Genomic DNA, 57,671 nt, shown 5'->3' on the forward strand with positions numbered 1-57,671 from the left:
TGCGCTCGTCCAGCGCGATGGCCCGCATGAGGGCCAACGCCACCTGCTCGTATCCGCCGGACTCCAGATCGCAGGAGTCCCGTTCGCCCATGCCCACGGCGTCGCGGTTCTCGGCCATGTAGGTGGATTCGCGCTCCAGGCGGGTCGCGTCCCATGCGTTCCAGGCGGCGCGGGGAGCGGGGGCGTCGACGCCGACGCCGTCCATGGCGTCGTAGAAGCGCTGCTGCTGGGAGTGGAGGAAGGCGCCGCGCGTCTGTCCCAGCGATCGCGCGGAGCCGACCGACTCGCGGTGGAAGTAGTAGTAATGCAGGTACTCGTTGGGCAGCGTGCCGAGGGTGCGCAGCAGATCGGCTCCGAAGAGCTTGCCCTCCTCGAAGGAGGTCAGTGCCGCCTCGTTCCCGAGCAGTGACGGCAGCAGGTCCCGGCCTTCGGCGTACAGACCGCACAGCCAGCCCAGGTGGTTCAGGCCCACGTAGTCGAGGCGGGTGCGCGCCGGGTCGACGCCGAGCGCTCCGGCCGCGCGACGGCCGAGGCCCACCGGAGAGTCGCAGATCCCGATCACGCGGTCGCCGAGGCAGCCCGTCATGGCCTCGGTGACCATGCCGGCGGGGTTGGTGAAGTTGATGACCCAGGCGTCCGGCGCCAGGGCGGCGATACGGCGGGCCGTCGCGAGCGCCACCGGGATGGTGCGCAGCCCGTACGAGATGCCGCCCGCGCCGACGGTCTCCTGGCCCAGGACACCTTCCTCCAGGGCGATCCGCTCGTCCGCCGCCCGTCCGGCCAGCCCGCCCACGCGGATGGCGGAGAACACGAAGTCCGCCCCGGTCACCGCTTCGTCCAGATCGGTGGTGACGGTGACGACCGGCGGGTCGGGGTGCCCGGCCGCCTGGTCGGCGAGGACCTTGCCGATGGTCGTCAGCCGGGAGGCGTCCAGGTCGTACAGGGTCACGTGGGTGACACGTCCTTCACCGCGGTCACTCAGCAGTGCCCGGTAGACCAGCGGGACCCGGAAGCCTCCGCCACCCAGGATCGTGAGTCTCATACTTCGACCACCTCAACTCCCGCCTCGCGCAGTCGATTGCAGGTTTTCTCGTCCCCCGGGGCGTTGGTCACCACGATGTCGAGCTCCTCGGGGCCGCACACCCGGGCCATGCCGGTGCCGGGGAACTTGCCGGCGTCCGCCAGCAGGACCACCTGGGCGCTGGCGGCGATCATCGCCCGTTTCACGGGAACCTCGACGGCGGTGGTGTCCAGCACCTGGCCGTCGGGACGGACCCCGCTGGTGCCGAGGAACAACCGGTCGGCGTGGACCTGCCGCAGGTTGTCCTCGGTGAGGAAGCCGACCAGCGAGCGGTAGTCGCGCCGCACCACGCCGCCCAGCAGGATCAGCTGGATGCCCTTGTCGTCCTGGAGTTCCTCGTAGACGGCCAGGTTGCTGGTGATCACGCTGAGCGTTCGGCCGTGCAGGTTGCGGGCCACCCGCAAAGCCGTGGTGCCGATGTCGAGCAGGATCGTCTCGCCGTCCCTGACCAGGCCGGCGCACCAGGCGGCCAGCGCGTCCTTGGCCTCGACCCGGACCATGGCCACGTCGGCGAACGGGTCGTCCTCACCGTCAAGGGGCGCGGCGCCGCCGTAGACCCGCTTGAGCAGCCCCTCGTCCTCCAGCTGCACGAGATCTCGCCGGATCGTGGCCTGGCTCGCACCTAGCTTTTCGGCCAGGGAGACCACTGTGGTGGGCCCGTCCGCACGCAGGACGCGCAGGATCAGCTGGTGCCTTCGGTCAGAGAGCATGCGCTGACCATACTCGCGAACTCGCCAAACTCAAGCAAAGTCGCGCATGAATGTCTCGATACCTGCTTGCCTCTTGTCAAACCCGCGCACCGGGTGCACTCTCTTGCGTAATTCGGAGCCCGATCCGGACCCCACTCCGGTCGAAGCGGATCAACGGTGCATTCCGCCGTCATGACGCGTCGGCGCCGTCCGAGAGGACCAGGTCAAAAGCCCCGGGTGGCTGAAGAGTTCCCACCACGCCGATGCTTTTCAGCCACCCGGTCTGCCACGTCCCCCCTCGTAGCCCACGACTCACAGGTCCTGTCGGACACGCCGAAAACTAGGAGAAGATCGTGGACGTTTCCCGCAGACGATTCCTTCAGGCCGCCGCACTGACGGCCGCCACGGCCGGCGTCACCGCGGCATGCGGTGGCCAATCCGGTTCGAGCGGCAGCAAGCACAGCAAGAACCTGACCCTCTGGTACTGGTCCGGCGGCCTGAGCGACAAGGTCGTCGCGGACGCCAAGAAGCACTTCTCCGGCGTCACCCTCAAGACCGCCGTGGTCGGCGGTGACTTCAAGACCAAGCTGCTCACCGGTCTGCGAGCAGCGCAGAGCGCCCCGGACATCACCGGCATCAAGGGCGAGGACATCGCCTCCTTCCTGCCCAACGCCGACCGCTTCATCGACCTCAAGACGGTCGGCGCGGACAAGCTGATGCCGCAGTACCTGTCATGGAAGCTGAAGCAGGCCACCACGCAGGACGGCAAGCTCATCGGCTTTCCCATCGACATCGGCCCCTGCGCCACCTTCTACCGCGAGGACCTGTTCGCGAAGGCCGGACTGCCCACCAGTCCGGCAAAGGTCTCCTCGGAGCTGTCCACCTGGGAGGACTACTTCAAGGCCGGCGTCGAACTGCACAAGGCCCTGCCCAAGACCTTCCTGGTCAACAACATCAGCTCGGTGTTCACGATGATCATCGGCCAGGGCACCAGGAGGTTCATCGACGAGAACAACAAGTTCATCGGCGACCAGGACCACATCCGCACCGCCTGGACCACCGCCGTGAAGCCCTACACCCTGGGCATCGACGCCAAGATCAACGACAACACCTGGAACGCGGCCATCAGCAACGGCGCCCTCGGCACCGAGACAGGCGCCGCGTGGCACGCCCTGGACATCAGCAACGCCGCCCCGCACACCAAGGGCAAATGGCGGGTGGCGACCCTCCCCGGCGGACCGTCCAACCTCGGCGGATCCTTCCTCGCCATCCCCGCGACCAGCGGCAACCCCGAAGAGGCATTCAAGATCATCGCCTGGATCCTCAATCCTGAGAACGAGGCCCGCGGCTTCACCGACGCGGCTCTCTTCCCGACCGCCCCGGCCGCGTACAAGCTGCCCGCGCTCACCGGCGGCGACCCCTTCTTCGGTGGCCAGAAGACCATCGAGATCTTCGGCCCGGCCGCGGAGAAGATCCCCGCCGCCTACGAAGCCCCGGCCGACGCGGCGGTCTCGGCCCCCTACTTCAGCGAGCTGACCACCATCGAGGCCAAGGGCAAGGACCCCGACCAGGCCTGGAAGGACGCGGTCAGCCAGGCCAAGCAGATCGCCCAGCGTCAGGGAGTGAAGTGACATGACGTCAAGCCCGGTAGCCGGCCCGGCCCACACCGGACCGTCCTCCGGATCCGGCACCGGACCCGCCGGCCGACCGGCTCCGGGCCGCCGCACGGGCGGCCCGGGCCGGCACGGGCGCCGGATCCGGCCGGTGTCGGCCGGGGCCCGGCGCGGGCCGCGGCGGCGCGTCGCCAGATTCTGGCCGCAGTACCTGGCGATCTCGCCCTACTACATCCTCTTCTCGGTCTTCATGCTCTTCCCGGTGATCTACACCGTGTACCTGGCGTTCCAGAAGTGGGACGGCATCGGGGCGATGCACTTCGTCGGGTTCCAGCAGTTCCGCTTCCTGTGGGACGACCCGGTGTTCTGGCTGTCCATCCGCAACACCCTGGTCATCTGGGTGCTCTCGACCGTGCCGATGCTTTTCATGGCGCTGGTGCTGGCGGTGCTGGTCAACTCCACCCGGAGGTTCACGGCCCTGTACCGGGTCGCCCTGTTCATCCCGAGCGTCACCTCGCTGGTGGCCATCGCGATCTTCTTCGGCGCGATCTTCAGCAACAACTTCGGTCTGATCAACGCCATATTGCGGGGCCTGCACCTGTCGGCCGTGCCCTGGATGAGCAACGAGTGGACGATCAAGCTGGTGATCGCGGCGCTGATGACCTGGCAGTGGACCGGTTACAACGCGATCATCTACCTCGCCGGCCTCCAGGCGATCCCCTCGGAGCTCTACGAGGCCGCCAAGATGGACGGCGCCGGCCCGGCGCGGACCTTCTTCTCCATCACGGTCCCGCTGCTGCGGCCCATCATCCTCTTCACCGTGGTGATCTCCACGGTCACCGGCCTGCAGAGCTTCACCGAACCACAGGTGCTGTTCGGCAGCGAGGCGGCGACCAATCCCAACTCCGGCGGGCCGGGCCAGGCCGGTCTGACCACGTTGCTGTACTTCTACCACCAGGCCTTCGACAACAACGACTTCGGGTACGGCGCAGCGATCGTCTGGGCCTTCTTCCTGCTCATCCTGCTCATCGTCCTCATCAACTGGCGCCTGGTGCAGCGTAAGGAGCGACGGCCATGAACGGCCTGTACCGCAAGCGTGTCCGGGGGCTGAGCGTCCATGCGCTGCTGATGCTCGGCGTGGCCATCTCGGTCTTCCCGTTCTACTGGATCGTCGTCATGGCGACGAACACCTCGCAGGACATCTACAGCTACCCGCCGAAACTGTGGTTCGGCGGCAACCTGATGACCAACCTGCGGCACCTGTTCGAAAAGATGGACTTCTTCGGGTCGCTGTTCAACACGGTGATCGTCGCGGTCTGTACGACGGCGCTGGTGCTGTTCTTCGACTCCCTGGCGGCCTTCGCCTTCGCCAAGTACGACTTCCCGGCCAAGAAGTTCCTGTTCGGCGTCCTGCTGTCGATGTACATCCTGCCGACCCAGCTGGCGATCATCCCGCAGTACGAGATCATGGCGCAGCTGGGCTGGCTGGGTACCCTGCAGGCGCTCATCGTGCCGGCCGCCGCGAACGCCTTCGGCATCTTCTGGATGCGCCAGTACACCAGCAGCAGCGTCCCCGACGAACTGCTGGACGCCGCCCGGATCGAGGGCGCCGGGTTCTTCCGCCTGTACTGGAACGTGGTGCTGCCGTGCGTCCGCCCGGCCCTGGCCTTCCTCGGGATCTACACGTTCATCGGCGCCTGGAACGACTACATCCTGCCGTTGGTGATGCTGGTCAACCCGGACCGTCTCACCCTCCAGGTGGCGCTGGCCCAGCTGTACGCCGGACACTCCACCGACTACAGCATGGTGATGTCCGGAGTGCTGCTGTCGGTGATCCCGCTGCTGCTGGTGTTCTCCTTCTTCGCCCGCGGCTTCATCGCCGACGCCACCAAGGGCGCCCTGCGCTGACGCGGCGCGACGCGGCCGGGCCCCGTGTGCCGAGCCTGATCGTCCCACGGCCAGGGACCTGCGGGGCCGCCTCCAGGGCCGGACGGCCCCTGCTGCAAGGCTCCCGGGGCGGGCCAGGCTGGTGGCGGTCGACATGCGCGCGGACGTCGGGGAGGTGCCATGGCAACCTCCGCCGGAGCTGTCACGACGCTGCGGACACCATCGCCCGGCCCGTCCGTCGACGAGTACCGGTACACGACCGGGCGCAGCGTGCGCAGCGCCCACGAGCGCTTCCTGACCTCGCACGAGGTTCCGCCGGGCGTACGGGACCTCGTGGCCGACTCGTGGCGGCGCTGCGCGACACTCGCCCTGTGCCCGGTCGGCGGCGGCCCGCCACCACTCGGTAGGACGGCCGAGGAGCTGGGCGCGCCCACGGCGACTGGCCGGTCAAGCCGCGGCCACCGTTCATCCCCGGCCACGAGGGCATCGGAACCGTCCAGGCCGTGGGCGACCGAGTGGCCCAGGACCTGGCCGGCGAGCGGGTCGCCGTCCCGTGGCTCGGCTCGTCCTGCGGCACCTGCCGCTACTGCGTCTCCGGCTGGGAGACCCTCTGTGAGAGCCAGGTCAACTCCGGCTACTCCGTGGATGGTTGCTACGCCGAGTACGCCACTGCGCACGCGGGAGCGGTCGTCCGGGTCCCCGAGGGCGTGTCGTCGTTCGACGCGGCACCGCTGACCTGCGCGGGCGTCACCACGTACAAGGCGATCAAGGTCGCACGGGTCAACCCGGCCGAACGCGTCGCCGTCTTCGGTATCGGCGGCCTCGGTCACCTGGCGCTGCAGTACGCGCGTCTGGTCGGCGGTTTCGTCACCGCCGTCGACCTCGAACCGGACAAGCTGGGCCTGGCCCACCGGCTGGGCGCCGACCACATCGTCAACGCCCGTACGCACGACCCGGTCGAGGAGATCAGGCAGGCGGGCGGAGCGGACGTCGCGGTCGTACTCGCCGCCACTCCCAGGGCGTTCGAGCAGGCGTACAAGTCCCTGAATCGGGGCGGGCGCCTGGTCATGGTCGCGCTGCCCGCCGACAACGCGGCGATCAACGTGCCGATCTTCGAGACCGTTCTCGGGGGGATCTCCGTCATCGGTTCCATCGTCGGCACCCGGCAGGACCTGTCCGAGGTTTTCGCCCTGCACGCCGCGGGACGCACCCGGGTCATTGCCGAACCCCGGCGGTTGGAGCAGGTCAACGAGTCCTTCGACGACGTGCTCGGCGGACGGGCCGAAGCCCGTCTCGTCTTCGAGCTCTGAGGCCGGCACGACCCCACAGGCCCAGGGAGAGGCAGCAGATCATGGGAATCCTCACGGTAGGAGCCGTACGGGAGCGGGCGCCCGGCGAACGCCGTGTCGCCCTCGTCCCCGAGGCCGTCACCCTCCTGCGCCGGGCCGGGCTCGACGTGCTGACCGAGACCGGCGCCGGATCCGGCGCCTGGTTCACGGACGCCGACTACCTCGCGGCCGGCGCGACCGTCGTACCGCCGGACACGCTCTACGCACAGGCCGACGCGGTGGTGTGTGTAGGACCGCCGGACGCGGAGACCGCACGGGCCCTGCGCACGGGACAGACCCTGATCGGTCTGCTCGAACCACTGCGCAACCCGGGCCTGGTCACGGAGCTGACCGCACGTGGCGTGCACACGGTGAGCCTCGATCTGCTGCCCCGTACCCTCAGCCGCGCCCAGTCCATGGACGCGCTGACCTCCCAGGCCAGTGTCGCCGGATACAAGGCGGCACTCCTCGCCGCCCACTCCTACGACCGGTTCTTCCCGATGCTGACCACCGCGGCGGGCACCATGCGCCCGGCGCAGGTCCTCGTCCTCGGCGCCGGAGTGGCCGGGCTGCAGGCCATCGCCACCGCCCGCCGCCTCGGGGCGGTCGTCACCGGGTACGACGTACGCCCGGCGTCACGAGGGGAGGTGGAGTCACTGGGCGCCCGGTTCCTCGACATCCAGAGCCCGCCGGAAGGAGGGCCGGGCACCGAAACCAGCGGCTACGCACGGGAGCTGACCGAACAGGAGCAGCGGGCCCAGCGGGAGGCACTGGACACGCACATCGCCCGCTCCGACATCGTGATCACCACGGCGCAGGTGCCGGGCCGCAAGCCACCGCTGCTGCTGACCGCGGCCGTGGTCGAGCGGATGAAGCCCGGCTCGGTCGTCGTCGACCTCGCCGCGAGCGAACTCGGCGGCAACGTCGAGGGCATCGAGCCCGACAAGACCACCGTCCTGGACAACGGCGTCACCCTCATCGGGGCCGGACGACTGCCGTCGGCGATGGCGACGGCCGCGTCCACCGCGTACGCCCGCAACCTCGTCGCCCTGCTGCGCCACCTGGTGCGCGACGGCGTCCTCGTCCTCGACCCGGCCGACGAGATCACGGCCGCCCTGACCGCAGGAGGCGCGTCATGAACAATCTGGATCTCCTCACCGCGATCACCGTCTTCGTACTGAGCGTGCTTGTCGGCATCGAGGTCATCAGCAAGGTCCCGGCGACCCTGCACACCCCGCTGATGTCCGGATCCAACTCGGTGCACGGCATCGTCGTCATCGGCGCGATGCTCGTCGCGGCCGGGTCGCACACCTGGCTGGGTTACGTCCTCGCCTTCGTGGCCATGGTGTTCGGCGCCATGAACGTGGTCGGCGGGTACGTCGTCACGGACCGGATGCTCCATATGTTCAAGGCCGGACCGGCCGCTGGGAAGAACGCCACCGAACAGCACGAGAAGGCGGAGGTGTGAGGGCCATGGACACCGTCTCGAGCGCCGTCCACTACGTGTTCCTGGCCGCGGCCGCCTGCTTTGTACTGGGCCTGCACCTGATGAACCACCCGCGCACGGCCCGTCGCGGCAACACGCTCTCCGCCGCAGCCATGGCCGCGGCGATCGGCGCCACCGTCTGGCTGGTGATCCGCCAGAACCTGATCGGCGCGGCCGGATGGCTCGTCCTGGTCACCGGTGGCTTGCTCGGCGCCGCGCTCGGCCTGTGGGGCGCGCGTACGATCAGGATGACGGCCATGCCCCAACTGGTCAGTCTCTTCAACGCCGTCGGTGGTGGCGCCGCCGCGCTCGTCGCGGTGGGTGACCTGCTGCAGACCGAGGATCCGGCAGCGCTGGGAGCACGGGTCTCCCTGCCGGGCGCGCTGGACATCGTCACCGGTGCGGTCACCTTCTCCGGATCGCTGATCGCGGCAGGCAAGCTGCAGGGTGTCGTGTCCGGTTCACCCGTGGTGTTCCCGGGTGTCAGGCTGCTCAATGCCGTCCTCCCGGCCTCCTTCCTGGCCGGCACGGTCTGGCTGGTGCTGGCGCCCGACAGCACGGCCGCGCTGTACGGGCTCGTGGCCGTGGCGCTGCTGTTCGGCGTGACCATGGTGCTGCCGATAGGCGGAGCCGACATGCCCGTGGTCATCGCCCTGCTGAACGCCTTCACCGGGTCGGCGGTCGCGATGGCCGGCTTCGTCCTCGACGAGACCGCCCTGATCATCGCGGGCATGCTGGTCAGCTCCTCGGGCGGTATCCTCACCAAGCTGATGGCCGACGCCATGAACAGGTCGGTCGCCAACATCGTCGTCGGGGGGTTCGGCACCGGAGACGGTGCCGCGGCGGCGACCGGCGCGGACGGTGCGCCCACTCAGGTGCGGTCGGTGTCCGCGGACGACGTGGCCGTCCAGCTTGCGTACGCCAACAAGGTGATCCTCGTCCCCGGGTACGGCCTCGCCGCCGCCCAGGCCCAGCACGAACTCGGCGCCCTGGCCCAGTTGCTCACCGACCACGGCGTGGACGTCAGCTACGCGGTCCATCCGGTCGCGGGCCGCATGCCGGGGCACATGAACGTGCTCCTCGCGGAGGCCGACGTGCCCTACACCCAGCTGAAGGAGTTGGAGGACGTCAACCCCGAGTTCCCGCAGGCCGACGTCGCCCTGGTGATCGGCGCCAACGACGTGACCAACCCGATGGCCCGCCGCTCCGGCAACGCCATCTCCGGGATGCCGATCCTGGACGTCGACAAGGCCAAGAGCATCGTCGTCATCAAGCGCTCGATGGGCCACGGTTACGCGGGCGTCGACAACGAGCTCTACACCGACCCGAAGACCGGCATGTTCTTCACCGACGCGAAGCAAGGACTGATCCGACTGAAGACGGCGGTGGGAGAGTTCGTCGGCTGACACGCACGGAGGACCGGCACACCCACGCGACCGCGCGGGTGTGCCGCCACGTCGACCACTACTGGGGCGATCACGCCCAGTGCGCCGGCCGAAGCGCCGGAGCACTGGGGCCGACCGGTCCCCGGCCAGTGCCCACAGGCCCACTGCCCCCCTCCCGCACCACGGGAGACAGTGACACCGACGCCCGGTCGACGGGTGAGCGGAAGTCACCAAGGAGCTGTGATGGCGAAGGCATATCTGGTGGGCAGCGGCATCGCGGCACTGTCCGCGGCGGCGTACCTGATCCGAGACGGCGGATTCGACGGAGCGGACATCGACCTCTTCGAGGAACAGCACCGGATCGGCGGCAGCCTGGACGCCGACGGTACACCGGACACCGGCTACTCCATGCGCGGCGGCCGGATGTTCGAGGCCGAGTTCCGCTGCACCTACGACTTGCTGTCCCAGATCCCCACCCTCTACGACCCGTCGGTGTCGGTCACGCAGGAGATTTTGGACGGACACGACACCTTCGCCTGGAACGACGTCTCCCGCCTCGTCGACGGGGAAGGGAAGATCGTCGACGTGACCTCGATGGGGTTCTCCGAGCGCGACCGGACGGACCTGCTGCGGTGCCTGGCCACCCCCGAGGGGCGACTGGACGGCAAGCGGATCACCGACTGCTTCACGGACCACTTCTTCACCACGAACTTCTGGTACATGTGGTGCACCACGTTCGCCTTCCAGCCCTGGCACAGCGCGATCGAGTTCCGCCGCTATCTCAAGCGGTTCATCCACCTCTTCCCGGAGTTCGCCGCCATGTCGGGGATCCACCGGACCCGCTACAACCAGTACGACTCCATCGTCCGCCCGCTGCGGGCCTGGCTCACCGAGCGCGGTGTGAGCATCCACACCGGCTGCCAGGTGCGGGACCTGGTGCTCGCGCCGGGGCCGCGTACGACGGTCGAGCGGATCCTGCTGTTCCGGGACGGGCACGACGACGCGATCCGGGTCGCCCCCGAGGACCTCGTCCTGGTGACCAACGGCTCGATGACGGACGCCTCCAGCCTCGGCTCGCACACCACGGCGCCCGACCCGCACACCGCGCGCCGTTCGGACGCCTGGCTGCTGTGGCACCGCCTCGCCCGGGGCCGGGACGACTTCGGCGACCCCACCGTCTTCGACAAGCACGTACCCGAGTCGAGGTGGGAGTCGTTCACCGTCACCGACCGGGACCCCGCGTTCATCGAGGCGATGGAGAAGTTCAGCGGGAGCGAGACGGGCCGGGGCGGGCTGATGACCTTCACCGCCTCCAACTGGCTGCTCACCATCGTGGTCAACCGCCAGCCCGTCTACCCCGACCAGCCCGAGGGCGTGTCGGTGTGGTGGGGCTACGGGCTCTTCCCCGACCGGCCCGGCAACCTCACCGGGAAGCCGATGACCGAGTGCTCCGGGCGGGAGATCCTCGAGGAGGTCCTGCACCACCTGCGGTTCGACGAGGACGTGACGGAGCGCGTCCTGGCCGGCTCGACCGTCGTGCCGTGCCTGATGCCGTACATCACCAGCCAGTTCCTGGTCCGCCGGCACGGCGACCGCCCGCAGGTCGTGCCCCCGGGGTCGGTGAACCTCGCGTTCATCGGGCAGTTCGCCGAGGTGCCCGACGACGTGGTCTTCACCGTCGAGTACTCCGTACGTACCGCGTGGACGGCGGTCGCCGAACTGCTCCACCTCGACCGGCGGCCGCCCGAGGTCCACAAAGGGCACCACGACCCGCACGTGCTGAAGGAGGCTCTCGCCACCATGCACCGTCATTGACGGGACGGACGTCAAAGCCGAGGCGGCGGCGGGACATCGCGCACCATGATCCCAGCCGCCCGGAGGGCGGGCGGCGCCGAGACGTGGCGGAAGGAACCCGATGGCACAGCAGAGGGGCGGGCAGGACCCGAGGTGGCGGCCGGCGCCGGGGATCGCCGCGGCGGCCGGCTACCGCCGCTCGTGGTTGCGCGGCGATCTGCTCGCCGCAGCGACGGTGGCCGCATACCTCGTGCCGCAGGTCATGGCATACGCGGATGTGGCCGGACTGCCGCCGGTCGCCGGGCTCTGGGCGATCCTGCCCGCCCGCGCCCTGTACGCGCTGCTGGGTTCCTCCCCGCTGCTGTCGGTCGGCCCGGAGTCGACGACCGCGCTGATGACGGCCACCGTCATCGGCCCGCTCGCCGGTCTTCCCGGCCCTACCGACCGCCGTGGCCGCCTATCGCCACTGGCTGCAGTCCCAGCAGTCACCGCCGTCCCGGAAGTCTCGATCGCCAGGGGCACCAACGGCCCTCCTCCCCGGGCCGTTCGGCCCTGTTGCGCTCCCCGCGTGACGACTTCACTGATCCCACGGTGCCGCTCGTGGGCCGTGGGACAGGGCCGCACGAAGACGGTCGGGAGTGCGAGAGCGCCGAACGGCGAGGAAGAGAGGCGGGAGTTGATCGTGGCGGTCGGACACGCGGACCTGACTCCGCAAGCGCTGAAGCTGGTGGAGGAAGAGCTGCGAGCAGCGCTGGAACGTCTCCCGGAGCCCGGCCCCGGACTGGTACGAGCGGGGGCCGGAGTGCCGGTGGCGTTCGGACGGGCGGTACGGGCCGAGGGGCGTCCGCTCGTCGTGGTGACCCCCACCCAGGGACTGGTTCCCGCCCTGCTGCCCCAGTGCGACCGGCCTGCGACCGGTGAGCTGCTGGCCCTCGCACAGCAGGTGCGCCTGCTGGCATACGACCCGGCGGACCGCAACGCGTGCGTCGACGCCGACGAGCGCATGCTCGGGGAATGCCGGCAACTGCTGGCCGTGTGGGACGGCTCCCCGTCCAACGGCCGTGACGCCACCGCCCATCTGGTGGCGTACGCCCGCGCCCGGGGCGTGCCGGTCGAGGTGCTGTGGCCGGAAGGGGCGGGACGCGAGGTGACACCCGGAGCACTGCGGCGGGGCGAAACACCGTGGCCACGCATCGTTCCCCGCCCGCGGCCCGCCGTGGACCCGCGACCCGTCAGGACCGCCGGCGAGGCGGAACAAGCGCGATGACCAGTTCCGTCACGACCAAGCACCACGTCGCGGACGAGAACGGGGGCGGCGCGCGACAGCGGGACATCACGCCTACGGGCGCCTCGCGCGCCTACGCCTGGCTTCTGATCGTCACCGGCGCCCTCGGTGTCCTCGCCTCCTTCGTGATCACCGTCGACAAGTTCGAACTGCTGCAGGACCCGCACTTCTCGCCCTCGTGCAACCTCAGCCCGGTGCTCTCCTGCACCAACGTGATGCGCAGTGCCCAGGCCTCCGTGTTCGGGTTCCCCAATCCACTGCTCGGGCTGCTCACCTACCCCGTGGTCGTCGCCGTCGGCTGCGCGCTGCTGGCCGGGGCCCGCTTCCGGCGCTGGTTCTGGCTCGGGTTGAACCTCGGCACCCTGCTGGGTACCGGCTTCTGCATGTGGCTGATGACCCAGGCACTGTACGAGATCGGCGCCTTGTGCCTGTGGTGCTCCCTGGCCTGGGCGGCGACCATCGCCATGTTCTGGTACACCACCGTGCACAACCTGCGACACGGCGTCATCCACGCGCCCCGGGAACTGGTCGCCGGTGTCCGGGAGTTCCACTGGGTGGTGCCGGTCACCTGGTACCTGAGCATCGTCATGCTCATCGCCACCCGCTGGTGGGACTACTGGCGGACACTGCTCTGAACCGGACGGTAGGGGTCGTCCGCTCCCCGGGGCAGCGTGCACGGCGCACCGCCCAGGCGGCGAACCCGGTCGGCGCGGCCCGCTCGACCGGCGGCCCGGCGGCCCGGCGGGCGAGTGACGGGTTGGCTGGACGGCGCACGGTCCGGCGGGCCGCCGGGCTTTGCCACCAGGCCGAGCCTCTCTGCGCACAGCACACGGTACCGATGCGGTCGCGGGTGCCGAGTCGTCGGTGCGGGGGAGCGGCGGCCCGTACCGTACGTGGTTCCCGGGCGACCTCACGCACCCCACGCCGCGGCGCACAACGCGCGGTCCACCTCCTCGGTGTAGAGCGCGGCGGCGAGCCAGGCGCGGGCGAAACGGTCCGTGTCGGCCGCCAGCAGGCGGCCGAAGGCATCGCGACCGCGGTCCGCGGCGGCGGACCGGAGCTCGTCGAGGAGGTCGCGCGCCGTCGCCAGGCCGTGGTCGCGCAACCGGCGGCCGTCACCGCCGCCCTCCCCGGGGAACGCCAGCACACGCCGGCCTCCCGAGGCGGCCTGGTGGAAGCGGCGGCGCAGCAGGTGCAGCGGGGCTTCGCCCGGGGCGGGCGCGGGGAGGCCGGCCGCCGGGGGTGCCCCGGTCGGCAGGTCGGCGTGCTGGAGGCGGTCGAGACCGAGGTCCACACGCGTCCCCGCAGCAGTGGGGTGTTCCGTGGCGAGCAGCAGGGCACGGGGCTGCGCGGCCGGGACGAGGCGGGCGACGATCCGCAGCCGGCTGCCCCGGGCGGCGGCCAGGAGACGGAGGTTGTCGCGGTCGGGGAGCGCGGGGTGGTCGTGGGCGGCGGCCAGCCGGAGCAGCCGTCCTTCGCAGTCGGCCAGCAGACAGTCGCCCGCCGCCTCGCGGACCGTGCCGGCGAGGGTGACATCGAGGAACAGCAGACCGTGGCCGCCCTCCAGGGCCCGCCGCACCTGGTCGCCGGCGGGTACGGCCCACAGCCGGTCGAGGGGCCCGCCGCTCCAGTCGGCGCCGGACGCGCGGACGGCCCGTACCCCCGCCCCCGCACCCAGTCGTCCCGTCGGCGACACCGTGGCACCGGACACCGCCAGCCCGGCCCGCGACAACTCGCGGTGGGTCAGGGCCGTGTCACCGATGCGCACCGCACGGTCCGCCGCGCCCACGGCCCGCCCGGCGCCGCCCGGGGCGACGTCGGAGACGGTGTGCAGCCGGCCGTCGGCGTCGGCGGTCCAGGTGACGGCGCCCGCGTAGCCGGTCGCCGTGAGGACGGGTTCGGAGAACAGGCCGTACAGGCGCAGTGATCCGTCGGGTGTGTACGGCTGCCGCACGGTGCCGCGCAGGGCCGCGAGTTCCGGGCCGGTGGCGGAGGGCAGCCGGTGCGCCACGGACAGCGTCTCGCCCAGGGCGGTCACGAGGTCGGCCAGACGGTACGCCGGATCCGCAGCGCGCGCCGCGCGCACCGCCGTGACCACGGAGACCGCCGAGGCGGCGGCCCGGGGCAGACCCGCCAGCCGCGCGGTGTGCGCCGCCCGCAGCAACTCCGCCTGGAGCACCGCACCCGCGCCGTCCGTGCCCGCGTCCAGCACGGCCGCCGCCGCTTCACGCACCGCCCGGGCGGCGGCGCACTGGTCGGCGGTGGCCGTCCCGGGCTCCGCGGGCGGCTCCTGCGGGGCGGGGGAGTCGGGCGCCGCCTCGGTGGGTTCGGACGGTCCTGGTTCGGCGACCGGCGCCGCCGAAGCGGCCGCCGCGCGGTGCAGGCAGGCGGGGGCGAGCAGGCATCCGCAGCGGATCGCGTCCGCGCTGCCCACCAGGCCACCGGGCGCGTGCAGTTCCAGGTCGGTGTCGTCGTCGACGGCGATGCGCACCAGGTCGCCGTCCACGACGACCGGCCGGTCGGCCAGCTTGGTGACGCCCGCGTCCAGCCGTTTGCGCAGCCGGGGCGACAGCGCCTCGACGAGTTCGGCGGTCACGGACGGGGCGACCGGAGGCAGGTCCGGGTTCATGCGATCTTCTCCCCTACCCAGCGGGCGAGTTCGAGCGGGCTGAGGGCCGCGACGGGCATCCCCGCGGCGACGAGCTGTCCCGCGACGCCGGTCGAGTACCGGGCCCGGCCCGTGTCGTCGAGGCTCGCGCAGCCCAGGACACGGCAGCCGGACCCGACCAGGGCACGGACCTCGGCGAGCAGCCCGCCGAGCGGGTAGCCCTCCTCGAAGTCGCTGACGACCACGACGAGGGTGCGGGACGGCACGGTCACCAGCTCGCGGGCGTGCCGCAGCCCCGCCGCGATGTGCGTGCCGCCGCCCACGCTGACCTCGAGCAGCAGCGACAGCGGGTCCTCGACATGGTCGGTGAGGTCGATGACTTCGGTGGAGAAGGCGAGGAAGTGCGTGGACAGGGTGGGCACCCCGGCCAGCACGGAGGCCGTGAGGGCGGCCCAGACCGTGGACGCCTCCATGGACCCCGACACGTCGGTGACCAGGATCAGCCGCCAGTCGGCGGCCCTGCGGGCACGGCTGCGGAAGACCGGCCGCTCGGGGACGACCTGGACCGTGCCGTCCGGTCCGCGCCGCGCGGTCGCCAGGTTGGCCCGCAGCGTGCGGGCCAGGTCGAGGCCACCGCCCGGGCGCCGGCCGGGGCGGGGCAGGGCCGTGCCGTGCAGTGCGGGACGCAGCCGGGTGGCCAGCTGCCGGGTCAGCGCGTCGACCAGACGCCGCACCAACGGCCGGAGCGCGGCCAACCGGGCCTCGGGAAGCCCGCCCGCGTGCCGCAGCACACTCCGCAGTAGGTCCACCGAGGGCCGTACGCTGTCCGGGTCGAGCTCGGCGAACACGTCCCGTCGGCCCGCCGCGGCGGCTGCCGCCAGCACTTCCTCGCGGATGCCCGGTCCGAACAAGGCCGCCAGCTCCTCCGACCACTCCCGCACTCCGGGGTACGGCGCCTCCCGCCCCCCGCTCCCGCCTGCTCCGGTGAGGTCGCCCCGGCTGCCCTCGCCGCGTCCGCTGCCGTACAACTCGTCCAGCGCGGTGGCCAGGCCGCCCGCCGACCGGGGCAGCAGGTCCCGCCTGCGGCCCAGCAGCAGACGCCAGCGGTCGACGGGGGCGAGCCGGTGGTCCCCGCCCGGGGCGCCCGGTGCGCCCGGTGCTCCGGATGTGGCGGTCCCCGCCGCGCCCCCAGCCGGACCGCGCCCCTCCTCGGCATGGGGCGGCGGAAGCAGCCCCAGCGTCCGCAGCACCTCGCGGGCCGCCAGGTCCGCGCGCGTCCAGGTGGCGAGGGCAGCCGGGTCGGCCTCACCGGTGTCCGCCACATGGCTGCTGTCCAGGCGCTCCTCCACACCGGTGAGAAGCCGGTCCCGGGCGGCCGGACTCAACGTGTCGAAGCCTCCCCGCAGTGCGGGCAGCCGGTCCAGGAAATCCTGGTCGGACAGCTCCCACACCCGGGCGAGCAGGGGCTCCAGTGCGGGCGGCGCAGCCTCCAGGAGCTGGCCGGCGGCGGTCAGCAGCCCGGTGAGCCGGGCGGTCAGCGCGGACCGGGACCCCGGATCGCAGGCGGTGTCCACCCAGGAGGCCACGCGCCCGCCGAGCGCCTCCGCGTCCTCGTGCCCGAGCAGCACCCGTACGGCCCCGGCGGCACCGCGCATCAGCGGGGAACCGTCCGCGGCCAGCCGGGCGAGGGCGTCGGCGAGCCGGATGCCGCCCAGCCGGTCGGCGCGCTGGGCGAGGGCCAGCAGGGCGCGGGCGTCGGCGGGATCCTCCGAGCCGGTGAGCCCGTCCACCTGGCGCACCGCTGCGGCGGTGAGCGCCTCGGCCACGGCCGCGGCCCGGGCCGTACGCTCCTCGTCGGCGCGGAGCCCGGCGAGGAGCCCGGACCGCAGCCGGTCCAGCAGGGCGAGCCCCGCGAGGAGTTCGGGCAGCGTCCCGGCCTGCGGCAGCACCTCGGCGGTGTCCGCGAGCCGCTCGTCCGCGAGGTCCGGCAGCCCGCACTCCGCCGCCTGCCCGAGACCGCGCAGGGCCTGGGCGGCGGTGGGCCCGCCCTCGTGCCGCTCCGCGCGCCGCCGCTCACGCAGCAGGCCCTCCGCGGCCTGGGCGGGGGTGACCCCGCGCACCCCCGCCGTGGCCAGCATGGCCGCGGCGGCGGGCGTCCAGCGCACCTCCCAGCGGGAGGTGAGCGCCTCCGCGCCGCCCGCGCCGACGACCTCCTTCGCCTCCGCGTACGGCACACCGCACACCGCCAGCCGCCGCAGCAGGAGTTCGCGCCGGCGGTCCAGGTCGGAGCGAAGCGGGTCGAGGCGCAGGTCCCGGGCCTCGCCGTACGCCCCGTCCCACGGTCCGGGCAGCCCCAGTGCGGACAGCTCGGCCTCCACGGCGGGGGCGAGGCCACAACGCGGTGCGCCGGGGGCGGGGCGTCCGCCGCGCGTACCCACGAGCACCTGCTCCATCGCCCGGGCGACGGCCCGTCCCCGGCCGTACGGCTCGCCCTGCGCCAGCACCGTCTGCACCGCCTCGACCAGCTCGCCCCGGCCCGCCGCGGGCAGGCCGCGCAGCCGCGCGAGGTCTCCGGCGAGCCGGCTGATCTCCCGCGCGTCGGCGGGCCCCGACGGATGACCGAGCGCACGCAGCGATGCGCACACCCGGACGGCCGCCCGGGTCAGTGCGTGCTCCAACGCGGCCGGATCACCCGCCGCCTCGAGGACCAGATGCTGCCACTCCGGGTCACGGATGCCCGCGGGATAACCGGAGCGTTCGTCCAGCAACGCGTAGGTGTACGGGATGAGCGAGGTGGTCCATCCGGGGCCGTCACCGGTCCCGGCCGGGACGGCGGGGCCCCGCCCGGCACCCTCGGGCGAGGACAGCAACGCCGGTGCGTGGAAGGCACCGACGACGGCGGCCGCCCGCTCGCCGCCCGCCGTCGCGTCGGCCAGACGGCTCCGCATCCACTGCTCACGCCGCAGGTCCACCTCGGGCACCCCGCCCGACCCCGCCGCGTCCTCGCGCAGCGCCCACCCCGCGAGCAGCGCGGCCCGGCGCACCGCCTCGGGCGGCGAGCCCGGCGCGGTGGCCTCGACGAGACGGTCCCACAGGTCGTCGCCGGGGCGGCCGGTCAGCCGGGACCGCAGCGCGCCGGTGAGGCCCGGCCCGGCGGCCTGCCCCCGCTCAGGCGGTTCCGCACCCCACGCCCGGTCGGCCAGCGGCAGATCGCAGGCGACGACCGGGACCTCGTGCCGGGCCGCCCAGCGGACGGCGACCAGTTCCGGGGAGAAGTCGGCGAAGGGGTAGAACGCCGGACCGCTGCCCGAGCCGCCGGGCGCGGCGGCGAGCGCGACCGGGGCCAGCGTCTCCGCGTGGGCGAGCCAGGGCAGCCACTCCTGCAGCTCGGCGGGGAGTTCGACGAGCAGCACGTCCGGCTTCGCCGCGTCCAGCAACGCGGGCACGACCGCGGCCAGTGAGGGCGCGTGATGCCGTACGCCGATGAGGTAGGGCGCCGCCGGATCGGTGAGGGCCGTGACGGCCTCGTCGGGGGAGAGGGGCACGGCCGTCAGCCCTCCAGGACGGTGCGCAGGTCCCACAGCGTCCGCCAGGTGGCGGACCCCTGCTCGGCGCGGCGCCGCACGGGGCCGTCCCAGTAGCCGCGCAGCCGGGCCGCGTCGGCCGGGTCGTCCTTGCGGACCACGCCGAGCAGGTGGCCGGGCAGCAGCCCGAGCACGTCGCGGTCCCCGGGGAAGTAGGCCGCGGCCAGTCCCAGCGCGCCCGCCACGGAGACCGCTTCGGCCGTGCTCATCACCGTGGAGGGCCGCTCCACCTCCCAGCCCTCCGCCGACCGGCCCCCGCGCAGATCGCGGAAGGCGGTGACGAGGACCTCCAGGACGGCGTCGTCCACCTGGAACGGCGCCCCGGCCCGCTCGACGGCGGCCCGCGCCTGGCTTCGCACCAGCGCGGTCTCCGCGTCGAGGTCCGGAATCGGGCCGACGGTCTCGAAGTTGAAGCGCCGCTTGAGCGCGGCGGACATCTCGGAGACGCCCTTGTCCCGCAGGTTGGCGGTGGCGATCAGGTTGAACCCCGGCGCGGCGTGCGCCAGCGCGTCCTCGGTGCCCGCCAGCTCCGGGACCGCGATACGCCGTTCGGAGAGCAACGACACCAGCGAGTCCTGTACTTCGGGCAGGCAGCGGGTGACCTCCTCGACCCGTGCGAGGGCGCCCCGGCGCATCGCGGCGAGCACGGGCGAGGGCACGAGCGCCTCCCGGCTGGGCCCCTTGGCGAGCAGCAGGGCGTAGTTCCAGCCGTACTTGAGCTGGTCCTCGGTCGTGCCCGCGGTGCCCTGCACGACCAGACCGCTGGTGCCGCACACGGCGGCGGACAACAGCTCGGACAGCATGGACTTGGCGGTGCCCGGCTCGCCGACGAGCAGCAGACCGCGCTCACCGGCAAGTGTGACCACACACCGTTCGACCAGCGCCCGGTCGCCGACGAACTTGCCCTCCACCACCAGCCGGCGTGGCACGGCCGCCGGTACCTCCGCGCCGTCGGGCAGCCGCAGCGCCCGGCCGTCGCTGCCCATGACGAACGTGACGACGGCACGGGGGGTGAGTCGCCAGGCGGGCGGACGCGGCCCGTCGTCGTACGCGGCGAGGAAGGCCAGTTCGGTGGCGAAGCGGTCCTCGGGCGGGACGATCTGCCGGGTGGTGTCGGGCGCGAGGGTGGTGGTCATCGGCGGCGGTCCTTCGGGGCACTGGTACGGAGGGTGGGCATCGGCTGCTCGTCACGGGTGCTCATCGGCGGCGCCCCCTGCGCGTGGCCCGCGTGGTCAGCTCCTCGTACGCGGGGGTGTCGCCCGTGCGCACCCGGTCCCAGGCGCGGGCGAACAGCGCGGGCACCGGGAGCAGCGGCACGGCACGCTGGTGCGGGGGAACCGGGTACAGCCCCTCCTTCCAGGTCTCCACCGGCAGCGCCGGGGACTTCAGGTCGTACCAGCCGCACGGCAGGAACAGGGTGCGCCCGGCGCGCGGGCGCTTGGCCTCGACGACCAGGTCGGTGGCGGCCAGTTCGGCGCGGGCCTTCTTCAGCCGGGCGGGCTTCCAGCCGGTCCAGCGGGCGCAGTTGCGGTCCGTCGGGTCGGGCAGGGCCAGCAGCTGCAGGTAGAGCGCCGCCGCGTCCTCTCCCAGGCCGTGCGCCGAGGCCACCTCGGCGACCAGCGCGGGGACGCTGACGGCCGGGTCCTGGGCGTGGCCCGCCGGCCCGTCGGTGTCACCGCCGGCCGCGACCGCCAGGGCGAGTTCACCGCCGAGGACCGTCCGCAGGGCCCGCAGACCCGCGCCGCGCGCGGGCCCGACCAGGCCTTCGAGGAGCAGCAGGACGTCGTCGTCCGGGCCGGTCAGCGCGGCCGGGCGGACCAGGACGGTCTCGCTGTCCCCGTACCAGGGCCGCAGCACGAGCGCATCGCCGACCCGGGTCCGCCCGTGGGCGTCCGCGCCACCGGTGGCGGGCAGCCCGTACGCCTTGCGGAGTTCGACGGCGGTCGAACCTCCCTTCTCGGCCCAGGCCACGTCCAGGTCGAGCAGCAGCCCGGGATCGGTGAGCCGGCGGCGCAGCGCGGCCAGACCGGCCGGCAGGGCGGAGCGGAGCGGGTGCCCGTACGGCAGCCAGTAGGCGAGCGCGGCCAGGACGGTGACGGCGCCGGTCAGGTCGTGGCGGCCGGGGACGGCGGCCGGGTCCGCCCAGACGAGGTCGCCGTCCTTGTCCGGCCGCAGGACCGTGGTGCGGCTCAGCCAGGGTGTGCGGCCCGGGTTGAGCACCTCCTCGGCGGCACCGGCACCCACCGGAAGCTCGGCGGCGAGCTCCTCGCCGAGGCGTACGAGCGAGCCGTAGCGCTGGGCCCACACCCGGCCCGCGGCCTCCGTGTCCGGGCCCGAGACCCACAGGTCCGCCGGGTCCTCGGGCATCAGGGCGGCGACGAGCGACTTGCGGCCGTCCACGCCGAGTGGGGCCAGCATGCGGTTGCCGAAGTCGACCTGGCGCGATGTCAGCCCGATCGTGGCGAACACCTCGGCGCCGGGATGGTCCGGCAGACCGGCGAGCAGCACGGTGGCCTGCACGGGACCCAGCCCGTCACGTGTCCCGGCGGCGAGCGCGGCGGGCGCCTGCGACCGCCAGGGCACGGCGCCCTTGTCCCGGATCAGCCGGGTGAGCGTGGCCAGCCGGTCGGCGGAGATCTCCGGCGAGTGCCGGTCCTCCCGGTCCAGGGTGAAGTGGGCGACGGCACCGAACGCGCCGGCCGGATCGTGGTCGAGGGCCAGCCAGCTGACGCGTTCACGGTGGACATCGACGCTCTCGCAGCCGAGGATCACGACCGTGCGGCCCGCGCGGCGCAGCACCTGACCGGCCCGCTCCTGCTTGTCGTGCGGTTCGCTCAGGACGATCTCGCGGAGCGTGTTCCCGGAAGCGGTGAGGAGCGGCCCCTCGGTCATCGCTTCGAACAGCAGGAGCAGCGCCTCCCGCTCGGAGTCGGGCAGGGCGGCCGAGGCGGCGCGGTAGGCGAGCGGCCGCAGCACGGACAGCAGGTTCGTCCACACCATGCCGATGCCGGGGATCGTGTGCTCGTCGCTGTGCCAGCCGTCGCCGAGCACGGCGAGCCGCTCACGGCCGGGCAGTGGCTTGCCGTCGGCCGGTCTGCCGGACAGCACGTGGTTCACGGACCGGATCTGACGCAGCGCGCTCCACCGCTGCCCGCCCCACCACGAGCCCAGGTGGGCCAGTCCGGCGGAGGCCGTGTGCAGCGCGCGGTCGTCGCCGAGTTCGGGGCAGTAGTCGGCGAACATGCCCTCGGTCCGCCGGCGGTCCGGCCGCGGCCGCCGTACGGGTGGTGCCGCGAAGGAGGCGGCCGACTCGGCGATCCGCAGTGCCGTGCGGACGAGCGCCGCGACGCCGATGAGGATCCGTTCGTCGGCGATGCCGGGCAGGGCGCGGGCCACGGCGCGCCGGGCCACCACGTCGGCGGTCGGCACGGCGGGCTTCGTGAAGGCGGCGCCGACCGACCCGGTGCCACCCGCCCGGGCCACCTGCTCCAGCCGCTCGGCCAGTGCCCCGGCCGTGACGCGCAGTACCTCGGCGGTCTGCTCGTCCGTCAGGGCGCGCAGCAGGGCCGACGACCGCTCGTCGCGGGGCCGCAGCGCGTGCCAGAAGGCGGTCGGCGGCACGAACCGCGTGCCGGCGGCGTACTCTCCGCCCTGCTCCTGCAGGGTCACCCGGCCGAGTACCCCGGCGGCGGAGGTGTCCTCACCGGCGTACAGGAACACCGTCTGGTGGCCCTGTGCGACGACGGGCTCGGCGCCGCCGGGCAGCCGCAGCGCGCCGAGCGGCACCCGCCACCACCCCCGCTCGACGGGCAGGCTGACGCTCCGGCCGTCGGGGGTGCCCGCGGTCGCCACTTCCTCGGCGCCCTTTCCCGCCGTGCGCACCCAGCGGCCCAGCACCGTTCCGTCGGTGCCGAACGGGCTGTTCTCCAGGCCCGGTTGCAGCGGCAGGACCTCGCAGTGCTCCGGCAGCAGGGAGGCGTCCTCGCGGATGCCGGACCGCAGGAAGGCGGGCAGCGAGGCGCGGCCGTGGGTACCGGTGGCCGGGTCGTACTCGAGCCACACCGTCCGCCTGCCCTGCCTGCCCTGCCGCCAGTACGTCGTGCCGTCGCCGATGACCGCACGGCCGGCCGGCAGGACGGTGTCCCCGGCGTGCAGCGTGCGGCCTCCGGTGGCCCGGCCCCCGCCGGGCAGCGGGATCGAGGGCGTGCCGACGTCATGACCGGACCAGTAGCGGGGGAGCTGCTCGCCGGCGAGCGGGAACACCTCGGACGGCCGGGCCGACCAGTAGCCGAACTGCTTGCCGTCCTGGGGCCACATCACCAGCAGCTCGCCGTCGGTGTAACGGAACCGTGGGCGCTGCCAGCGGTCGAGATCGTCGGGCAGCCGCAGTTCGTGCTCGAGCAGGATCTCCTCGGGGCCGACGACGACCGCCTTGTGCCTGCGGGCGAGGATCAGCGCGGGCCAGGCCTCGGTCACGGTCAGCGTGTTGTCCTCGCCCTTCCCGGGCTTGCCGTCGAGCAGCCGCAGCCCCTCCTCCAGGGCGGGCCAGCCCAGCTCGTCCAGGATGCCCGTGCGCAGCGTGCGGCCGAGCAGCGGCGCGACCGCGTGCCGTGCGATCCGGGCGACGGCGTCGGGGCCGGCCTGGAGGGCGACCGCGCGGAAGGGGCGCAGCCGGTCGAGGGCGGTGCGGGCGCCGGGCAGGCCCACCGCGCGGGTGAACTCCCCGGCCGCCTCGTCCAGCCACTCGCGCAGCACGTCACCGAGCACGGGATGGGCGGCGAGGGCGGCCAGCACCTCGGGGGTGACCTGCTGTCCGTTCCCCAGCGTGCCGACGGCCCGGTGCAGCAGGCGCCGCAGGCGCGGGTCCGCCGCGGTGGCGACCAGATCCCGTCGGCCCGGCGGCGCGGTGTCGGGCAGCCAGCGCTCCAGGGCGAGGTACACGTTCACTTCGGTGCCGGGCACGGCGAGCGGAACGCCCTCCGCCGCGCACAGGTCCAGCAGATCGAGATCGGCACCGGCGTGCCAGCGGCCGTGGAACAGGTCGACGGGCCGCCCGGCGGCGCGCAGCCTCGGCGCCATCCGCTCGACGAGCGCCAGGGTGGCCGGTGAGCGCCGGCTGCAGGCGCTGCCGTGCTTGCGGTGCAGTGCCCAACGGCCCAGCCAGTCGGCGGCGTCGACGCCGGCTCCCGCGCCGGCGCTCTCCTCGTCCTCTCCGGTCAGCAGCCGGTCCGCGCCGCACTCCGCCAGCAGGGTGAGCCAGAACTCGTCGTCCTCGACCTCCCGGCCGAGTCCCGTCGGCATGATCTCCAGCAGCCGGGCCCGGACCGCCGGCCGCTGTTCGGCGAGGACCGGCAGGGTGGCGCGGTAGGCGGTCCAGAAGGAAGCGGGGGCGCGCACGGCGGCCGGTGAGGCGAGCAGATCGGCGAGGAGAGCGCACTCCTCGGTGACGCGAGGCAGCCCGGCCGCCTTGACCAGACCGCGGACGTCCTGCGGCAGGGAGGCGTACGGCGGCATCCCGGCCGCGCAGCGCTCCACGGTCAGCTGCCGGAACTGCGCCCACGCCGCGGCCGGGTCGAGCCGTCGCGCGAGGTCCTTCACATGTTCCTTGAGCGCCTTGACCGTCAGCGCCCCGGCGAACGCGAACTCCAGGAACACCGCCCGCTGCCGCTCCTCGTCGACCGTCAGCGCGTGCACCCGCTCGGCCTCGCGGGCCTTGCCGAAGAACGCGGCGGCGTAGGCGGTGTTCTCGTGCTGCAGGAAGACCCGGGCGGCCTGCTCGTAGAAGGTCGGCAGGAAGTGCGGCACGGCCCGGCCGAGCCGCCCGCCGAGCGCCTCGAAGCCCTCCTTGGCGTTGCCCGGGCGGGACTTGGCCTGGCGAGCGAGCCGCTCGATGTCCTTGACCAGGGCGAGGGCGTGGTGCCCGTTCGCCGGGTCGTTGACCAGCGCCCAGGCGGGGAAGCCCAGGGTCTCCCGGCGCACCTGGCCGACCTCGGGGGTCTCCGGTTCCCGGGCGAGGCCCAGGAACTCCAGTGCCAGGTCCTCCGCCTCGCCGAGGGTGCCCGGCACCAGCCGCACCACGCTCCGGTCGTCCAGGGCGGGGTGGGTGTAGGTGCGGACGGTGAGGGTGTCGGCGTCCTCGCGGGCGGTGCTGCCCGGGGGCAGGACGGCGCCGGAGTCCAGCAGCGCGGCGACGGTGGTCGCGTCGTACGTCGTCATGCCGCCCGCTCCTCGTCCTCGATGTCGCGTCCGGCGTACAGCGCGGCCGCCATGCGCATGCCCTCCGACCAGGCCACCGGGCCGACCTGACCGAGCTTCAGCGCCCGGCCCGCGGCGTCGGTCCACATCAGCGGCCCGGTTTCGGTCTCCTCGTAGCCGTCGTAGTCGCCGATCCACACCCGGGCCTCGACACCGCGGCCGTTCTCCAGCACGGAGTACACGGAGTTGCCGCCGCGCACGCGGTAGCCCAACTGGGTGGCTCTGCCGTGCAGGAAACGCAGTTCCCTGAACGAGCCGCCCGCGTAGTCCTCGACCTGCCTGCTGTCGGCGTCGACGGCGGCGGGACGGGGGAACACCTCACGGAAGAGCTGCTGGGCCCGCTGCTCCACGCCGAGTTCCACGGCGAACTCCCGCAGGTCCTCCAGGTCCTCGAGGAGTACCGGGTGCGGGATGCGGACGAGGGCGGGCGTCATGCGCACGGTGTCGCCGTCGAGGTCGACCAGGCCGAGGCCGCGCTCGCTGTCGGCGTCCCGCAGGAAGCCCGCGACCGCGCCGTCCGCGTCGGTGACCACGAGGTCGCGCAGGGCGGACCGCCAGGCCGGGTCCGGCCACACCCGGGCGAGGACGGCGAGGGGCACCGGGAGCGAGCGGACCATCCACCGCTCGACGTCGGCCAGGCACTGGCGCTCGTGCCGCTCCAGCCACTCGGCGAGCTGCCGCAGCCCCACCACCGAAGGATCGTCGGCGAGTTTCGCGGGGACGGACTTCAGCCGCCGCCCCGACGCGTTGCGGCACACCACCTTTCCGCCGTCCAGGGCGACCTCGTAGTCGCCCGCCTGCACCCACCCCATGCGTGCCTCCCCGCACCGCTGTGATCAAGTGACGGGAACTCTAGGGCAGGCCACTGACAACGCCCTGGGAGCGGGGAGGACGGGGGAGTCACCAGCGCGGCAGCCGCAGCTCGTACTCGGGGTGGATCCGGCGCATGTACCCGGTGTCGTCGCGGCCGCGCACGCCGGAGTCCAGGTACAGCCGGTGCAGCCGGTCCAGGGCGTCGTGGTCGAGCTCCACTCCGAGGCCCGGACCGGTGGGGACCTTCACCTCGCCGTGGCGCAGCTCCAGCACGCCCGGGACGATCACGTCGTCGGCCGAGTTCCACGGGTAGTGCGTGTCGCAGGAGTGGTCCAGGTTGGGGATCGCCGCGGCGACGTGGGTCATCGCGGCCAGGCTGATGCCCAGGTGCGAGTTGGAGTGCATGGACAGGGCGATGCCGAACGCCTCGCACACGGCGGCCAGTTCGCGGGTGCGGCGCAGCCCGCCCCAGTAGTGGTGGTCGGTGAGCAGTACCTGCACAGCGTTCTGCTCGATCGCGGGCCTGAGGTGCTCCCACGCGATCACGCACATGTTGGTGGCGAGCGGCAGAGGCGACTCCCGCGCCACGTCCGCCATACCACCGATTCCCCTGGTCGGGTCCTCCAGGTACTCGAGGACGCCGTCGAGTTCGCGGGCCACGTACCTCGACGTCTCCACCGTCCAGGCCGTGTTGGGGTCCAGGCGCAGCGGCTGCCCGGGGAAGGCCTCGGCGAGCGCCCTGATCGCGGCGATCTCCTCGTCGGGCGGGAAGACACCGCCCTTGAGCTTGAAGGAGCGGAAGCCGTACCGTTCCTGCATCAGCCGGGCCTGCTCGACGATCCCGGCCGGATCGAGCGCCTCGCCCCAGTCGTCGCGGACCGCGGGCCGGCCGTCGAGGGCGGGATGTTCGCCCCATTTGTAGAAGAGGTACGCGGCGAAGGGCACCGACTCGCGGACCGTGCCGCCGAGCAGGTCGCTGACCGGGCGTCCGAGGAGCCTGCCCTGCGCGTCCAGACAGGCCACCTCCACTGCCGAAGTGGTCCAGCCGCGTTCGTGGGAGCTGGGTACGGTGGGCAGCAGGGCCGTGTCGATCGCGGCGGCGACGGCGGTCGTTTCGAAGACGTCCATGCCGACGACGGTCTTCGCGGCGGTCCGCAGCCGCTCCAGACGGGCCTCGCCGCCCGGGGACTCGCCGAGACCCACCGTGCCGTCCTCCAGCACCAGTTGGAGGACGATGCGCAGCGCCAGCGGCTCGTGCACACCGTTGGAGTTGAGCAGCGGGGGGTCCCGGAAGGCGATCGGGGTGACGATCAGTTCGCGGATGCGGGTCGCCTCGGCGGTCATGCCCGCACCACCTCCAGTCCACGGTCGATGAGTTCGGCGAGCCGGGCGACGTGCTCGGGGGTGGGGTCGAGCAGGGGTGCCCGCACGCCGCCGACGTCGAGGCCGCGGAGGGCCACTCCGGCCTTGACCAGGGAGACGGCGTATCCGGGTACCTCGTCCCGGAGTTCGACGAGCGGGCCGTAGAACTCGTCGAGGAGCGTCTGGACCAGCGGCGTCCGGTCCTGCTCCAGGGCCCGGTGGAACGCCAGGGCGATCTCGGGCGCGAACGCGAACACCGCGGAGGAGTACAGCTCGACCCCGATGCCGCGGTAGGCGGGCGCGGTCATCTCCGCGGTGGGCAGGCCGTTGAAGAACTGGAAGTCCTCGCGTACGGCCCGCACGGCACGGACGATGCGGTGCATCCGCTCGATGTCGCCGATGCCGTCCTTGAGGCCGGTCACACCGGGCAGTGCGGCGATCCGGGCCGCCGTGGACTCGGTGAGCCGGGCGGTGCCGCGCTGGTAGAAGACGACGGGCAGGCGGGTGGCGGCGGTGACCTCCTCGACATACCGCAGCAGGCCCTGCTGCGGTGCGCTCACCAGACAGGGCGGCAGCAGCAGGATGCCGTCCGCGCCCGCTCGTTCGACGCGTGCGGCCTGGTCCCGGGCGACCGGGGGCGGGCCGCCCGCGGCGGCCAGGACCGGGACCCGGCCGGCGGTCGTCGTGACCGCAACACGGGTGGCCCGTTCGATCTCCTCGGCCGACAGTGCGTGGAACTCACCGGTGCCGCAGGCGACGAACACGCCGCCCGCGCCGGCGGCTACCCCGGACTCGATGTGCCGGGCCAGGCGTTCCTCGTCCAGCGAGCCGTCCGCGGTGAACGGCGTGACCGGGAAGAACAGCACTCCTTGGAACTTCATGTCTCCCTCGTACAAGTGGGGTGCTCAGCCCTTGGTGGCGCCGGCCGCGATGCCGGTGACCAGCGAGCGCTGGAGGAGCAGATAGACGATCAGACTGGGGACGAGCGCGACGACCGCACCGGCCAGCACCACCCCGGAGCCGACCTGCGGGTCGGTGCGCAGGATGGACAGGGCGACGGTGACCGTGTAGTCGGTGGGGTCCTTGGCGGCGATCAGGGGCAGCAGGTACTGGTCCCAGATCATGATGAAGCCGAGCACGCCGGCCACGCCGAGCGCGGGCTTGCACAGCGGCAGGACGACCTGCCACAGCATCCGCAGTTCGCCGACGCCGTCGAGCCGGGCCGCCTCCTCGATCTCGGTGGGGATGTCCTTCATGAACTCGGTCAGCAGCATCACCGAGAAGCCCCAGGCGCCGAGCGGCAGGATCACCGCCCAGACGGTTCCCTTCAGGTCCACGCCGACGACCGGGACATGGCCGAGGACCAGGGACAGCGGGATGGCGATGACCTCCTCGGGAAGCATCAGCGTCAGCATGAACAGGGTCAGCACCAGGGCCTGCCCGCGGAACCGGTGCCGGGCCAGGGCGTAGGCGGCGAGCACCGACACGGCCAGTTGGAGCAGCAGTCCACCGCCCGCTATGACCAGCGAGTTCGTGAAGTAGTCCCAGATGCCGCGCTCGCCGGCCACCCGTATGTTCAGCAGCGTCGGGTGGTGGGGGAGGAACGCCAGGGAGGAGCCGCTGGGGTCGGTGCTGAAAGCACCGGAGAGGATCGTCAGGAACGGCGCGGCGAAGACCGCCAGGGCGATCACGCAGAGCAGGATCCGCAGGGCCCGGGCCGGGCCCGACCGGTCGCTCCAGCCGAGGGCGGTGTCGAAGCGGGCGGGAGTGGCCCGGGGCTGCCGGCCGCGTCCCTTCGCGGGGGAGGCGGTGGCCTCGCCGGACGGGGCGTGGACGGGGTCGAGGGCGGGGGCACTCACCGTACGTCTCCCCTCTTGCGGAAGTAGTTGACGGTGACCGTGAGCAGCAGGGTCACACAGAGCAGGACGACGGAGGCCGCCGAGGCGCCGCCGAGGTCGTTGCGGGAGAAGCCGAGGGTGTAGGCGCGGGTCATCCAGACGTCCGTGGAGCCGGCCGGGCCGCCGCCGGTGAGGACGTAGACCTCGGTGAACACGCGCAGCCCGCGGATGGCGGCGAGGGTGAGGACGATGCTCATGGCGGGCCGGATCGCGGGCAGGGTCACATGCCGCAGCCGCTGCCACAGCGAGACACCGTCCATCGCGGCGGCCTCGTACAGGGTGCGGTCCACCCCGGCCAGTCCGGCGAGGATGATCACCATGTTGTAGGGGGCGGCCATCCAGATGCCCATGACCATCGTCGACCACAGGGCGGTGTCCGGGTTGTCGAGGAACGGGACCGGGCCGGCGCCCAGCAGGCCGAGGGCGTGGTTGATCAGGCCGTCGGAGGTCGGGTAGTACATCAGCCGCCACAGCTCGCCGACCACCGCGGTCGCGGTGACGACGGGCAGGAAGACGGCGGTCCGGATGATCCGCAGCGAACGGGCCTGCCCCTCGAGAAGCAGGGCGAGGGCGAAGCCGACGACGATGGCGCCCAGCGACTGCCCGATGCCGAGCACCAGTGTGTGGCCGATGGCGTCCTGGAAGCGGTGGTCGGTCAGTACCCGGGTGTAGTTGTCGAGGCCGACCCACTTGTCGCCGAGGAACGGCCGTACCTTGAAGAAGCTGAGCCAGACGCCCTTGCCCATCGGCAGGAACTTGAAGACGAGGGCGAGCAGCAGTCCGGGGGCGAGGAACAGCCAGGGCAGAACGGCCTTCCGGCCCATACCTCTGCGCCGTGCGGGCGCGGTGACGGTAGCGGTCATTTCAACAGGTCCTGGTCCTTGAGGTCACCGGCGAGGGTGTCGCCCAGCTCCTTGAGGCCGGAGCGGACGTCACTTCCGCAGTACGTGAACAGCGCGTTGAGGCTGTCGGCCGTGTCCTGCTTGATCGGGGCGAAGTCGGGGGCGTTGGGGAACTGCTGGGAGGCGGTCTCGTACGCCTTCTGCACGACGCTCCAGCGCTTGTCGCCGGTCACCTTGGCCGCGTCCAGCGTGGTGTTGGTGGGGATACGGACGACGGGCTGGTGGCCGCCGACGCTGGTCATGGCGATCCGCTGCCCCTCGGGCGAGATCAGGAACGCGGCAAGTGCCCGTTCCTGCTTCGCCTTTCCGGTCTTGGCGCCGAAGTAGACGTTCTCGCCCTCGGCCAGCACGTCCGGGCCCGCCGGACCCGCGGGGGCGGGCACGACCTCGTACTTCTTCTTGCCGACCAGCCCGTCGAAGCTGGTGATGTTGTACGGGCCGGTCATGTACATGCCGGCGTTGCCGTCCTGGAAGTTGGTGGCGGTGCCGGTGACGGCGGTGACGGCGCCGGGCTGGACGACACCCTTCACGCCGCAGAAGAGGTTGTCCTTCATCCACGTGACGGTGCGCACGGCGGCCGCCGAGTCCATGGCGGGGCGGTAGCCGCCCTTGCCGTCCGGCTCGATGATCTTCGCGCCGCCCTGCCACAGGAAGCTCGAACCCCACCAGGCGGCGTAGCCGTTCTGCGCACTGGCCGGCGCGACGATGCCGTAGGTGTCCTTCTTGCCGTCCCCGTCCGGGTCGCGGGTGGCGAAGGCTTTGGCCACGGCGATCATCTGCTGCCAGGTCTTCGGTGCCTTCAGGCCGAGCTTGTCCAGCCAGTCCTTGCGGATCATCAGGGTCATCGCCTGGCGGGAGTACGGGATGCCGTAGTGCTTGCCGTCCCGGCCCACGGTGGAGGCCCACGACTGTTCGCTGATCTGGCCGTGGCCCGGGACGGAGGCGGGGACGATCGGCTTCAGCAGGCCCTGGCTCTGGTAACTGCCCATCAGAGCCGTGTCGTTGATCATGACGTCGGGCAGGTCCTTGGTGGACGCCCGCGCCTGGAGCTGCTGGTCGAAGTTCATCACCGGCTGGTAGTCGATCTTGATGCCGGTCCTCTTGGTGAACGCCGCGAAGACCCGGTCGTAGGTGACGGCGGAGTCCGGGTCGCTCCGGGTCCACACCTCGAGCGTGTTCGGATCACCGGACCCGGCTCCGGCGGAACCGGAGCCGCAGGCGGCCGCCCCGAACAGCAGACCCACGGCGGTGAGTGCGGCGGCCGGGCGGGGACTTCGTCGGTGAACCCCCATGGGCACCTCCGTTCGTGTGCCACTCGATTCATGAATATGAACGAGCTTCACGGATCTAAATGATCGGCCAAGCTACGGATCGCTTCATCCGTATGTCAAGACATGGTTGTGAGCTTTCACGCCGGGTCCACAGACAGCACGACGCCCCCACCGCCGGGTGATCGGCGACGGGGGCGTCGGTGTCGGGGAGCCGAAGTGCTCGGCCCGGTCTCAGCGCTCGGAGTGCTCGGCGCGTTCGGCGTTCCTCTTCTTGATCCGGGCCGTCTCCTTGCGGACCTCCGCCTGGGTGGCGCGCTCCTTCTCCAGCCACTCGGGGGCGTCCTGCTTCAGTGCCTCGATCTGCTCGCTGGTGAGTGCCTCGGTCACACCACCGCGTGCGAGCCCCGCGATGGACACGCCCAGCTTCGCCGCGACCACCGGGCGGGGGTGCGGGCCGGTGCGTCGCAGTTCCCGCAGCCACTCGGGCGGGTTGGCCTGGAGCTCGCCCAGCTCGGCCCGCGTGACCACACCCTCCTGGAACTCGGCGGGGGTGGCGGGGAGGTACACACCCAGCTTCTTCGCCGCGGTGGCGGGCTTCATCGTCTGGGTGTTCGCTTGCGACTTCATGAGGACAAGGGTATCGGCCGGGTTCGGGGCGTCCGCACACGGCCGATACCCTGGCGGAGTGACAGGCTCGCAGGAATCACCGTCGTTCCGGCTCGCGTACGTCCCCGGAGTGACGCCCGCCAAATGGGTGCGGATCTGGAACGAACGCCTGCCCGGCACTCCGCTCACCCTCCTCCAGGTGACGGCCGCCGAGGCCCCCGACGTACTGCGGGCGGGCGAGGCGGACGCCGGCTTCCTGCGGCTCCCCGTGGACCGGACGTTCTTCAGCGCGATCCCCCTCTACACCGAGAGCTCGGTGGTCGTGGTCCCCAAGGACCACCTGATCACGGCGGTCGAGGAGGTGTCCCTCGCGGATCTCGCCGACGAGGTGCTCCTCCACCCCCTCGACGACGTGTTCGACTGGGACAGCCCTCCGGGGGAGCCCGCCTTCGAGCGCCCCGCGACGACGGCGGACGCCGTCGAACTCGTCGCCGCCGGCATCGGTCTCCTCGTCGTCCCCCAGTCGCTGGCCCGGCTGCACCACCGTCGCGACCTCACCTACCGGCCGGTCGTGGACGCCCCCCGGTCGAGCGTCGCCCTGTCCTGGCCGGAGGAGGCCACCACCGACCTGGTCGAGGACTTCATCGGCATCGTCCGCGGCCGCACCGTCAACAGCACGCGTGGCCGCACCGCCCAGCCCGAGACCCGGCCGGGCCGCGAACGCCAGGACGCCACCGCTCGGCAGAAGCCCGCCGCCGGCCGGACGAGCGGCCGCAGTCAGAGGAGTCGTTCCGCCGGTGCGAAGAGCCCCAAGCGGGGGAAGCCGCGACGCCGGTCGTGACCGAGGACGCGGCCCGGGCCGGGCACCGGCCGGCCGTCCTGGACCCGCACGGGATCACTCCCGAAGATCCGCCACCGCGAGTCCCAGGGCCATCAGCACGAACAGCAGAGCGGTACCCAGGCCCAGCTGGAGCGCCGCGGGGACGTGACCGTGGCCGGCCAGATGGGCGAAGTACACGGCTCCGACGGCGGCGATCCCGGCCGCCGAGCCGATCCGCTGACCGGTCTGCAGTACGCCCCCGGCGGCCCCGGCGCGGCGGACCGGGACACGGCCGAGGGTGAGCGTGGTGTTGGGGGAAACGGTCAGTCCCGACCCGATCCCGGCGACGAGCAGGGGCAGGGCCGCCGCCCACGCCACCCCCCGGCCCGGCGCGAACTGCACGGCCGCGACGGCACCGAGCAGCCCCAGCGCCACACCGCACAGACCGTGCACCACCAGCATGCGGCCGTACCGCAGGACCAGCCGGCCCCCGGCCAGCGCACCGGCCGCCGAACCGACCGCGAACGGCGTCGCCGCCGCCCCGGCCGCGAGCGCGCCGTAGCCCAGGCTGTTCTGCAGGAACAGCGTGTAGACGAAGAAGACCGAGGTGAACCCGGCGAAGTACAGGAAGCTCACCAGCGCGCCGAGCGAGAACGACCGCCGTCTGAACAGCCGCAGGTCCACCAGCGGCCCCCGGCGCAGCCGCAACTGCCGCCGCTCCCACGCCCAGAACGCCAGCAGGAGGACCGCGGCCACGGGAACCAGCGCCCACTTGCGCCGTCCGGGCCACTGCTGTTCCTGTACGAGCGGCAGCATCAGCACCAGCGCACCGGTCCCCAGGAGCAGCACACCGGGCAGGTCGAAACCCTCCCGCGGGCCCTCCCGCGCAGGGGTCCGGGGCAGCAGCCGCAGCGCCGCCGCGAACACCGCCACGCCGATCGGCAGGTTGATGTAGAACACCCAGCGCCAGCCGTCGTCGCCGCCGGACGCCTGGATCAGCAGGCCTCCCGCCAGCGGGCCGACGGCGGTCGCGACGGCGACGACGCTGCCGTACATGCCGAACGCCCGGGCCCGCTCGGCGCCCTGGAACATCTGCTGGATCAGCCCCGAGCTCTGCGGCGCGATCAGACCCCCCGCCGCGCCCTGGAGCAGCCGGAAGACGACGAGCCACCCGGCGGCCGAGGCGAGTCCGCAGGCCGCCGACGCCAGGGTGAACAGGGCCACCCCGACGAGGAAGGTCTCCCTGCGGCTGCGCAGATCACCCAGCCGGCCCGCCGGTACCAGGGACAGCCCGTACGTCAGCGCGTAGCCGGAAGCCACCCACGACAGGTCGGCCTGGGCGGCGCCCAGGCCATGCTGCATCGACGGCAGGGCCACGTTGACGATCGACGTGTCCATCACCGTCATGAACCCGCCGGTGAGACACACCCCGAGCGCGGGCCACCGTCGCTCGTGGACGACGGGCACGGACGACCGTGCCTGGAGTGTGGTCATGGGCTCACGCTGGCACGCACCGCCGCCCGCCGCACGGGGAGCGCCGCCGGGTGGTGGTGCCGGCGTCCGGGCGCTCGCCCGGGAAGCCGCCCCCCGCGACCGGTGAGGGTCAGCCGGCCGTACCCCCGCGGGCGGCCCTGCCCACCGACTCCACCAGCGGCAGCAGCCGGTGCGGGACGCGTTCGCGCAGGGCCACCTCCGTGCGGGTGCGCACCACACCCGGCAGGCTGATCAGCTTCTGGATCACGTCCTCCAGATGCTCGTTGTCCCGCGCCACGACCCTGGTCAGCAGATCCCCGCCACCCGTGATCGAGAAGGCCTCCACGATCTCCGGTACGGCGGCCAGCGCGTCCCCGACGTCGTCCAGGTGGCCCTGGGTGACCTCGATGTGCACGAACGCCAGCACCGGGTGGCCGAGCGCGGCGGGGGAGAGCGAGGGGCCCGTGCCGGTGATCACACCGTCCCGCTCCAGACGGTCCAGGCGGGCCTGGAGCGTGCCGCGGGCCACGCCGAGGATGCGGGCGTACTCGCGCACGCTGGTGCGCGGCTGCTCCAGAAGCAGCCGCAGGATCCGGGTGTCGAGTTCGTCCACGGTCATGGTCTACGAATGTACCAATGGCTCAACGGAGCCAGGTGGGCGTGTACCGCGCGACCTGGTCCGTTGGCCTTCTGGCGGCCGTCAGGGCGGGTCCGATGCTGTGCCATTGGCACAGTCTTTGAGGCGCCACTTGAGCCAGTGACCCAGTGGGTGCTCTCATGGGCGCGTCGATGGCGCTGCGGACCCCCGCGGCGCCTTTTGTGTGCCGGAGTGCAAGGGGTGGGAAGCGGTGCTGAAGAGGGTGTTCGTGGCCTCGGACCCGGGGCGGCTGCGGCTCAGGTTCGCCGCGCGGGCCGTGCTCGGGATCGGTGCGGCGGTCTCGGTGTGCGCGCTCGCCGGGCACTCCCTCGTGGGAGCCGTCACCGGCGGGCTGGCCGCCCTCCTCGCCCTGTTCACCGTCACCGACGCCACCGTGCGGGGGCAGGCCGTCACGACGGCGCTGCTGCCCGTGGCGGGACTGCCGGTGCTTGCCGTGGCGGCCGGGCTGCACGACCACCCGGTGGCCCGGGACGTCGCCTTCCTGGCCGTGGTGGGCGCGGGCGTGTACGCGCGCCGCTGGGGGCCGCGCGGTCACAGCCTCGGCGTGTTCGCCTTCATGACGTTCTTCGTGGCCCAGTTCCTGCGCGCGACCCCGGCACGGCTGCCCGAGCTGTACGCCGCGGTTCTGCTCTCCCTGTTCACCGCGGCGGCGGTGCGTTTCGGGCTGTGGTGCTACGAGCGGCGGCTGCCGCCGGCCCCGGCAACGGCCGTGCCCGGCGGCAGCGGACTGGCCCGCGTGACCACCCGGCAGGCGGTCCAGGCGACCGCCGCCTCCGGCTTCGCGCTCGTCGTGGGCCAACTGGTGTCCGGACAGCGTTGGTACTGGGCCGTCGGCGCCACCTGGTGGATCTTCGTGAACACGGCCTCGCGCGGCGAGACGCTGGTCCGCGGCTTCCGGCGGATCCTCGGCACGGTCATCGGCATCGCCCTGGGGCTGCTGGTCGTCGTCCCGCTGCACGGGGCGCCGCTCGCCACGGCCGTCCTCGTCACCGTGTCCGTCTTCGGCGTCTTCTACACCGCCGCCGTGTCCTACACCTGGATGATGCTCTGGGTGACGCTGCTCGCCGAGTCCCTCTACGGCCTCCTCGGAGTGCTCGACCCCGGCCTGCTCGCGCTGCGCCTGGCCGAGACCGGCGTGGGCGCCCTCGGGGCCGTTCTGGCCGTGCTGCTGGTGCTTCCCGTCACCACGCACACCACCACCGACGCCTGGATCCAGCGCGCCCTGCGCTGCGTCCACGCCTGCACCGCCGAGGCCGCCGCCCGTCTCGCGGGCCACCGGACGGCGGACCCCGCGCGCCGGGTCACCGAACTGGAGCAGTTGCTCGGCCGGGTACGGCTCTCCGTCGCCCCGCTCGTGCACCCCCTCAATCCCGCCCTCGGCCGCAAGCGGCGGGCCCGCCGGGTGCTCGCACTGCTCGACGACTGTGCCCGCGAGATCCGCGGCCTGGCCGTGGTGGCCGCCGACCCGGAGGCCTCCCACGACGCCCGCCTGGCCGCCGCCTGCCGGCGGGTGGAGGCGGCGGTCGAGGCGCTCACCGACGGCGGCACCCGTCACGTCACCGACCTCGACGAACCGCCCGCCGAGCCCGCCCTGGCCCACCTCCACGGCGTGGAACGGGCCCTGGCGGAACTCGCCGAGCCCCTGCGGACCCCGCCGCGGGCGGGACTGGCCGGGGTCTGAGGGGGCACTCCGCGGAAGGGGACCGGGCCAGGCCCCCTCCGGGCGCCGCGCCAAGATCCTCGATCCTGGTCTAGACCGCCTGGGATCGACTGCTACCGTCGGGCCGAGCGAGCATGCCCGGGCGCGGCGAGGAAGGGGCGGCAGTGGCAGAGGACGGCACGCGGCGGCGCAGGGCGTTCATCGGGTCGTTCACGGCGGCGGGCGGGCCCGGGGTCGTCATGGCGGCGGTGCATCCCCACACCGGTGCGCTGAGTCTGCTCGGCAGCGCCGACGGCGTTCCCGACCCGTCGTACCTGGCTCTCTCACCCGGCGGGGACATCCTCTACGCGGTCAGCGAGACCGCCGAGGGCGCGGTGGCCGCCTACCGGGTGCACGGGGAGCGGCCGGAGCTCGCGGGGTCCCCGGTGCGGGTCGGCGGCAGCGGACCCACCCATCTCAGCCTCCACGACGGGCACGTCCTGACCGCCAACTACGGCTCGGGCAGCGTCACCGCCGTACCCCTGCGCGCCGACGGCACCCTCGCGGCCGCGCCGTCCGGCCTGCTCCAGCACACCGGTTCCGGCCCGCACGAGAAGCGTCAGCGCGGACCGCACGCCCACCAGGTCCAGCCCGCCCCCTGCGGCCGGTGGGCCGTGAGCGTCGACCTCGGGACGGACTCCGTCCGGGTGTGCACCCTCCGGCGGGGCGCCCCGGCGCTGCACCGGGAGTTCGCGCTGCGCCCCGGCTCCGGCCCCCGCCACCTGGCCTTCCATCCGGACGGCCGGTACGCCTACGTCGTCAACGAACTCACTCCTACCGTCACCGTGTGCCGCTGGGACGGCGACAGCGGTTCCCTGCAGCCGCTGACCGAGACCCGGGTCCTCCCGGGCGTCCCGGCCGGCGACGCCTACCCGTCGGGCATCGTCGTCTCGCCCGACGGCCGTCACGTGTGGATCGCCACCCGAGGTGCGGACGTGCTGTCCGCGTTCGCCGTCGAGGGCGAGGTCCTGCGCCTGATCGGCACGGTCCCCTGCGGCGGCGACTGGCCGCGCGACCTGGCCGGGTCCCGGGGCGTCCTCTACGCGGCCAACGAACGCTCCGGGAACGTCACCTGGTTCACGATCGACCGGGCGACCGGAATGCCACGCTACGAAGGGTCCGTGGACGTGCCCGCCGCGTCCTGCGTGGTCCTCGACTGAACCGGCCCCGCCCGGACCCGGGAATCGGCCCGCACCTGAGGAGGAACGGGCCTTCGGCCGCGCTGCGGCGGTGCCGCCTCAGCGGACCGGCGTGCCCTGCGGCTGCTGCGGGGCGATCCCCAGGGCCGTCGTGTACTTGGCCAGTGCCAGCTTGCCGATCGCCGGGTAGGCGCCCAGCGGCTCCGCGATGGCGCAGCCCGCCTCCTCCGCGGCCGCCTGCAGCAGACCGGCGTCGATCTCCGGCCCGACGAGGTACGGCGCGAGCGCCAGGTTCTGCGAGCCCGAGGAGCGCAGCTGGTCGGCGACCGAGGCGATCGAGCCCTCCTGGTCCAGGGCCGCCGCCATCACCGGCACGGCGAGCCGCGCGGCGAGCAGCATGCCGGTGATCCCGGCCGCCTGTACGGCCTCGTCACCGCCGATGGAGGCCAGGACGATGCCGTCCGCGGCGGTCGCCACGGTGAACAGCCGGGCCCGGTCGGCGCGGGCCAGGCCTGCCTCGGACAGACGCACGTGCAGCGCCTCGGCGAGCAGCGGGTGCGGGCCGAGGACGTCGGTCAGCTCGGCCGCGACCCGGCTCTCCATGAGGGCCTGCCGGACCTGGCGGAGCAGCGCACTGTCCGGGCCCGCCAGCAGCGGGACGACCACGGCGACAGGGCCGTCGGGCTCCTTGACGTCGACGCCGGCGGCCACGGCCTGCTCGTAGCGGGCCGTGCGCTCGTCGGCGGCACGGGCGAGCACGGACTTCAGGGTCGGGAACTCCGCGTCGTCCCCGTCCAGGTAGCCGATCCGGGCATCGAGGCCGGGCAGTTCGGAGCGGGCGATGCTCACGACCTCGTCGACGAGGCTGCGCGTGGCGGCGCTGGGCGTGCCGGGCACGGCGAGGACGAGCGCGGGCGCGCCCTCGGGAGCCACCAGCGGTTCGGGGCGGCGGTGCCGCCCGGGCTGGCGGGGTCGCGGCATTCGTACTGGCAGGCCGGACGCGGGCCCAGTGGGGGAGCTCATGGCGCCGCATGTTACTGGCTTCCTGGGCTTCTCTGTTCGGGGAGGGTGCAGGTGAGCGGTATCCGTCCGGTTTTGTCTGATGAGTTACGGACGGATCGGAAGTGATCCCTTCACCTTTCGGTCACTTCACTGACACTTCGTCCACCAGGGGAGTCAATCCGCTTTTGTGGTAACCATGTACGACAACGCCTCATCACCGGGCAGGGTGGGCTGCCCGCCCGCACGCAGGATCCCGGCCGCGACCGGATCGCCTCCGGCTAGGTCCGCCACCACCCGGGGCGCGAAGGAGGCCAGGGCGGCCGGACGGTCCGCGGGTGGACAGAACGGCAGGCGCCGGTCCACCGGCTGTCCCGCATACCGGATGCCACGAGCGGCGGCCGAGCGTGACGCTTCTGCGTCTGCGCCGGGGGCCGATGCGTACCAGTAGAGTGACGCGCCGTGGCACCACGACCCTTGCACGAACTTGTCGAAGCAGGCTGGGCGAAGGCTCTCGAACCTGTGACCGAACGTATCGCGGCCATGGGGGACTTCCTCCGGGCCGAGATAGCGGCGGGCCGGACCTATCTTCCGTCCGGTGCGAACGTCCTGCGGGCTTTCCAGCAGCCGTTCGACGACGTCCGCGTCCTGATCGTGGGTCAGGACCCCTACCCCACCCCGGGGATGGCCATCGGGCTGAGTTTCGCGGTCTCGCCCGAGGTGCGCTCGTTGCCGGGAAGCCTGGAGAACATCTTCCGGGAGATGCACTCGGACCTCGGGCTGCCCAGGCCGTCGAACGGTGATCTGACACCCTGGACGCAGCAGGGCGTGCTGCTGCTCAACAGGGCCTTGACGACGGCCCCGCGCAAGCCGGGCGCACACCGGGGCAAGGGCTGGGAGGAAGTCACGGAGCAGGCGATCCGGGCGCTGGCCGCGCGCGGCAGACCGCTGGTGTCCATCCTGTGGGGGCGGGACGCACGCAATCTGCGGCCGCTGCTGGGGGATCTTCCGGCGATCGAGTCCGCGCACCCGTCCCCGATGTCGGCGGACCGCGGCTTCTTCGGTTCGCGCCCGTTCAGCCGGGCCAACGACCTGCTGCTGGGACAGGGGGCGCAACCGGTGGACTGGCGACTGCCGTAGTCCAGGCGCGCACGATACCCCGGTCCGCCCGGCAAGCGGCCCGCCGCCGGCAGGGACACCGCGACGCCGCCGGCCAGGGGCGAGCCACGTACCGCGGGCTGCCCCTGGCCGAGGGCGGGGACGCGCCGGGCGCCTCAGCCCACGACCGCGGCGCGTACGCACAGCACGTCGGGCAGGTGGGACGCGAGCAGCCGCCAGCTGTCCCCGTCGTCGTCCGAGGCGTACACCTCGCCGTTGCGGTTGCCGAAGTACACGCCTGCCGGATCCGCGTCGTCCGTGCAGAGCGCGTCGCGCAGCACCGTGCCGTAGTGGTCCTCCTGGGGCAGCCCGGCGGTCAGCGGTTCCCAGGTCTTGCCCGCGTCCCCGGTGCGGAAGACCCGGCAGCGGCGGTCGGCGGGCACCCGGTCCGCGTCGGCGTTGATCGGGAAGACGTACGCCGTGCCACCGCGGTGCGGGTGGGCGGCCACCGCGAAGCCGAAGGTGGACGGCAGGTCCGCGCCGATGTCCGTCCAGTGCCCGCCCCTGTCGTCGCTGCGGTACACCCCCCAGTGGTTCTGCAGGTAGAGGCGGTCCGGGTTCGCCGAGTCCTGGGCGATCTTGTGCACGCACTGGCCGAACTCCGGATTCGGGTCCGGCAGGAACACCGCGGACACACCGGAGTTGGACGGGGTCCAGCTCGCACAGCCGTCCGTGGTGCGGAACACTCCGGCGGTCGAGACCGCGACGGTCACCGCCCGAGGGTCGCGGTGATCGGTCACCACGGTGTGCAGTCCCTCACCGCCGCCGCCCGGCACCCACTGCGAGCGGGTGGGATGCTCCCACAGCGGACGCACCAGCTCGAAGCTCTCCCCACGGTCCTCCGAGCGGTACAGCGCGGCCGGTTCCGTGCCCGCGTACACCACGTCCGGCTCGGCGGCGGCCGGGTGCAGCTGCCAGACCCGCTCCAGTGAGGCGCCGGTGTCCTTGGGGAACCTGACGGCCGGCCGGGCCGGTTCCGTCCAGGTGCGGCCCAGGTCGTCGGAGTGGAACACCGACGGGCCCCAGTGCGCGCTGTCGCCACCGGCCAGCAGCCGCGGGGCGCCGCCGCGGGTGTCCAGGGCGACCGAGTAGACCGCCTGTGCGTTGAAGCAGGGACTCTCGTCGAACTCCCAGGCGCCACCTCGCCGCCGCCCGATGAACAGGCCCTTTCGGGTGCCCACGGCGAGCAGAACCTCGGTCATGCCGATCACCTCCGGGACGTCTTTGTCACACGCAGTTCTCAGACACGGGCCAGTCTGCACCCCCGCACTGACAGTCACCTCTGCAACTTACGTCACCGCAGGTCAGAAGGGTCGCGTCGATCTGTGGTGAAGGTCGGTGGGGCGTCTTCCGGCCAGACGCCCGCGCGAACCGCGCTCTCGTGCGACCGTCGAGTGGGGGGCTCGGCCTGAGCAACACAGGGGTGTCCCCCGTATGGGAAGGCGGCCGGGAAGGCGGCCGGTCTGTCCGTGCGCTCGTGAGGAGGATGCCTTTGAAGGCGTTCCGTGGTCCGAAGGTCTGGCTGTGGCGGTGGCGGCGAAACCCGCTCAAGCGCCGTGCCGACATGATGGAGGCCTGGCTGGTGCTCGGCGTCTGGCTGCTCACCGTGCTGACCGGGGTGCTGTCGGGACTGGCGGCAGCGGGCTCCGTCGAGCACGGGCTGGCCAGGGAGCGAGCCGAATGGCGCCCGGCCGTGGCCAGGGTCGCCGAGAAGGCCCCCGGGAAGGCGAACAGCGGTGACCGGGTGTGGGCCGAGGTGCGCTGGAAAGCGACGGACGGCTCCTCGCACACCGGCCAGGCCCGCGTCGCGCCCGGCAGCGAGGCGGGCGCCCCGGTCACGGTGTGGACCGACCCGCAGGGCCGCCTGGTCACCCGTCCCGCCTCGGTCTCCCAGGCCCACCTGCGCGCCGGTCTGATCGGCACCCTCGTCGGCGTCAGCGCCGCCGCCGTCCCCTTCGTCTCCGGCATGGCCCTGCGCGGCCGCCTCGAGCGCCGCCGCATGGCCGACTGGGACGCCGAGTGGGCCCGGCTGGGTCCGCAGTGGGGGCGGATGACCGGCTGAGGGGCGTACGGGGCCTGGGAGGCGGTCGTGCGAGGCGCCGTCAGGTGCGCCTCGCACGACCGCCGTCGGGGGGCTACCTGTAGGTGATGTCGGAGGACGAGTACTTGCAGTACGTCCCGTCCGGGCCCGAGCCGTTCTTGGGCGGCTCCTTGCCCGTGTTGTTGCCGATGTACTTCTGGCAGGGAACGATCTTCTTGCCGGAGTCACCCACGATGGTGATCTTCTTCAGTGTCGCGCTGTCGCCGTAGTTGGTGTTGATCCCGACGAGCGCGCTGCCCTTGTAGGTCGCCTCGATGGTGTTGAGGTTGATGGTCCGCTTGTACTGCGTCTTGCAGTTGCCGCAGGAGCGGACCAGCTTGCCGAAGTTCTGTACCGCGAAGTTCGAGACGTTGAGCGTCCCGGCGCCGTTGAACTGGAACACCTTGTCGCTGGCCTCCTTCGCGCCACCGCCGGAGACGGTGTACACGTTCGACGAGGAGGAGCCCAGGAACGTCGCCGCGTCCTCGCCGACGTCCTCCCACCAGACGTTCTGCAGCGTGCAACTGCCCAGGCAGTGGATGCCGTCCGCGGCGGGGGCGCCGATGATGACGTTCTTCAGGACGGTGCCGGGGGCCAGTTCCAGGATGGGGTCCTGGTTCTCGCTCTGGCCGCCGGTGCCCAGGTCACCGCTGCCGTACAGGCGCTTCATCCCGTAGTCCTTGGTGCCGGAGACCGAGATGGTGGAGGTGACCGCCTGACTGCCGTTGGGGGTGGGCCAGGTGGCGGCACTCGCCGGAGTCAGCGCTCCTTCTGTCATGATCATGACAGCCGCAAGCCCGACGGCTGCCAGTGCGCCGGTCAGGGTGCGCCCACGGGTGCGTGGTCGTGTCGAAGAAGTCATGTCCCGATTCCTTCTTCCTCGTGTGTGTGGGGTGGCCGGAGCGGGGGTGCCCGGTGCCCTCGTCCGCGTGGCCGCCGCCGGGTTGGCGGTGCCACGCATGGGTCGCGTACATGAACTATGTGCGTGATGTTGGACGCCGTACGGGGAGCAGATGGCCATATCGGGGGAACATCCGCCCCCGCGGTCATGTCGCTGAACGGGACCGTAGAGTGCAAGCGCTTTCTAGTCAACGCCTCGCGCAGAAGACGACGGGGACTGTCCGGGTTGTCGGCAAGTCTCGTGGGAGCGCTTCCATGGCGGCCATGTCCATGCCACCATGCCCCGGGACGCCGACCCAGAACCGATTCCTCCTGCTGAACCAGGAAGGGACAAGGACATGCCCCCCACAGCGCCATTACGCCGCACCCTGACCGCACTCCTCGCGGCGTTGCTCCCGCTGCTCGCGGCGGTGTTCCTCACCGCGCCGCCGGCCGCCGCCCGCACCGACGTCCCCACCGCCGTGCCCACGGCCGCGCTCACCGAGGTCACCGGCTTCGGCGACAACCCCAGCAACCTGCAGATGTACGTGTACGTGCCGAGCGGCGTCACCACGCACCCGGCGATCGTGGTGGCCGTCCACTGGTGCGGGGGCTCGGCCTCCGCGATGTACTCCGGCACCGAGTGGGCCCAACTGGCCGACCAGTACGGGTTCGTCGTCGTCTACCCGTCGGTGACCAGGGCCAGCAAGTGCTTCGACGTCTCCTCCCCGCAGGCCCTGCGCCACGGCGGCGGCAGCGACCCCGTCGGCATCAGGTCCATGGTGGACTGGGCGACCCGCACCTACTCGGCCGACACCGGCAAGGTGTTCGTCACCGGCATCTCCTCCGGCGCGATGATGACGAACGTCCTGCTCGGCGACTACCCGGACGTCTTCGCCGCGGGCGCCGCGTTCTCCGGCGTGCCCTTCGGCTGCTTCGCCACCACCGACGGCTCGGAGTGGAACAGCACCTGCTCCGGCGGCACCCTCACCCACACCGCGAAGGAGTGGGGCGACCTGGTCCGCGCCGCCTACCCCAGCTACACCGGCCCCCGGCCGCGGATGCAGCTGTGGCACGGCACCCAGGACGACGTGCTGGGCTACCCCAACTTCGGGGAGGAGATCAAGCAGTGGACCGACGTCCTCGGCGTGAGCCAGACCCCCGCCGCCACCGACTCGCCCCAGTCCGGCTGGACCCGCACCCGCTACGGCTCCACCGGTGACCAGGCCCCCGTCGAGGCCGTCAGCCTTCAGGGCGTCGGCCACAACCTGTACACCTACGGCATGGCGGCCCGCGCGCTGCGCTTCTTCGGCCTCGACAGCGGCGGCACCGTGCCACCGCCTCCCGCCGGGCCCTGCAGGGTGACGGTCGGCACCAACGCCTGGAGCACGGGCCTGACCGCCTCGGTGACCATCACCAACACCGGGACGACAGCGGTCACCGGCTGGAAACTGGGCTTCACCCTCCCCGCCGGCCAGACCATCACGGGCGGCTGGAGCGCCACCTACAGTCCGTCCTCCGGAGCGGTGACGGCCACGAACGTCTCCTACAACGGCACGATCGCGCCGAACGCGAGCGTCAGCATCGGCTACCAGGCGACGCACACCGGCAACAGTGCCGCTCCCACCGCATACACCCTCAACGGAACCGCCTGCACCGTCAGTTGACAGACCCGGGTGCGCGCCGGAGGGGAGTACGGCGCGCACCCGCCCACCCCGTACAGGAAGGGCCCAGTGAAGCCGCCCAGACGTGTCCCGCTCGCCACACTCGTCAGCACCTGCGTCCTCGCCCTCGCCCTCGTGGTGACGTCGTCGGCGCTCACGGCGCTGGTCAGGTCCGGATCCACCGCACCGCAAGCCACCGCCCAGCAGCCCTCGGGCCCGCACTGGGTGAACACCTGGACCGCGATGCCGCAGCTCACCGAACCCGCCAACCTGCCGCCCGCCCCGTTCACGGGCGAGAAGTCGGTCCTGGCCGACACGACCCTGCGGCAGACCCTGCGGATCTCCACCGGGGGGCACCGCATCCGGTTGCGCTTCTCGAACGCCTACGGTGACACCCCGTTGCCGCTCACCGCGGTGACCGTGGCGTTGCCACAGGGCGGAAAGGTGGGGGGCAGCGCGATCGAGCCCGGCAGCACCCGCCGGGTGACCTTCTCGGGGCATGCCGCCACGACCGTGCCCGTGGGTGCCCAGGTCGTCTCCGATCCCCTCGCCCTCGACCTGCGGGCCGGCTCCCCCCTGACCGTCACGGCGTACCTGGCGCAGGGCCAGCCGTCGCTCTCGCTCACCTCCCACCCGGGCTCGCGCACCACCTCGTACCTGACCGGCGGCGACCACACCCAGGACCAGGACCTGCCGGGCGCGACCCCCGTCAACCACTGGTACCTGCTGAGCGACGTGGAGGTCCTGTCACCCGGAACCACCCAGGCCCTGGCGATCCTGGGCGACTCCCTGACCGACGGCCGCGGCTCCACCACCAACGGCAACGACCGCTGGCCCGACCAGTTCTTCGACCGGCTCCAGAGCCGTGCCGCGATCTCCCGCATCGCCGTGCTCAACCAGGCCGCGGGCGGCAACCGCGTCCTCAACGACGGGCTCGGCCCCAATGTCCTCGCCCGCCTCGACCGCGACGTCCTCTCCCGCAGCGGGGTCTCGTGGCTGATCGTGTTCGAGGGCGTCAACGACATAGGCACCGCCGACGCCACACCCGATGCCCAGCGCCGGGTCACCGACGACCTGATCGCCGCCTACCGGCAGATCGTCGTCCGCGCACACGCCCAGGGCATCCGCGTCTACGGCGCCACCGTGACGCCCTTCGGGGGCAGTTTCTACGACGACACGGCGGGCGAGCGGGAGGCCTCCCGGCAGCTCGTCAACGCCTGGATCCGCACCCCCGGCCACTTCGACGCGGTCATCGACTTCGACCGTGCGGTACGGGACCCGGACAACCCACGACGCCTGCAGCCGGCCCTGCATGACGGCGACTGGCTGCACCTGAACCCGACGGGGTACGGGAAGCTGGCCGCCGCGGTGCCGAGCGGGCTGTTCCGCAAGGGCTGAGAGCGGCCCTGCCGGAGGACCACCGCGCCGGAGACGAGCGGCGGGAGGGAGCGCGGCCGCGGCCGGCCCACCAGCCCGTACCGCCGCCCCGGCGCCGGTGGTCGCCGCAGGTCACCAGGGCACGGGTCCCTCGTCGTCGAAGAACTCGCCGGTCGGGCCGTCGTCCGGCAGGGTCGCGAGCCGGATCGCGACGGCCGCACCCTGTTCCGGGGTGCGGAACCCGCGGAAACCGTTGAGGTCGGTCGCGCAGTAGCCGGGGCACGCGGCGTTGATCAGGATGTTCGTGTCGCCCAGTTCCTTGGCGTACTGGACCGTGACGGCGTTCAGGAACGTCTTCGACGGCGAGTAGGCGACGGAGACGGGACCCACTTCGGCACCCGGAGTGGTCTGCAGGGTGAGCGAGCCGACGCTGCTGGACATGTTCACGATCCGTGGCGACGCCGAGCGGCGCAGCAACGGCAGCATGGCGTTGGTGACGCGGATGACGCCGATGACGTTGGTCTCCACGGCCGCCCGTACCGTCGCGGGGTCCACCGTGGTGGGCATCTGCGGTGCGTTGCCGGTTGTGCCGGCGTTGTTGACGAGCACGTCGAGGCGTCCGGCGGCGTCCTCGATCAGCCCGGCGGCGGCGGTCACGCTCGCGTCGTCGGTCACGTCGAGCGGCACGCCGAACGCGTCCACGCCGGCCGCACGCAGCTTCGCCACGGCGTCCTCGCGGCGCTGCTCGTCCCGGGCGCCGACACCGACCTTCCAGCCGAGGGCGCCCAGGCCCGCCGCGATCTCGTACCCGATGCCCTTGTTCGCGCCGGTCACCAGCGCGATCGTCTGTTCACTCATGGGACTGATCCTGCCCGCGCCCGGCGGGAGCGGGCCAACACCGATCGGGTGGGCGGCGATACCGCGCGGGTATCGATCCAGGTGGGGATAACATGGCGGCGTGGAGACACGGGAGTTGCGGTACTTCGTCGCCGTCGCGGAAGAGCTGCACTTCGGGAGGGCGGCACAGCGGCTCGGGATCGCGCAGCCTCCGCTGTCGCGGGCTATCCGCCAGCTGGAACGGCGTCTCGGGGCGCCGCTGCTGGAACGCACCAGCCGCGCCGTCACCCTCACCGACGCCGGAGCGGTGCTGCTGGAGGAGGGCCGGGCGGCCCTGGACGCGGTCGAGGCCGCCGAGCGTCGCGCCCGCCGCGCTGCCCTCGCCGCGACCGGCCGGGCCGGCGTGGTCCTCGCCGCGAAGGCCGGCGCGTCCGGTGAACTGCTGGCCCGACTGCTCGACGCCTATGCCGCGGAACCCGATGCGGTCACCGTCGACGTGCTCCTGTGCGGTATCGGCGAGCAGGAACGGCTGCTGCGCGACGGCCGGGCCGACGTGGCTCTGCTGCACCGGCCGTTCGACGCCACGGTCGGCTTGGACACCGAAGAACTGCGCAAGGAGGGGCAGGTGGTGGTCCTGCCGGCCGGACATCACCTCACGGGCCGGGCTCATGTGCGGACGGCCGAGGTCGCCGACCTGCCGGGCCTGCCGATGCCACGCTGGCCCGGCCCCGGCGGCATCTACCCGGACGGCCCCGGTCCGCAGGTCCGGGACCACGCGCAGTTGCTCCAGCTGATCGCGCTCGGCCGTGCCTGCGCGATCCTGCCGGAGTCGTGCCGAGCGCAGCTGGGGGACACCCTCGCCACGGTGCCGGTACTGGACGCACCGGCGGTCACCACGGTGATCGCCTGGCCCCCGCACAGCCGGTCCAGAGCCGTCGCCGGCCTCGTCCGGTCCGCGACAGGTCTCTGAGCGGCCGGCGTTTTCACGACTGCTTTGGGGCGCCCGGGCGGTTCCGTTCAGCCCCGTCGGCGCAGTGACGCGTCGAGCAGTGCCGGCGGGGTGTCGTACTTCTCGTGGGGGGCCAGGTCGGTGCCGGGGACGACGACGGCGTCGATCGCGTCCAGAACGTCGGCGGAGAGCACCGTGTCCGCCGCGGCGAGCTGCGCGTGCAGATGGTCCAGGGTGCGCGGGCCGATCAGCGCGCTGGTCACGGCGGGGTGCGCGGTGACGAAGCCGAGGGCGAGCTGGATCATCGTCAGCCCGGCCTCGTCGGCGACCTTCGCAAGGCGCTCCACGGCGTCGAGGCGGTCCCGGTTGTACGGCAGGGTCGTGTCGAAGCGGTCCGGCATGAACGCCGAGCGGCTGGTGGTGATGTCCCGGCCCGCGCGGACGGCGCCGGACAGCCAGCCCGAGGCGAGCGGGCTCCACACCAGCACGCCGAGCCCGTACTCCTCGGTCACCGGCAGGACGTGGCTCTCGATGCCTCGCTGCAGGATCGAGTAGCTGGGCTGCTCGGTGACGTAACGGCCCACGTGGTGTTCGCGCGCGGCCCACTGGGCCTGCACGATGCGGTGGGCCGGGAAGGTGGAGGAGCCGAAGTAGCGGATCTTGCCCGCGCGTTGGAGGTCGGTGAGGGCCGACAGGGTCTCCTCGTCGCTGGTGGCGGGGTCCCAACGGTGGATCTGGTAGAGGTCGACATGGTCGACGCCGAGACGGCGCAGACTGTCGTCCAGCGCGGTGACCAGCCAACGGCGTGAACCGCCGCGGTGGTTGCGCTCGTCGCCCATCGGCATGGCCGCCTTCGTGGCCAGCACGATGTCGTCGCGACGGCCCGCGATGGCCTTGCCGACCATCTCCTCCGACTCTCCGTCACCGTACATGTCGGCGGTGTCGATGAGGTTGACGCCGGCCTCGAGGGCGGCGTCGACGAGGGCGGTCGCCTCGTCCTGCCCCGTACGGCCGATCCGGCCGAAGTTCATCGCGCCGAGCGAGAGGGAGCTGACCTGGACGCCGGTACGGCCCAAGGTGCGGTACTGCATGACGGTGGTCCTCCGTGGAAACCGGGCTGCGGGGCAGGGAAGAGCGGCGGAGGACATGGCTTGGCCGCCGGTCCCCGCTCCGGCACCCGCAAGAAACGGAACGTTGTTCCGGAACAATATGGAACGCCGTTCCGTTTTTGCAAGCCGACCACCTCGCAAGGCGCGGTCTTCACGGACGTCGAGCGCTCGCACTCCGCGGCGCGTCGCAGCGCTACTGGGAAGGCCGGTGCACCCACCGATTCCTCAAGGGGCCGCCGTCCGTGCCGCCGCCAGCAGTGACTCCCAGTCGGCCAGCTTGACCACGCTCCGTCCGAGCGAGGCCCCGAGCGCCGCCTCGGCGCGCTCGATCGCCTGCCAGCCCTCCCACGGCACCGGCTCGATCCCGGCCGCCCGCAGCGCCGCGACGGGATCGTCCGGGACGGCCTTGCGGGCGAGTGCGGGGGCGTCCGCGAGCAGGGACGACGCCGTCTCCTTCGCGCACGGGCGGTTGGTGCCGATGACGCCCGTGGGGCCGCGCTTGATCCAGCCCGACACGTACTCGCCCGGTGACACCTCGGACCCGCGCAGCACCCTGCCCGCCGCGTTCGGCACCGTGCCGCTCGCCGCGTCGAACGGCAGCCCCTCCAGCGGTACTCCCCGGTAGCCGACCGAGCGCAGCACCAACTGGGCCGCCACGTCCTCGAACCGGCCGGTGCCCGTGACGCCGCCCTGCCCGTCCGGCACGGTCCTCTCGAAGCGCACCGCGCCGACGCGTCCGCCTTCGGCGAGGAGTTCGACGGGGCGCAGACAGAAACGCAGCCGGATGTGGTGCGCCGCCTCCGCGGGCGGCCGGGCCGCCCACCCGCGCAGTACCTCGATGTTGCGCCGCTGCGGCGCGGGCAGCCCGGAGGGGTCGGCGTACGCCGGATCGAGTGCCAGCTCGGCCGGGTCCACGGTGACCTCGGTGCTGGGCAGACTGCCCAGCTCGCGCAGTTCCTTGGTGGTGAAACGGGCCTGGGAGGGACCGCGCCGGCCCACCATCAGGACCTCCCGCACCCCGCTCGCCGCCAGCGTGGTCAGCGCCGCCTGCGGCATGTCCGTCGGGCTCAGTTCGGCCGCGCCGCGGGCCAGCATCCGGGTGACGTCCACGGCCACGTTGCCCACGCCGATGACCACGGCCGACCGGACCCCGGTCAGGAAACCGGCCTCGACCGCGTCGGGATGTGCGCTGTACCAGGCCACGAACTCGGTCGCGGACCAGCTGCCCGGCAGCTCCTCACCCGGAATGCCGAGGTGCCGGTCGGTCGCGGCGCCCACGCAGTACACGACCGCGTGGTACAGCTCCCGCAGCCGTTCCACCGCCACCCCGCCGGGCCCGCCGACCCGTACGCCCCCGAGGAACCGCACCCGGTCGTGCTCCAGCACCGTCCGCAGACTGCCCTGGAGGGACTTGATCTTCTCGTGGTCCGGAGCCACCCCGTAGCGCACCAGCCCGTACGGACACGGCAGGCGGTCCAGTACGTCGACGCACACCTCGGAATCCAGCTGGACCAGGCTCTGGGCGGTGTAACACCCGCTCGGCCCGGAGCCGACCACGGCCACACGCATGGCTCCAGCATCCCACCGGGACGACCCCCCGGACAGGGCCGGTGGAGTGACGCGCTAGCGGGCGCCCCGCTCGTCCCGCACCCGCTCCTCCGTCGCGAAGAACCGGGACAGATCCTTCTCGCACTGACCCTCGGCGGCCTGAGCCCCGGGCGGTACGCCCAGCTCCCAGTCCAGGCGGTAACGCTTGAACAGCTCGTCCCGCAGCGTGGGGATCGGCATCGGCACGCCCGGGACCAGTGCCGCGTACACCGCGCCCATCAGCAGCGCGCGCAGCAGGGGGTAGTCGGCCCGGACGTCGGGGGAGCCGTACCTGGCGACCGTGTCGCCGAGCAGCTCGGACAGGCGCCGCTGATCCGGGCACGGGACGAGGCCCTCGGCCTGGAGGAGGCCGGCCATGTGCTGACGCATCAGCACGGGCCGGTCCCGGGCCAGGCCCAGGATCGCGTCGATGGCCCGCGCCAGCCGCTCCCGCCCGTCGTCGGTACGCGGCTCGCGCTCCAGCGCCTCCTCCAGCGTGCGGTGCATCAGCCGGTGCACGGCGGACTGCACCAGCTGGCGTTTGCCGGGGAAGTAGTACGACACCAGTCCGCGTGCCGAGCCCGCCCGGTCCGCGATGTCTCCCAAGGTCGTGGCCTCGTACCCGTGCTCGCCGACCAGTTCGACGGCGGCCTGCAGGAGCCGTTCCCGGGAACGCCGCCGCAACTCTTCATTGACCGAGGCGCTGCGCGGGGACATGCTGTAACTCCTGCGTTGACTGGCTGCCAGCCAACTATACTCAACGTACCGGACGCCGCCTCGCGCGGGGCCCGCTCAGGGCTGCCGTCCGTCTGGGGCGACGCGGGGGATCGTCTCAGGCGGGCGGCTCGGCATGTCCACCAGGTCCAGCACCGGCAGCAGCGCGTCCGGGCGTTCGGACACCGGCAGGTGGTCCACGAAGTGCACCCGGCACCCGAGGGCCGCCGCACCGCCGTCGGCGGGCCGGCTGTCGCCGACCATCAGCACGCCCCGGGGGTCGGCGCCGAGCGCCTCGCAGGCCGTGGCGAACAGCCGGGGATCGGGCTTCTGGACGCCGTGTTCGTACGACAGCACGTACGTGTCGACGTACGCGTCGAGGCCGTGTTCCCGGAACACCGGGCGCAGGTCCCAGCCGATGTTGCTGACCACGGCCACTCCGATCCCGCGCTCGCGCAGGGCGCGCAGCACCTCGGCCGCGTCCGGGTACGGCGCCCAGGCCCGTGGGGACATGTGCCGCTCGTACAGCGCGTCGTGCAGCCCCGGATCGGGTAGCGGCACCCGGCGGGACAGACCGGTGTACGCAGCCCGGTGCAGCGCGGCGCTCTGGTCCCGGACCGCCCACAGTCCGGCCAGTTCCGCGGGCAGCTCGGCCGGGGCCGCCCCGCCGGGCAACGCCCCGGCGGCTTCCAACGCGCTTGCCGCCTCGGTCAGTTCGCGCTCGGGCAGCTCCAGCGCCGATTCGGCCAGTACGGCGCGCAGCCAGGACTCGGTGGACTCGACACGGAACAGGGTCCCGGAGAAGTCGAAGAGGACGGCGGTCATGCGCCGGACTCTACCCGCGCCCTCACGGCCGGGGACGGCGGTCACGGGCCGTACGGGCCGCCGTATCGCGGACGTACCGGATGCGCGCCTTCGGGGTGCGCCGCTCACCGCCGTGAGGGCACCGCCGCCCTCTGCGGCCCGAGTCCGCGACGACCGACGGCCCGCCGAGCGGACCGGGGCCGGGCCGCGGCCGCGCGGGCGTCAGTGGGCGCGTGCCCGAGCGCCCCACGGCGACTCGTACACCATGATCGCCAGCGCCACCATGAGTGCCCCGAGCAGCCAGCCGCCGACCACGTCCGACGGCCAGTGCACACCCAGCCACACCCGGGTCAGGCCGACGCCCGCCACGGAGAGGACGGCGAGGGCGAGGGCCGTACGCCGCAGTGCGCGTCCGGCGCCGAAGCGGTGGAGCAGCCACAGCAGGAGGCCGCAGACCACCGTGGCGGTCATGGCGTGCCCCGAGGGGAACGCGGCGTAGTGGGCGGAGTCGACGGGGTCCCGCCAGACCGGGCGGGGACGGCCGACGGCGTCCTTGAGGGTCTGCTGCACCACCGTGGCCAGCGCGCAGGTCACCGCCAGCCACACGGCCGTCCACCACGCCGAGCGGCGCCACACCAGCCACACCGCGGCCGCCGCGCACACCAGGCGCATCGTCAGCGGGTCCCAGACCCAGTCGGTCAGGATGCGAAAGGTGTGCGTCACACCGTGCTCGTCGACCGCCCACCGGTGGGTGGTGCGCGAGACGTCCCCGTCCAGGGCCACCAGGGGATGCCATCTGCTCGCGACCAGCGTCAGCAGGAGCACGGAACACAGCGCGAGGACCGTGGCGGTGAGGGCGGCCGCGCGGTACTCCCGCGGGCGGGACGGGGACACGAGGGACGGGTGGGCCATGCTGCGATCTTCGCCGAAGCACACGGGAGGAGGCCAATCCCGGGCCTTTCCAGCTCCACGGGCCTGTCCGGTTCCACGGCCCTGTCCCGCTTGACGGGCCCGCCCGCTACCTTGACGGGCCCGCCCGCTACCCCAGCGCCCGCAGCCCCGGTACCAGGGCCACCAGCACCGGAATCACCGGCACCACGGCCGCCGCCGCGGTCAGGCGCAGGCGGCGCATGGCCGTGAGGCGGTCCGGGGGAGTGAGGAGGCGGTGCACGCGCTGCGGAACGTGTGCGTGCCGACCGGGGCCGGGAGCGAACACGCCCCGGTCCTCGTTGAGTTCCACCAGCGCCAACGCGGTCGTCAGGCGGCCGAAGCGGCGGGAGGCCGTGTCGTCGGCGGCGAGTTCGACCAGCCGGTGCATCTCGTCGCGGAACGCGGCGAACACCGGAACTTGCGGAAAGCCGCCCGCCAGCGCGGCCGAGCAGTGCAGCAGCCAGTCGTGGCGGGCTTGCGCGTGTCCCTGCTCGTGGGCGACGACCGCGTCCAGCTGCCGCCCCTTCAACCGGCGCAACGCGGCCGTACTGATGACCAGTCGGGGCGTGGCGCCCGACAGCCACCAGGCGTCCGGACGCTCGCCCTCCAGCACCACCAGACGGCCGCCCGAGGGCTCCTCACCGGGCAGCAGCGGTGCGCGTACGTGGAGTTCGGCCCGCGTCCGGCGCCGCCGGATGCTGGTCAGCGTCACCTCGCGGACCAGCATCGCCGCGCTCCACAGCCCGCCGCACGCCAGCGCGACCGCGGTCGCCGCCGCCCAGGGGCCGGCCGTGCCGAAGGCGTACGCGTCCACGACGGCCCTCGGCGCCGAGGCGAACACATGCCCCCGCACCGCCTGCCAGGCGGCGGCCGCGCTGAGCGTCATCGACAACGCGCAGCACAGCAGGACGGCCGCGACGACGCACTGCCACGCCCACAGGGCGACCACCGGTTCACGATCCGTCCAGTCCGCCCGGGCGAGCAGCCGTGGACCGGCGACGGCGGTCAGGACGCCGAGCAGCAGCAGTGCCGCGGGGACCATCATGGGCAGCACTCTAGGAGCGGCGCGCTACCGAGCGGTACGGTCCGTCGCGGCAAAGTGACGCAGGCAACGCCCGGGCGCACAGCGGCCGGGTACGTTCAGGGCGACAGGAGCACGGCTCAGAGCGACAGGAGCATGGCCACCATCGCGATCCCCATCGACAGCCGGCACGCCCGCGCCAGCTCCGGCCGGTCACCCCAGCGGACGGTCCGCCCGCCGGCCGCCGCGGGGACGGGGACCAGTCGGACTCCGCTGAGCAGCACATAGCCGGTGAAGTAGAGGAGCAGCGTGCCCGTCAGCAGGGGGACCCCCGTGCCGCCGTGCGCGTGGTGCGAGCCGGGGGAGCCGGGAGAACCGGGGGAGGCCGACATCACGACCGCCATGTAGACCATGGCCGCGCTGCCCACCAGATGATGCAGATGGTGCGGGCTGCTGCGCACGGCCCACAGGGCACGCAGTGCCGCCGCCCCGAACACGGCCGCGTACAGCGGCCAGGTCCACGCCGGTGGGCTGAACACCTCGCCCGGTACGGCCATCGCGGCCATGCCGAAGCCCATGAGCGCCTCGCCGCCCGCGGCACGGCGCTGCTCCTCGACGCTGCTGCGCATCCGCAGCAGGCAGTAGGCCCCGGTCACCGCGCACAGCACCACCAGCAGCCAGCCGGGCGAAGTCGGTCCGTGCACGCGCACCTCCGCGCTCCACTGTCGGTCGAGGGATGCGATGCCCCGTCCGTGCGGCGGGCACGCGAGCGCATCGGGGTGCACGGGAGCACTCCGCGGAGCACGGCGGGCGAGGGCGCTTGCAGGGAGATGATTTACGGGTGAAACACATGCTAAATTTATGTCCATGAGCCGTGCGCGCCCTCACCGCCCCCACCGCCTCCCCCTCGTCGGCGTCCTCCGCCTGGGGCGCCCCTCCGACATCTGGTTCAAGCCCGCGCTGAGCGTGGTCGCCGCGATCGCCCCGCCGAACCTGGCCCTGCTCGCGCTCGGCAGGCTGGACCTCGCGATGTACACGATGGCCGGATCGCTGTGCGCCCTCTACGGCCACAACCGCCCCTACCCGGCCCGGGCCCGCGCCCTGGCATGGGTGGTGCTGGGCATGCTGGCCGGGCTCGCCGCCGCCCTGCTCAGCGCGTCGCTCACCACCGACGCCGTCGTCCTGGTCACCGTCGGTGCCCTCCTGGCCGCCGTGCAGAAGGCGGTGTGCGACGCCACCCGTGTCGGCCCGCCCGGAAACGTCGTCCTGACCTTCGTCAGCTCGGCGGCCCTGTTCGCCCCGCAGACCCTCGGCCAGGTGCCCGGCCACCTCGCACCCGCCGTGGGCGCGGGCGTCTGGGCCTGGCTGGTCGGCATGGCGCCGGGCCTGCTGCGTCCCTACGGCCCGGAACGTCGCGCCACCGCCCTGGCCCTCGACGCGGCCGCCGCGTACGCCGACACGGGCGGCACCGGCGACGGCCACGCCCGCACCCGTGCCGCAGCGGCCGCCGCCGTGCACGCGGCATGGCAGTCGACACTGGCCGCAGGGGCCCGCGCCGACCGCACCCGCCGCGCCCTCGAGCGACTGCTCGTGCGCGCGGAGGTCGCCCTCGTCGCACCCGCCGACACCGACCCGGAGCGGCTGCGCGGCTGGGCACGGGCCCTGCGCGGGACCGGCCGGGTACCCCGGCCCGACGTCGCGGAGGCCGTTGACGCCGACGAACTCCTCGGCGTGGACACCGAACGCGCCGCCCCGGACCCGGCCTGGTGGCGGGCCCTCGGTCCGCTGGCCCCGATCGCCGCGCGCACCGCGATCGGCTGCGCACTCGCCGGTTACGTCTCCCTGGCCCTCGGTGTCGGCCGCCCCTACTGGGCCGTCGTCACCGCCGCCTCCCTCTACCAGGCCAACGTCACCCTCACCTGGCGCCGGGCCGTGCAGCGCGTCGTCGGCAACCTCCTCGGCGTGCTGGTCTTCGCCGCGCTGGTCCCGCTGGTCCACCTGCACCCGGCGGCCCTGGTGCTGTGCTGCCTCGCGCTCAACTTCGGCGCCGAGGCGCTGATGGCCCGCAACTACTGGCTCGGCAGCGTCTGTGTCACCCCGATGGCGCTGTTCGTCACCGAGTTCACCCGGACCCAGGACTCCGCGGCGCTGATCGGCGACCGGGTCGCGGACACCCTGCTCGGCGCGCTCGTCGGCTTCGCCGCCGCCGTCGCCGTCACCAACCGTCGGGCGGGCGACCGCCTCCAGCACGCCCTGACCACCGCCGAGCGGGCCCGTGAACGCGCCGCCCGTCTGCTCGCCGAGCCGTCTCCCGACCCCCGGCTCCTCGAAACGGCCCGCCGCTCGCTGGCCGCCGCCCTGGTGGAACTGCGCGCCACGGCCGACGCCGCGTCCGGCGAGTGGTGGCAGCGCGCCCTGCCGCAGGAGCGGGTCGTGCTCGCCGAGCAGTCCGGACACCGTACGCTCGCCGCGACGGTACGGCACCAGGGGCTGGGACCCGTCGTCCCGTCCGCCCCGCGACGCCCGGCACGCCCTCTCGACGCACCGGGCGACGACGGGAATCCGACGACAGGGCCCGGCCGCTCGGCTCGGGCGAGGACCACGGAGGACGTACAGCCATGACGGGGACGAGCGGACGACCGGCGACCGACGGCGACACGGCGAGGGGCGACACCGTCGCCGCGGTCGTCCGGCAGTGGCGGGCCGTCCACCCCGAGCTGGACACCGGCCCGATGGAGGTCATCGGCCGCATCAACCGCTGCGCCGCCCTCCTGCAGCAGGCGGAGGACGCGCCCCTGCGCCGGGCCGGGCTCAGCCGCCCCGAGTTCGACCTGCTCGGCGCCCTGCGCCGCACCGGCCACGAACTGACCCCGAGCGAGCTGGCCCGGGAGACCTTCTCCTCCGGGGCGGCCGTCACCAAGCGCCTCAAGCAGCTCACCGAGCGGGGGCTGGTCGAGCGCCGCGTCGACACCCGGGACCGCCGGGTGGCCCACCTCCGTCTCACCGACGCCGGCCGCGCCCTGGTGGACGGCATCCTCCCCGAGCAACTCGCCTACGAGACCGCGGTCCTGTCCGTGCTGGCGCCGGACGGGCAGGGGGAACTGGCGGGCCTGCTGGCAGAGCTGCTGACCCGTCTCGAGGGACGGATGGGAGCGCTGCGCGCCTGAAGGGGGCCGTCGCGACCGTTGACGCGGGCCGGAAGTGATCCCTACGGTCGACGCGTTCGGTTTGCCGACTGATGTACGAGATGACGAACATGGAGTGTCATGACCGCCGCAGCCTCCGCCGCCCAGACGCTCACCGTCGACCTCGGCACCGACACCGGCCCCGTCCACGGCGGCGCGAGCGGCACGCTGTACGGGATCTACGGCGACGGTGTGCCCAGCCGCAACGTCGTCGAGGGCATGTACGTCCGCACCGTCTCCACCAAGGCCCAGGACGGCACCCAGCACCCGGGCGCCGACGCCCTGGAGATCCTGCCGTCCTTCGTCGCGGCGGGCGGCCGGGACGTGTACGTCTACATGACCGACATCTACCGCGGCTTCCCCTACGAGTGGCCCGGTGCCACGGGCGAGGAGCGGCTCGCCGACTTCCGGGGCCGGGTCCGCCGCCAGGTCGAACAGGTGCTGACCCTCGGCCCCCTGAAGTCGCACGTGGTGTACGTGCCCTTCAACGAGCCCGAGGGCAACATGTTCGGCACGGGCGAGTGGAGCTACGACACGGTCTCCTGGCGGGACGACCCCACCCACTACTTCGCGGCGTGGCGGGACATGTGCGAGCTCATCAGGGGCCTCCACCCCGACGCGCGCATCGCCGGGCCCAACACCTCCATCCTGTACGAAGAGGTCCGGGGCTTCCTGGAGTTCGCCCGCGACCACGGCGTCCTCCCCGACGTGGTGACCTGGCACGAGCTGTCGTCACCGGACG

General features: G+C 72.8%; 46 protein-coding genes and 2 pseudogenes (2 of these 48 cut by a window edge). 22 read left to right on the forward strand and 26 right to left on the reverse strand.

The features are described 5' to 3' along the window. Window positions 1-1,042 carry the 5' portion of a 6-phospho-beta-glucosidase gene (locus ACWC21_RS16390; protein WP_450882253.1) on the reverse strand. It extends 320 nt beyond the left edge of the window, so the window shows 1,042 of its 1,362 coding nt (coding positions 1-1,042); it begins with the start codon at window positions 1,040-1,042; its stop codon lies beyond the left edge, outside the window. Further along, window positions 1,039-1,791 (reverse strand): DeoR/GlpR family DNA-binding transcription regulator, encoded by a 753-nt coding sequence (locus ACWC21_RS16395; protein ID WP_450882255.1) that lies wholly within the window; start codon window positions 1,789-1,791, stop codon window positions 1,039-1,041. The genes ACWC21_RS16390 and ACWC21_RS16395 overlap by 4 nt, the downstream gene beginning before the upstream one ends. A gap of 332 nt (window positions 1,792-2,123) precedes the next feature. Here ACWC21_RS16395 and ACWC21_RS16400 point away from each other — a divergent pair, with 332 nt between their 5' ends. The 11 genes and pseudogenes from ACWC21_RS16400 (at window position 2,124) to ACWC21_RS16450 (ending at window position 13,183) form a co-directional block, all read left to right on the forward strand. Then, the gene (locus tag ACWC21_RS16400; protein ID WP_450882257.1) at window positions 2,124-3,401 is read left to right on the forward strand and encodes an extracellular solute-binding protein; all 1,278 of its coding nucleotides are present in this window, start codon (window positions 2,124-2,126) and stop codon (window positions 3,399-3,401) included. A gap of 1 nt (window position 3,402) precedes the next feature. Further along, complete coding sequence (locus tag ACWC21_RS16405) at window positions 3,403-4,461, forward strand: carbohydrate ABC transporter permease (RefSeq protein WP_450882259.1); 1,059 nt, start codon at window positions 3,403-3,405, stop codon at window positions 4,459-4,461. Continuing rightward, window positions 4,458-5,291, forward strand: coding sequence for a carbohydrate ABC transporter permease (locus tag ACWC21_RS16410; RefSeq protein WP_450882261.1), 834 nt, complete (start codon window positions 4,458-4,460; stop codon window positions 5,289-5,291). The genes ACWC21_RS16405 and ACWC21_RS16410 overlap by 4 nt, the downstream gene beginning before the upstream one ends. Before the next feature lie 407 nt (window positions 5,292-5,698). Beyond that, window positions 5,699-6,580: pseudogene (locus ACWC21_RS16415) on the forward strand (zinc-dependent alcohol dehydrogenase); the annotation flags it as partial. A 41-nt stretch (window positions 6,581-6,621) separates the two neighbouring features. Next, on the forward strand, window positions 6,622-7,737 hold the full coding sequence (locus ACWC21_RS16420) for an NAD(P) transhydrogenase subunit alpha (protein WP_450882263.1): 1,116 nt from the start codon (window positions 6,622-6,624) through the stop codon (window positions 7,735-7,737). Then, complete coding sequence (locus tag ACWC21_RS16425; protein WP_450882265.1) at window positions 7,734-8,066, forward strand: NAD(P) transhydrogenase subunit alpha; 333 nt, start codon at window positions 7,734-7,736, stop codon at window positions 8,064-8,066. The genes ACWC21_RS16420 and ACWC21_RS16425 overlap by 4 nt, the downstream gene beginning before the upstream one ends. A gap of 5 nt (window positions 8,067-8,071) precedes the next feature. Further along, window positions 8,072-9,490 (forward strand): NAD(P)(+) transhydrogenase (Re/Si-specific) subunit beta, encoded by a 1,419-nt coding sequence (locus ACWC21_RS16430; RefSeq protein WP_450882267.1) that lies wholly within the window; start codon window positions 8,072-8,074, stop codon window positions 9,488-9,490. Window positions 9,491-9,712: 222 nt separating this feature from the next. Further along, window positions 9,713-11,284 (forward strand): oleate hydratase, encoded by a 1,572-nt coding sequence (locus ACWC21_RS16435; RefSeq protein WP_450882269.1) that lies wholly within the window; start codon window positions 9,713-9,715, stop codon window positions 11,282-11,284. Window positions 11,285-11,384: 100 nt separating this feature from the next. Then, window positions 11,385-11,753 (forward strand): annotated as a pseudogene (locus ACWC21_RS16440) (SulP family inorganic anion transporter); the annotation flags it as partial. A gap of 186 nt (window positions 11,754-11,939) precedes the next feature. Next, complete coding sequence (locus tag ACWC21_RS16445) at window positions 11,940-12,530, forward strand: hypothetical protein (protein WP_450882383.1); 591 nt, start codon at window positions 11,940-11,942, stop codon at window positions 12,528-12,530. Continuing rightward, a complete protein-coding gene (locus ACWC21_RS16450; RefSeq protein WP_450882271.1) occupies window positions 12,527-13,183 on the forward strand; it encodes a vitamin K epoxide reductase family protein in 657 nt (218 codons plus the stop codon). Before ACWC21_RS16445 ends, ACWC21_RS16450 begins: the two co-directional genes overlap by 4 nt. 275 nt (window positions 13,184-13,458) lie before the next feature. Here the strand turns inward: ACWC21_RS16450 and ACWC21_RS16455 are convergent, their stop codons facing one another. The 11 genes from ACWC21_RS16455 to ACWC21_RS16505 all read right to left on the reverse strand — a co-directional run bounded on the left by ACWC21_RS16455 (window position 13,459) and on the right by ACWC21_RS16505 (window position 31,868). Further along, complete coding sequence (locus tag ACWC21_RS16455) at window positions 13,459-15,177, reverse strand: hypothetical protein (RefSeq protein WP_450882273.1); 1,719 nt, start codon at window positions 15,175-15,177, stop codon at window positions 13,459-13,461. Continuing rightward, entirely contained in the window at window positions 15,174-18,701 is a 3,528-nt protein-coding gene (locus tag ACWC21_RS16460) for a vWA domain-containing protein (RefSeq protein ID WP_450882275.1), read from the reverse strand. The genes ACWC21_RS16455 and ACWC21_RS16460 overlap by 4 nt, the downstream gene beginning before the upstream one ends. A 5-nt stretch (window positions 18,702-18,706) precedes the next feature. After that, complete coding sequence (locus tag ACWC21_RS16465) at window positions 18,707-19,876, reverse strand: AAA family ATPase (protein ID WP_450882277.1); 1,170 nt, start codon at window positions 19,874-19,876, stop codon at window positions 18,707-18,709. A gap of 61 nt (window positions 19,877-19,937) precedes the next feature. Beyond that, on the reverse strand, window positions 19,938-24,956 hold the full coding sequence (locus tag ACWC21_RS16470) for a hypothetical protein (RefSeq protein WP_450882279.1): 5,019 nt from the start codon (window positions 24,954-24,956) through the stop codon (window positions 19,938-19,940). Further along, the gene (locus tag ACWC21_RS16475) at window positions 24,953-25,807 is read right to left on the reverse strand and encodes a DUF4132 domain-containing protein (protein ID WP_450882281.1); all 855 of its coding nucleotides are present in this window, start codon (window positions 25,805-25,807) and stop codon (window positions 24,953-24,955) included. Before ACWC21_RS16475 ends, ACWC21_RS16470 begins: the two co-directional genes overlap by 4 nt. Before the next feature lie 88 nt (window positions 25,808-25,895). Continuing rightward, window positions 25,896-27,152, reverse strand: a complete 1,257-nt coding sequence (locus tag ACWC21_RS16480) for a glucarate dehydratase family protein (RefSeq protein ID WP_450882283.1) — start codon at window positions 27,150-27,152, stop codon at window positions 25,896-25,898. Then, on the reverse strand, window positions 27,149-28,051 hold the full coding sequence (locus ACWC21_RS16485; protein ID WP_450882284.1) for a 5-dehydro-4-deoxyglucarate dehydratase: 903 nt from the start codon (window positions 28,049-28,051) through the stop codon (window positions 27,149-27,151). Before ACWC21_RS16485 ends, ACWC21_RS16480 begins: the two co-directional genes overlap by 4 nt. A gap of 24 nt (window positions 28,052-28,075) precedes the next feature. Then, on the reverse strand, window positions 28,076-29,029 hold the full coding sequence (locus ACWC21_RS16490) for a carbohydrate ABC transporter permease (protein ID WP_450882286.1): 954 nt from the start codon (window positions 29,027-29,029) through the stop codon (window positions 28,076-28,078). Next, window positions 29,026-29,931 (reverse strand): carbohydrate ABC transporter permease, encoded by a 906-nt coding sequence (locus ACWC21_RS16495; protein WP_450882288.1) that lies wholly within the window; start codon window positions 29,929-29,931, stop codon window positions 29,026-29,028. Before ACWC21_RS16495 ends, ACWC21_RS16490 begins: the two co-directional genes overlap by 4 nt. After that, complete coding sequence (locus tag ACWC21_RS16500) at window positions 29,928-31,262, reverse strand: ABC transporter substrate-binding protein (protein WP_450882290.1); 1,335 nt, start codon at window positions 31,260-31,262, stop codon at window positions 29,928-29,930. The genes ACWC21_RS16495 and ACWC21_RS16500 overlap by 4 nt, the downstream gene beginning before the upstream one ends. A gap of 210 nt (window positions 31,263-31,472) precedes the next feature. Further along, window positions 31,473-31,868, reverse strand: a complete 396-nt coding sequence (locus tag ACWC21_RS16505; RefSeq protein WP_450882292.1) for a DUF5997 family protein — start codon at window positions 31,866-31,868, stop codon at window positions 31,473-31,475. A gap of 58 nt (window positions 31,869-31,926) precedes the next feature. Between ACWC21_RS16505 and ACWC21_RS16510 the strand changes: the two genes are divergently transcribed. Continuing rightward, window positions 31,927-32,688 (forward strand): LysR family substrate-binding domain-containing protein, encoded by a 762-nt coding sequence (locus tag ACWC21_RS16510; protein ID WP_450882294.1) that lies wholly within the window; start codon window positions 31,927-31,929, stop codon window positions 32,686-32,688. Between the two features lie 54 nt (window positions 32,689-32,742). Here the strand turns inward: ACWC21_RS16510 and ACWC21_RS16515 are convergent, their stop codons facing one another. Together ACWC21_RS16515 and ACWC21_RS16520 are read right to left on the reverse strand one after the other, a co-directional pair. After that, a complete protein-coding gene (locus ACWC21_RS16515; protein ID WP_450882296.1) occupies window positions 32,743-34,161 on the reverse strand; it encodes a DHA2 family efflux MFS transporter permease subunit in 1,419 nt (472 codons plus the stop codon). Between the two features lie 109 nt (window positions 34,162-34,270). Beyond that, a complete protein-coding gene (locus tag ACWC21_RS16520) occupies window positions 34,271-34,759 on the reverse strand; it encodes an Lrp/AsnC family transcriptional regulator (RefSeq protein WP_450882298.1) in 489 nt (162 codons plus the stop codon). 229 nt (window positions 34,760-34,988) lie between these two features. Between ACWC21_RS16520 and ACWC21_RS16525 the strand changes: the two genes are divergently transcribed. Next, window positions 34,989-36,479, forward strand: coding sequence for an FUSC family protein (locus ACWC21_RS16525; protein ID WP_450882300.1), 1,491 nt, complete (start codon window positions 34,989-34,991; stop codon window positions 36,477-36,479). 113 nt (window positions 36,480-36,592) lie between these two features. After that, window positions 36,593-37,657, forward strand: a complete 1,065-nt coding sequence (locus ACWC21_RS16530; protein ID WP_450882302.1) for a lactonase family protein — start codon at window positions 36,593-36,595, stop codon at window positions 37,655-37,657. Between the two features lie 78 nt (window positions 37,658-37,735). Here ACWC21_RS16530 and ACWC21_RS16535 read toward each other — a convergent pair whose 3' ends face one another. Beyond that, window positions 37,736-38,659 (reverse strand): sirohydrochlorin chelatase, encoded by a 924-nt coding sequence (locus ACWC21_RS16535; RefSeq protein WP_450882304.1) that lies wholly within the window; start codon window positions 38,657-38,659, stop codon window positions 37,736-37,738. A 438-nt stretch (window positions 38,660-39,097) separates the two neighbouring features. Between ACWC21_RS16535 and ACWC21_RS16540 the strand changes: the two genes are divergently transcribed. After that, window positions 39,098-39,775 (forward strand): uracil-DNA glycosylase, encoded by a 678-nt coding sequence (locus ACWC21_RS16540; protein WP_450882306.1) that lies wholly within the window; start codon window positions 39,098-39,100, stop codon window positions 39,773-39,775. Window positions 39,776-39,909: 134 nt separating this feature from the next. Here the strand turns inward: ACWC21_RS16540 and ACWC21_RS16545 are convergent, their stop codons facing one another. Then, window positions 39,910-40,995 carry a WD40/YVTN/BNR-like repeat-containing protein gene (locus ACWC21_RS16545; RefSeq protein ID WP_450882308.1) on the reverse strand — a complete coding sequence of 362 codons (1,086 nt, stop codon included), beginning with the start codon at window positions 40,993-40,995 and terminating at the stop codon, window positions 39,910-39,912. 284 nt (window positions 40,996-41,279) lie between these two features. Here ACWC21_RS16545 and ACWC21_RS16550 point away from each other — a divergent pair, with 284 nt between their 5' ends. Beyond that, window positions 41,280-41,855 carry an Rv1733c family protein gene (locus tag ACWC21_RS16550; RefSeq protein WP_450882310.1) on the forward strand — a complete coding sequence of 192 codons (576 nt, stop codon included), beginning with the start codon at window positions 41,280-41,282 and terminating at the stop codon, window positions 41,853-41,855. A gap of 73 nt (window positions 41,856-41,928) precedes the next feature. Here ACWC21_RS16550 and ACWC21_RS16555 read toward each other — a convergent pair whose 3' ends face one another. After that, window positions 41,929-42,735, reverse strand: a complete 807-nt coding sequence (locus ACWC21_RS16555; protein ID WP_450882312.1) for a pectate lyase — start codon at window positions 42,733-42,735, stop codon at window positions 41,929-41,931. 376 nt (window positions 42,736-43,111) lie between these two features. Here ACWC21_RS16555 and ACWC21_RS16560 point away from each other — a divergent pair, with 376 nt between their 5' ends. Together ACWC21_RS16560 and ACWC21_RS16565 are read left to right on the forward strand one after the other, a co-directional pair. Then, window positions 43,112-44,419: an extracellular catalytic domain type 1 short-chain-length polyhydroxyalkanoate depolymerase gene (locus ACWC21_RS16560; RefSeq protein ID WP_450882314.1), complete on the forward strand. Its 1,308-nt coding sequence runs from the start codon at window positions 43,112-43,114 to the stop codon at window positions 44,417-44,419. Between the two features lie 66 nt (window positions 44,420-44,485). Further along, window positions 44,486-45,814 (forward strand): SGNH/GDSL hydrolase family protein, encoded by a 1,329-nt coding sequence (locus ACWC21_RS16565; protein WP_450882316.1) that lies wholly within the window; start codon window positions 44,486-44,488, stop codon window positions 45,812-45,814. A 111-nt stretch (window positions 45,815-45,925) separates the two neighbouring features. On the opposite strand, the gene ACWC21_RS16570 is transcribed toward ACWC21_RS16565, so the two are convergent. Next, window positions 45,926-46,651 carry an SDR family oxidoreductase gene (locus tag ACWC21_RS16570; protein ID WP_450882318.1) on the reverse strand — a complete coding sequence of 242 codons (726 nt, stop codon included), beginning with the start codon at window positions 46,649-46,651 and terminating at the stop codon, window positions 45,926-45,928. Window positions 46,652-46,751: 100 nt separating this feature from the next. On the opposite strand from ACWC21_RS16570, the gene ACWC21_RS16575 reads away from it, so the two are divergent. Beyond that, on the forward strand, window positions 46,752-47,600 hold the full coding sequence (locus ACWC21_RS16575) for a LysR family transcriptional regulator (RefSeq protein ID WP_450882320.1): 849 nt from the start codon (window positions 46,752-46,754) through the stop codon (window positions 47,598-47,600). A 47-nt stretch (window positions 47,601-47,647) separates the two neighbouring features. Here ACWC21_RS16575 and ACWC21_RS16580 read toward each other — a convergent pair whose 3' ends face one another. The 7 genes from ACWC21_RS16580 to ACWC21_RS16610 form a co-directional block, all read right to left on the reverse strand. After that, window positions 47,648-48,670, reverse strand: a complete 1,023-nt coding sequence (locus tag ACWC21_RS16580; RefSeq protein ID WP_450882322.1) for an aldo/keto reductase — start codon at window positions 48,668-48,670, stop codon at window positions 47,648-47,650. Window positions 48,671-48,913: 243 nt separating this feature from the next. Further along, window positions 48,914-50,257, reverse strand: a complete 1,344-nt coding sequence (locus ACWC21_RS16585; RefSeq protein WP_450882324.1) for an FAD-dependent oxidoreductase — start codon at window positions 50,255-50,257, stop codon at window positions 48,914-48,916. 54 nt (window positions 50,258-50,311) lie between these two features. Next, complete coding sequence (locus ACWC21_RS16590; protein WP_450882326.1) at window positions 50,312-50,992, reverse strand: TetR/AcrR family transcriptional regulator; 681 nt, start codon at window positions 50,990-50,992, stop codon at window positions 50,312-50,314. Between the two features lie 75 nt (window positions 50,993-51,067). After that, entirely contained in the window at window positions 51,068-51,814 is a 747-nt protein-coding gene (locus ACWC21_RS16595; protein WP_450882328.1) for an HAD family hydrolase, read from the reverse strand. Window positions 51,815-52,015: 201 nt separating this feature from the next. Continuing rightward, entirely contained in the window at window positions 52,016-52,705 is a 690-nt protein-coding gene (locus ACWC21_RS16600; protein ID WP_450882330.1) for a phosphatase PAP2 family protein, read from the reverse strand. Between the two features lie 127 nt (window positions 52,706-52,832). Beyond that, window positions 52,833-53,768, reverse strand: coding sequence for a M56 family metallopeptidase (locus ACWC21_RS16605; RefSeq protein ID WP_450882332.1), 936 nt, complete (start codon window positions 53,766-53,768; stop codon window positions 52,833-52,835). 116 nt (window positions 53,769-53,884) lie between these two features. Further along, entirely contained in the window at window positions 53,885-54,448 is a 564-nt protein-coding gene (locus ACWC21_RS16610) for a DUF5134 domain-containing protein (RefSeq protein ID WP_450882334.1), read from the reverse strand. Window positions 54,449-54,611: 163 nt separating this feature from the next. Between ACWC21_RS16610 and ACWC21_RS16615 the strand changes: the two genes are divergently transcribed. The 3 genes from ACWC21_RS16615 to ACWC21_RS16625 form a co-directional block, all read left to right on the forward strand. Then, entirely contained in the window at window positions 54,612-56,366 is a 1,755-nt protein-coding gene (locus ACWC21_RS16615; RefSeq protein ID WP_450882336.1) for an FUSC family protein, read from the forward strand. Next, complete coding sequence (locus ACWC21_RS16620) at window positions 56,363-56,911, forward strand: MarR family winged helix-turn-helix transcriptional regulator (RefSeq protein WP_450882338.1); 549 nt, start codon at window positions 56,363-56,365, stop codon at window positions 56,909-56,911. Before ACWC21_RS16615 ends, ACWC21_RS16620 begins: the two co-directional genes overlap by 4 nt. Window positions 56,912-57,010: 99 nt before the next feature. Continuing rightward, on the forward strand, window positions 57,011-57,671 hold the start of the coding sequence (locus ACWC21_RS16625) for a cellulosome protein (protein ID WP_450882340.1). The gene runs 1,916 nt beyond the window's last position; only the first 661 of its 2,577 coding nucleotides appear in the window; the start codon lies at window positions 57,011-57,013; its stop codon lies beyond the right edge, outside the window.

The organism is Streptomyces sp. NPDC001348, assembly GCF_053597535.1.

Coding starts and splice junctions, on each gene's coding strand:
- ACWC21_RS16505 (WP_450882292.1), bottom strand. CDS start 31,868: ATGAAGTCGCAAGCGAACACCCAGACGATGAAGCCCGCCACCGCGGCG.
- ACWC21_RS16615 (WP_450882336.1), top strand. CDS start 54,612: ATGAGCCGTGCGCGCCCTCACCGCCCCCACCGCCTCCCCCTCGTCGGC.
- ACWC21_RS16515 (WP_450882296.1), bottom strand. CDS start 34,161: ATGACCACACTCCAGGCACGGTCGTCCGTGCCCGTCGTCCACGAGCGA.
- ACWC21_RS16605 (WP_450882332.1), bottom strand. CDS start 53,768: ATGATGGTCCCCGCGGCACTGCTGCTGCTCGGCGTCCTGACCGCCGTC.
- ACWC21_RS16435 (WP_450882269.1), top strand. CDS start 9,713: ATGGCGAAGGCATATCTGGTGGGCAGCGGCATCGCGGCACTGTCCGCG.
- ACWC21_RS16410 (WP_450882261.1), top strand. CDS start 4,458: ATGAACGGCCTGTACCGCAAGCGTGTCCGGGGGCTGAGCGTCCATGCG.
- ACWC21_RS16455 (WP_450882273.1), bottom strand. CDS start 15,177: ATGAACCCGGACCTGCCTCCGGTCGCCCCGTCCGTGACCGCCGAACTC.
- ACWC21_RS16495 (WP_450882288.1), bottom strand. CDS start 29,931: ATGACCGCTACCGTCACCGCGCCCGCACGGCGCAGAGGTATGGGCCGG.
- ACWC21_RS16595 (WP_450882328.1), bottom strand. CDS start 51,814: ATGACCGCCGTCCTCTTCGACTTCTCCGGGACCCTGTTCCGTGTCGAG.
- ACWC21_RS16580 (WP_450882322.1), bottom strand. CDS start 48,670: ATGCAGTACCGCACCTTGGGCCGTACCGGCGTCCAGGTCAGCTCCCTC.
- ACWC21_RS16590 (WP_450882326.1), bottom strand. CDS start 50,992: ATGTCCCCGCGCAGCGCCTCGGTCAATGAAGAGTTGCGGCGGCGTTCC.
- ACWC21_RS16550 (WP_450882310.1), top strand. CDS start 41,280: ATGCCTTTGAAGGCGTTCCGTGGTCCGAAGGTCTGGCTGTGGCGGTGG.
- ACWC21_RS16500 (WP_450882290.1), bottom strand. CDS start 31,262: ATGGGGGTTCACCGACGAAGTCCCCGCCCGGCCGCCGCACTCACCGCC.
- ACWC21_RS16535 (WP_450882304.1), bottom strand. CDS start 38,659: ATGAGCTCCCCCACTGGGCCCGCGTCCGGCCTGCCAGTACGAATGCCG.
- ACWC21_RS16570 (WP_450882318.1), bottom strand. CDS start 46,651: ATGAGTGAACAGACGATCGCGCTGGTGACCGGCGCGAACAAGGGCATC.
- ACWC21_RS16470 (WP_450882279.1), bottom strand. CDS start 24,956: ATGACGACGTACGACGCGACCACCGTCGCCGCGCTGCTGGACTCCGGC.
- ACWC21_RS16405 (WP_450882259.1), top strand. CDS start 3,403: ATGACGTCAAGCCCGGTAGCCGGCCCGGCCCACACCGGACCGTCCTCC.
- ACWC21_RS16600 (WP_450882330.1), bottom strand. CDS start 52,705: ATGGCCCACCCGTCCCTCGTGTCCCCGTCCCGCCCGCGGGAGTACCGC.
- ACWC21_RS16425 (WP_450882265.1), top strand. CDS start 7,734: ATGAACAATCTGGATCTCCTCACCGCGATCACCGTCTTCGTACTGAGC.
- ACWC21_RS16465 (WP_450882277.1), bottom strand. CDS start 19,876: ATGACCACCACCCTCGCGCCCGACACCACCCGGCAGATCGTCCCGCCC.
- ACWC21_RS16450 (WP_450882271.1), top strand. CDS start 12,527: ATGACCAGTTCCGTCACGACCAAGCACCACGTCGCGGACGAGAACGGG.
- ACWC21_RS16545 (WP_450882308.1), bottom strand. CDS start 40,995: ATGACCGAGGTTCTGCTCGCCGTGGGCACCCGAAAGGGCCTGTTCATC.
- ACWC21_RS16555 (WP_450882312.1), bottom strand. CDS start 42,735: ATGACTTCTTCGACACGACCACGCACCCGTGGGCGCACCCTGACCGGC.
- ACWC21_RS16430 (WP_450882267.1), top strand. CDS start 8,072: ATGGACACCGTCTCGAGCGCCGTCCACTACGTGTTCCTGGCCGCGGCC.
- ACWC21_RS16475 (WP_450882281.1), bottom strand. CDS start 25,807: ATGGGGTGGGTGCAGGCGGGCGACTACGAGGTCGCCCTGGACGGCGGA.
- ACWC21_RS16530 (WP_450882302.1), top strand. CDS start 36,593: ATGCCCGGGCGCGGCGAGGAAGGGGCGGCAGTGGCAGAGGACGGCACG.
- ACWC21_RS16560 (WP_450882314.1), top strand. CDS start 43,112: ATGCCCCCCACAGCGCCATTACGCCGCACCCTGACCGCACTCCTCGCG.
- ACWC21_RS16395 (WP_450882255.1), bottom strand. CDS start 1,791: ATGCTCTCTGACCGAAGGCACCAGCTGATCCTGCGCGTCCTGCGTGCG.
- ACWC21_RS16620 (WP_450882338.1), top strand. CDS start 56,363: ATGACGGGGACGAGCGGACGACCGGCGACCGACGGCGACACGGCGAGG.
- ACWC21_RS16520 (WP_450882298.1), bottom strand. CDS start 34,759: ATGACCGTGGACGAACTCGACACCCGGATCCTGCGGCTGCTTCTGGAG.
- ACWC21_RS16585 (WP_450882324.1), bottom strand. CDS start 50,257: ATGCGTGTGGCCGTGGTCGGCTCCGGGCCGAGCGGGTGTTACACCGCC.
- ACWC21_RS16420 (WP_450882263.1), top strand. CDS start 6,622: ATGGGAATCCTCACGGTAGGAGCCGTACGGGAGCGGGCGCCCGGCGAA.
- ACWC21_RS16480 (WP_450882283.1), bottom strand. CDS start 27,152: ATGACCGCCGAGGCGACCCGCATCCGCGAACTGATCGTCACCCCGATC.
- ACWC21_RS16485 (WP_450882284.1), bottom strand. CDS start 28,051: ATGAAGTTCCAAGGAGTGCTGTTCTTCCCGGTCACGCCGTTCACCGCG.